The organism is Rhizobium viscosum (assembly GCF_014873945.1).
Classification (GTDB): Bacteria; Pseudomonadota; Alphaproteobacteria; order Rhizobiales; family Rhizobiaceae; genus Rhizobium; species Rhizobium viscosum.
In genome coordinates this window covers 1840001-1896864 of record NZ_JADBEC010000001.1, presented here as the reverse complement: position 1 = coordinate 1896864, position 56864 = coordinate 1840001, and the positions used below count along the sequence as shown (strand labels likewise).

The 56864-nt window shown below is 59.6% G+C and carries 55 protein-coding genes (2 of these 55 running past the window's edge); 26 read left to right on the top strand and 29 right to left on the bottom strand.

From position 1 onward, the window contains the following. Positions 1 to 309, bottom strand: partial view of a protein-export chaperone SecB gene (gene secB, locus H4W29_RS09490; RefSeq protein WP_192728699.1) — the 5' portion only. 180 nt of this gene lie to the left of the window's left edge; 309 of the gene's 489 nt are visible here — the first part of the coding sequence; its start codon is at positions 307 to 309; the stop codon falls past the left edge of the window. Positions 310 to 406: 97 nt separating this feature from the next. Next, a complete protein-coding gene (locus tag H4W29_RS09485; protein WP_192728698.1) occupies positions 407 to 925 on the bottom strand; it encodes an FxsA family protein in 519 nt (172 codons plus the stop codon). 126 nt (positions 926 to 1051) lie between these two features. Here H4W29_RS09485 and H4W29_RS09480 point away from each other — a divergent pair, with 126 nt between their 5' ends. The 5 genes from H4W29_RS09480 (at position 1052) to gyrB (ending at position 6376) form a co-directional block, all read left to right on the top strand. Next, a complete protein-coding gene (locus H4W29_RS09480) occupies positions 1052 to 1756 on the top strand; it encodes a Tim44/TimA family putative adaptor protein (RefSeq protein ID WP_192728697.1) in 705 nt (234 codons plus the stop codon). Beyond that, the gene (mltA, locus tag H4W29_RS09475; protein WP_192728696.1) at positions 1749 to 2864 is read left to right on the top strand and encodes a murein transglycosylase A; all 1116 of its coding nucleotides are present in this window, start codon (positions 1749 to 1751) and stop codon (positions 2862 to 2864) included. Before H4W29_RS09480 ends, mltA begins: the two co-directional genes overlap by 8 nt. Continuing rightward, positions 2864 to 3433 carry a Smr/MutS family protein gene (locus tag H4W29_RS09470; protein WP_192728695.1) on the top strand — a complete coding sequence of 190 codons (570 nt, stop codon included), beginning with the start codon at positions 2864 to 2866 and terminating at the stop codon, positions 3431 to 3433. The genes mltA and H4W29_RS09470 overlap by 1 nt, the downstream gene beginning before the upstream one ends. Beyond that, on the top strand, positions 3430 to 3807 hold the full coding sequence (locus H4W29_RS09465) for a helix-turn-helix domain-containing protein (protein ID WP_192728694.1): 378 nt from the start codon (positions 3430 to 3432) through the stop codon (positions 3805 to 3807). Before H4W29_RS09470 ends, H4W29_RS09465 begins: the two co-directional genes overlap by 4 nt. A 133-nt stretch (positions 3808 to 3940) precedes the next feature. After that, positions 3941 to 6376: a DNA topoisomerase (ATP-hydrolyzing) subunit B gene (gene gyrB / locus H4W29_RS09460; protein ID WP_192728693.1), complete on the top strand. Its 2436-nt coding sequence runs from the start codon at positions 3941 to 3943 to the stop codon at positions 6374 to 6376. A gap of 58 nt (positions 6377 to 6434) precedes the next feature. Here the strand turns inward: gyrB and H4W29_RS09455 are convergent, their stop codons facing one another. Next, on the bottom strand, positions 6435 to 7031 hold the full coding sequence (locus tag H4W29_RS09455; protein WP_192728692.1) for a nitroreductase family protein: 597 nt from the start codon (positions 7029 to 7031) through the stop codon (positions 6435 to 6437). Positions 7032 to 7223: 192 nt separating this feature from the next. Here H4W29_RS09455 and H4W29_RS09450 point away from each other — a divergent pair, with 192 nt between their 5' ends. The 10 genes from H4W29_RS09450 (at position 7224) to H4W29_RS09405 (ending at position 17157) form a co-directional block, all read left to right on the top strand. Then, on the top strand, positions 7224 to 8177 hold the full coding sequence (locus H4W29_RS09450; protein WP_192728691.1) for a glutathione S-transferase family protein: 954 nt from the start codon (positions 7224 to 7226) through the stop codon (positions 8175 to 8177). A gap of 92 nt (positions 8178 to 8269) precedes the next feature. Next, on the top strand, positions 8270 to 9112 hold the full coding sequence (locus H4W29_RS09445; RefSeq protein ID WP_192728690.1) for a fumarylacetoacetate hydrolase family protein: 843 nt from the start codon (positions 8270 to 8272) through the stop codon (positions 9110 to 9112). A 207-nt stretch (positions 9113 to 9319) separates the two neighbouring features. Next, positions 9320 to 10594 carry a polyhydroxyalkanoate depolymerase gene (locus tag H4W29_RS09440; RefSeq protein WP_192728689.1) on the top strand — a complete coding sequence of 425 codons (1275 nt, stop codon included), beginning with the start codon at positions 9320 to 9322 and terminating at the stop codon, positions 10592 to 10594. A 145-nt stretch (positions 10595 to 10739) separates the two neighbouring features. Beyond that, entirely contained in the window at positions 10740 to 11174 is a 435-nt protein-coding gene (locus H4W29_RS09435; protein WP_192728688.1) for a DUF2852 domain-containing protein, read from the top strand. Positions 11175 to 11264: 90 nt separating this feature from the next. Further along, a complete protein-coding gene (locus H4W29_RS09430) occupies positions 11265 to 12023 on the top strand; it encodes a M48 family metallopeptidase (protein WP_192728687.1) in 759 nt (252 codons plus the stop codon). A 71-nt stretch (positions 12024 to 12094) separates the two neighbouring features. After that, positions 12095 to 12769, top strand: coding sequence for a phosphoribosylanthranilate isomerase (locus H4W29_RS09425; RefSeq protein WP_192728686.1), 675 nt, complete (start codon positions 12095 to 12097; stop codon positions 12767 to 12769). Continuing rightward, positions 12766 to 13986, top strand: a complete 1221-nt coding sequence (gene trpB / locus H4W29_RS09420; RefSeq protein ID WP_192728685.1) for a tryptophan synthase subunit beta — start codon at positions 12766 to 12768, stop codon at positions 13984 to 13986. The genes H4W29_RS09425 and trpB overlap by 4 nt, the downstream gene beginning before the upstream one ends. A 6-nt stretch (positions 13987 to 13992) precedes the next feature. Beyond that, positions 13993 to 14832: a tryptophan synthase subunit alpha gene (gene trpA, locus H4W29_RS09415; RefSeq protein ID WP_192728684.1), complete on the top strand. Its 840-nt coding sequence runs from the start codon at positions 13993 to 13995 to the stop codon at positions 14830 to 14832. Between the two features lie 39 nt (positions 14833 to 14871). Then, positions 14872 to 15774 carry an acetyl-CoA carboxylase, carboxyltransferase subunit beta gene (gene accD, locus H4W29_RS09410; RefSeq protein ID WP_192728683.1) on the top strand — a complete coding sequence of 301 codons (903 nt, stop codon included), beginning with the start codon at positions 14872 to 14874 and terminating at the stop codon, positions 15772 to 15774. 30 nt (positions 15775 to 15804) lie between these two features. Continuing rightward, complete coding sequence (locus H4W29_RS09405; RefSeq protein ID WP_192728682.1) at positions 15805 to 17157, top strand: bifunctional folylpolyglutamate synthase/dihydrofolate synthase; 1353 nt, start codon at positions 15805 to 15807, stop codon at positions 17155 to 17157. A 47-nt stretch (positions 17158 to 17204) separates the two neighbouring features. Here H4W29_RS09405 and trxA read toward each other — a convergent pair whose 3' ends face one another. The 12 genes from trxA to H4W29_RS09345 form a co-directional block, all read right to left on the bottom strand. Continuing rightward, the gene (gene trxA, locus H4W29_RS09400) at positions 17205 to 17525 is read right to left on the bottom strand and encodes a thioredoxin (protein ID WP_192728681.1); all 321 of its coding nucleotides are present in this window, start codon (positions 17523 to 17525) and stop codon (positions 17205 to 17207) included. Positions 17526 to 17600: 75 nt separating this feature from the next. Next, entirely contained in the window at positions 17601 to 21149 is a 3549-nt protein-coding gene (gene addA / locus H4W29_RS09395) for a double-strand break repair helicase AddA (protein WP_192728680.1), read from the bottom strand. Further along, positions 21142 to 24330: a double-strand break repair protein AddB gene (gene addB / locus H4W29_RS09390; protein ID WP_192728679.1), complete on the bottom strand. Its 3189-nt coding sequence runs from the start codon at positions 24328 to 24330 to the stop codon at positions 21142 to 21144. Before addB ends, addA begins: the two co-directional genes overlap by 8 nt. 3 nt (positions 24331 to 24333) lie before the next feature. Continuing rightward, on the bottom strand, positions 24334 to 25065 hold the full coding sequence (locus H4W29_RS09385; protein ID WP_192728678.1) for a nucleotidyltransferase family protein: 732 nt from the start codon (positions 25063 to 25065) through the stop codon (positions 24334 to 24336). A gap of 12 nt (positions 25066 to 25077) precedes the next feature. After that, positions 25078 to 26589, bottom strand: a complete 1512-nt coding sequence (gene tsaE, locus H4W29_RS09380; protein ID WP_192728677.1) for a tRNA (adenosine(37)-N6)-threonylcarbamoyltransferase complex ATPase subunit type 1 TsaE — start codon at positions 26587 to 26589, stop codon at positions 25078 to 25080. After that, entirely contained in the window at positions 26586 to 29171 is a 2586-nt protein-coding gene (locus tag H4W29_RS09375) for a sensor histidine kinase (RefSeq protein WP_192728676.1), read from the bottom strand. Before H4W29_RS09375 ends, tsaE begins: the two co-directional genes overlap by 4 nt. 202 nt (positions 29172 to 29373) lie before the next feature. Beyond that, positions 29374 to 30774, bottom strand: a complete 1401-nt coding sequence (gene ahcY, locus H4W29_RS09370; RefSeq protein ID WP_192728675.1) for an adenosylhomocysteinase — start codon at positions 30772 to 30774, stop codon at positions 29374 to 29376. Between the two features lie 168 nt (positions 30775 to 30942). Then, positions 30943 to 31218 carry an HPr family phosphocarrier protein gene (locus H4W29_RS09365; protein ID WP_113300867.1) on the bottom strand — a complete coding sequence of 92 codons (276 nt, stop codon included), beginning with the start codon at positions 31216 to 31218 and terminating at the stop codon, positions 30943 to 30945. A gap of 9 nt (positions 31219 to 31227) precedes the next feature. Further along, the gene (locus H4W29_RS09360) at positions 31228 to 31629 is read right to left on the bottom strand and encodes a PTS sugar transporter subunit IIA (protein ID WP_007813746.1); all 402 of its coding nucleotides are present in this window, start codon (positions 31627 to 31629) and stop codon (positions 31228 to 31230) included. A 153-nt stretch (positions 31630 to 31782) separates the two neighbouring features. Beyond that, on the bottom strand, positions 31783 to 32223 hold the full coding sequence (locus H4W29_RS09355) for an HPr kinase/phosphorylase (RefSeq protein WP_192728674.1): 441 nt from the start codon (positions 32221 to 32223) through the stop codon (positions 31783 to 31785). Beyond that, a complete protein-coding gene (locus H4W29_RS09350; protein ID WP_192728673.1) occupies positions 32220 to 34010 on the bottom strand; it encodes a sensor histidine kinase in 1791 nt (596 codons plus the stop codon). The genes H4W29_RS09355 and H4W29_RS09350 overlap by 4 nt, the downstream gene beginning before the upstream one ends. Positions 34011 to 34086: 76 nt before the next feature. Continuing rightward, the gene (locus H4W29_RS09345; protein ID WP_192730700.1) at positions 34087 to 34824 is read right to left on the bottom strand and encodes a response regulator transcription factor; all 738 of its coding nucleotides are present in this window, start codon (positions 34822 to 34824) and stop codon (positions 34087 to 34089) included. 337 nt (positions 34825 to 35161) lie between these two features. Between H4W29_RS09345 and H4W29_RS09340 the strand changes: the two genes are divergently transcribed. The 3 genes from H4W29_RS09340 (at position 35162) to H4W29_RS09330 (ending at position 37916) form a co-directional block, all read left to right on the top strand. Continuing rightward, the gene (locus H4W29_RS09340; RefSeq protein WP_192728672.1) at positions 35162 to 36772 is read left to right on the top strand and encodes a phosphoenolpyruvate carboxykinase; all 1611 of its coding nucleotides are present in this window, start codon (positions 35162 to 35164) and stop codon (positions 36770 to 36772) included. 96 nt (positions 36773 to 36868) lie between these two features. After that, positions 36869 to 37306, top strand: a complete 438-nt coding sequence (gene arfB / locus H4W29_RS09335) for an alternative ribosome rescue aminoacyl-tRNA hydrolase ArfB (RefSeq protein ID WP_192728671.1) — start codon at positions 36869 to 36871, stop codon at positions 37304 to 37306. Position 37307: 1 nt separating this feature from the next. Continuing rightward, positions 37308 to 37916, top strand: coding sequence for an alpha-ketoglutarate-dependent dioxygenase AlkB family protein (locus H4W29_RS09330; RefSeq protein ID WP_192728670.1), 609 nt, complete (start codon positions 37308 to 37310; stop codon positions 37914 to 37916). 10 nt (positions 37917 to 37926) lie between these two features. Here H4W29_RS09330 and coaA read toward each other — a convergent pair whose 3' ends face one another. The 9 genes from coaA to hisB form a co-directional block, all read right to left on the bottom strand. Beyond that, positions 37927 to 38922 carry a type I pantothenate kinase gene (coaA, locus tag H4W29_RS09325; protein ID WP_192728669.1) on the bottom strand — a complete coding sequence of 332 codons (996 nt, stop codon included), beginning with the start codon at positions 38920 to 38922 and terminating at the stop codon, positions 37927 to 37929. After that, the gene (locus tag H4W29_RS09320) at positions 38919 to 39242 is read right to left on the bottom strand and encodes a phosphoribosyl-ATP diphosphatase (protein WP_192728668.1); all 324 of its coding nucleotides are present in this window, start codon (positions 39240 to 39242) and stop codon (positions 38919 to 38921) included. Before H4W29_RS09320 ends, coaA begins: the two co-directional genes overlap by 4 nt. Before the next feature lie 16 nt (positions 39243 to 39258). Beyond that, positions 39259 to 40047, bottom strand: coding sequence for an imidazole glycerol phosphate synthase subunit HisF (gene hisF / locus H4W29_RS09315; protein WP_192728667.1), 789 nt, complete (start codon positions 40045 to 40047; stop codon positions 39259 to 39261). Then, a complete protein-coding gene (gene hisA / locus H4W29_RS09310; protein WP_192728666.1) occupies positions 40047 to 40793 on the bottom strand; it encodes a 1-(5-phosphoribosyl)-5-[(5-phosphoribosylamino)methylideneamino]imidazole-4-carboxamide isomerase in 747 nt (248 codons plus the stop codon). Before hisA ends, hisF begins: the two co-directional genes overlap by 1 nt. A gap of 5 nt (positions 40794 to 40798) precedes the next feature. Beyond that, complete coding sequence (locus tag H4W29_RS09305; protein ID WP_192730699.1) at positions 40799 to 41356, bottom strand: hypothetical protein; 558 nt, start codon at positions 41354 to 41356, stop codon at positions 40799 to 40801. Continuing rightward, the gene (locus H4W29_RS09300; RefSeq protein ID WP_192728665.1) at positions 41353 to 41535 is read right to left on the bottom strand and encodes a hypothetical protein; all 183 of its coding nucleotides are present in this window, start codon (positions 41533 to 41535) and stop codon (positions 41353 to 41355) included. The genes H4W29_RS09305 and H4W29_RS09300 overlap by 4 nt, the downstream gene beginning before the upstream one ends. A gap of 68 nt (positions 41536 to 41603) precedes the next feature. Continuing rightward, a complete protein-coding gene (gene hisH, locus H4W29_RS09295; RefSeq protein WP_113322134.1) occupies positions 41604 to 42254 on the bottom strand; it encodes an imidazole glycerol phosphate synthase subunit HisH in 651 nt (216 codons plus the stop codon). After that, the gene (locus H4W29_RS09290; protein ID WP_192728664.1) at positions 42254 to 42724 is read right to left on the bottom strand and encodes a DUF2628 domain-containing protein; all 471 of its coding nucleotides are present in this window, start codon (positions 42722 to 42724) and stop codon (positions 42254 to 42256) included. Before H4W29_RS09290 ends, hisH begins: the two co-directional genes overlap by 1 nt. A 20-nt stretch (positions 42725 to 42744) precedes the next feature. After that, positions 42745 to 43353 (bottom strand): imidazoleglycerol-phosphate dehydratase HisB, encoded by a 609-nt coding sequence (gene hisB, locus H4W29_RS09285; RefSeq protein WP_112545005.1) that lies wholly within the window; start codon positions 43351 to 43353, stop codon positions 42745 to 42747. A gap of 178 nt (positions 43354 to 43531) precedes the next feature. On the opposite strand from hisB, the gene hslV reads away from it, so the two are divergent. The 6 genes from hslV to H4W29_RS09255 all read left to right on the top strand — a co-directional run bounded on the left by hslV (position 43532) and on the right by H4W29_RS09255 (position 50720). After that, on the top strand, positions 43532 to 44056 hold the full coding sequence (gene hslV / locus H4W29_RS09280; RefSeq protein WP_112970644.1) for an ATP-dependent protease subunit HslV: 525 nt from the start codon (positions 43532 to 43534) through the stop codon (positions 44054 to 44056). After that, the gene (locus tag H4W29_RS09275) at positions 44053 to 44556 is read left to right on the top strand and encodes a GNAT family N-acetyltransferase (protein WP_192728663.1); all 504 of its coding nucleotides are present in this window, start codon (positions 44053 to 44055) and stop codon (positions 44554 to 44556) included. Before hslV ends, H4W29_RS09275 begins: the two co-directional genes overlap by 4 nt. Then, positions 44553 to 45860: an ATP-dependent protease ATPase subunit HslU gene (gene hslU / locus H4W29_RS09270; RefSeq protein WP_112545008.1), complete on the top strand. Its 1308-nt coding sequence runs from the start codon at positions 44553 to 44555 to the stop codon at positions 45858 to 45860. The genes H4W29_RS09275 and hslU overlap by 4 nt, the downstream gene beginning before the upstream one ends. A 187-nt stretch (positions 45861 to 46047) precedes the next feature. Then, positions 46048 to 46995: a DUF1402 family protein gene (locus H4W29_RS09265; protein WP_192728662.1), complete on the top strand. Its 948-nt coding sequence runs from the start codon at positions 46048 to 46050 to the stop codon at positions 46993 to 46995. Between the two features lie 47 nt (positions 46996 to 47042). Continuing rightward, positions 47043 to 48455, top strand: coding sequence for a cytochrome P450 (locus H4W29_RS09260; protein WP_192730698.1), 1413 nt, complete (start codon positions 47043 to 47045; stop codon positions 48453 to 48455). Positions 48456 to 48542: 87 nt separating this feature from the next. Further along, positions 48543 to 50720 carry a malate synthase G gene (locus H4W29_RS09255; protein WP_192728661.1) on the top strand — a complete coding sequence of 726 codons (2178 nt, stop codon included), beginning with the start codon at positions 48543 to 48545 and terminating at the stop codon, positions 50718 to 50720. Positions 50721 to 50791: 71 nt separating this feature from the next. Here H4W29_RS09255 and H4W29_RS09250 read toward each other — a convergent pair whose 3' ends face one another. After that, the gene (locus H4W29_RS09250; protein ID WP_192728660.1) at positions 50792 to 51472 is read right to left on the bottom strand and encodes a L,D-transpeptidase; all 681 of its coding nucleotides are present in this window, start codon (positions 51470 to 51472) and stop codon (positions 50792 to 50794) included. 2 nt (positions 51473 to 51474) lie between these two features. On the opposite strand from H4W29_RS09250, the gene H4W29_RS09245 reads away from it, so the two are divergent. Next, the gene (locus H4W29_RS09245; RefSeq protein WP_192728659.1) at positions 51475 to 51645 is read left to right on the top strand and encodes a hypothetical protein; all 171 of its coding nucleotides are present in this window, start codon (positions 51475 to 51477) and stop codon (positions 51643 to 51645) included. A 9-nt stretch (positions 51646 to 51654) separates the two neighbouring features. After that, entirely contained in the window at positions 51655 to 52149 is a 495-nt protein-coding gene (locus H4W29_RS09240; protein WP_192728658.1) for an MmcB family DNA repair protein, read from the top strand. On the opposite strand, the gene H4W29_RS09235 is transcribed toward H4W29_RS09240, so the two are convergent. The 4 genes from H4W29_RS09235 to lhpI form a co-directional block, all read right to left on the bottom strand. Beyond that, positions 52150 to 52728, bottom strand: a complete 579-nt coding sequence (locus H4W29_RS09235; protein ID WP_025670009.1) for an ActR/PrrA/RegA family redox response regulator transcription factor — start codon at positions 52726 to 52728, stop codon at positions 52150 to 52152. Positions 52729 to 52796: 68 nt separating this feature from the next. After that, a complete protein-coding gene (locus H4W29_RS09230) occupies positions 52797 to 54107 on the bottom strand; it encodes an ActS/PrrB/RegB family redox-sensitive histidine kinase (RefSeq protein WP_192728657.1) in 1311 nt (436 codons plus the stop codon). A 61-nt stretch (positions 54108 to 54168) separates the two neighbouring features. Further along, on the bottom strand, positions 54169 to 56625 hold the full coding sequence (gene hrpB / locus H4W29_RS09225; protein ID WP_192728656.1) for an ATP-dependent helicase HrpB: 2457 nt from the start codon (positions 56623 to 56625) through the stop codon (positions 54169 to 54171). 5 nt (positions 56626 to 56630) lie between these two features. Next, positions 56631 to 56864 carry the final stretch of a bifunctional Delta(1)-pyrroline-2-carboxylate/Delta(1)-piperideine-2-carboxylate reductase gene (gene lhpI / locus H4W29_RS09220; protein ID WP_192728655.1) on the bottom strand. It continues 714 nt past the right edge of the window, so the window shows 234 of its 948 coding nt (coding positions 715-948); the start codon falls outside the window, past its right edge; the stop codon is at positions 56631 to 56633.

Sequence of the window (56864 nt, the reverse complement as noted above, 5' to 3'; positions counted from 1 at the left end):
CGGCAGCATGTGCTCCTGAGGGAAGCCGGCAACGCGGAAGACGCCGCCATAGACGAGCTCGGTATGGAAGACCGTCTTGTCGCCTTCCTTGGCTTCAGCGATCAGCGAAAGCACGACATCGAAATCCGTTTCGGACAGCGGATTGGCATTGACGTTCACATTGATGTTGATCGCCGGTGCCTTGTCGCGGGCCTGAAGGGAGCGGGGTGCGCCCGGGTTTTCGAAGGAAAGATCCTTGACGTACTGGGCAAGGATCGAAAGGGTCGGGCTCGCTGCGCCGTTGCCGTTGCTGTTGTTGTCGTCTGCCATGGGCTTTTCCTCGAGGGGCATTGGATGGTGCCGCCATCTAACATTTCGGGCAGGGGCTTACAACCCTGGGCCTCTAGGGCAGTTAACGTGCCTCAGCCTAGTCGCCGAGCCTTTTTCCGGACCAGGGTGACTTTTCGTTCGGTTGCCGATGATAGTCCTCTTCATCAAGATCGACCACCTTTGAATCGCCTGGCTTGCCCGACCGACTCTGAAAATCCGGACGCGAGGATGAGGAGAAGCCCCTGCTGCCGGGGTCGACGACAACGAAACGCTTTGCAATCGACCGCCAAAGCAGGTTTCGAACCTGCGGGATAAGAAGCAGGATCGCCAGTATATCCGAGAGAAAGCCCGGGATGATGAGGAGCAGCGCGGCGATTACGTTCATCGCCGGATTGAGCAATTCCCGTCCGGGCATGGTACCACTGCGCCCTTCGGCCGACATGCGACGCAGGATGCTGATACCTTGCCGGCGCAAGAGGAACGAGCCGAGGACAAAGCCCAGCATGACAAGCGCCAGCGTCGCGGCAAGTCCTACTGCGCGGCCGACAATCACGAAGCCCGCGATCTCGGCAAGCGGCAGAAGCAGCGCGAAAACCGGCAGCATGGAAAAACGCATTTCTTTCTCCCGGGTGCCCCGGGCTCCTCTTGGCACTGGCGAAGATACCAGCCATGATTTGAATCATTCGTATAGCCGGACTATATGGGGTTAGAAATCAGGGATGTTAACAGCGAACGGCGGGATATGAGTTCAAACGACTTCATCACATTATTTTTCTTGGTGGCGGCGGTGCTGATTTTCTTTCAGCTTCGGTCCGTTCTTGGACGCCGCACCGGAAATGAGAAGCCGCCGCGTGATCTCTATACGCCACGGGATGCCGCGCAGAACGATACGGCCGATGCCGGCAAGGTCGTAACCCTGCCGCGGCGCGATGTGAACGGGGAAGAGGAAGACCGTTTCTCTGCCATCGACGCTTTCGCACCGGCTGGCACGCCGCTGAACGAATCGCTGCGCGCGCTCAACAGAGCCGATGCCTCCTTCGACCCGAAGGAATTCTTGAATGGCGCCCGAATGGCCTACGAGATGATCGTCATGGCCTTTGCTGATGGCGACCGCAAGACGCTAAAGAACCTTCTCTCCAGAGAAGTCTATGACGGCTTCGACGCGGCGATCAGCGATCGCGAGAACAAGGGCGAGAAGATGAAGTCCACCTTCGTGGGCATCGACAAGGCCGAGATCACCCATGCCGAGACCAAGGGCAGTGAGGCGCAGATCACTGTACGTATCATCAGTCAGCTGATCTCTGCTACCTACGACAAGAACGACGCACTGATCGACGGCGATGCCGAAAATGTCGCCGAGGTCAACGATCTCTGGACCTTCGCTCGCGATACGCGATCGCGTGACCCCAACTGGAAACTCGTCGCGACCGAATCGGAACATGAGTGACACAGCCGGCTTCGCCCTTCAGGCAGTCAGTTTCGACGCATTGGAAGGCTGGAGGGATGACGATCCCTCCAGCCTTTTTGAAGTCATGGCTACCTGTCGCCGGCATATTTCCGGAACGAAACCTTATCGTACCGGCTCGCTGGGGCTGAGTTCAGGCGATCTCCTTCCGTTGCTGGAAGAAGCAGAGGCATTCCGTCCGTCTTCGGCGAACGAAGCACGTGCCTTTTTTGAAAGGAATTGTCAGGCATTCCGGATTGTCCGGGCCGACGGCGTCAGTGGTTTCGTTACCGCCTTCTACGAACCCGAAATCGAAGTTTCTGGCAGACAGGACGCGACCTACCGTTTTCCGATCTACCGGCGCCCGGACGACCTCATCGACCTCGATGATCAAAATCGTCCGGGCAAGCTCGATGGCTCCTACGCATTCGGGCGCTCGCGTGATAGGCTGATCGATGCCTATCCGGATCGTCGCGACATCGATCAGGGCTATCTCGAAGGCCGTGGTCTCGAGATCGCCTGGACGAGATCGAAGGTCGATCTTTTCTTTGTCCATGTGCAGGGCGCTGCCCGGCTGCGTTATCCGGATGGCAGACTTGGCCGCATCACCTACGCCGCAAAAGCCGGTCATCCATTTTCGGCGATCGGCAAGCTATTGATCGACCGGGGCGAGATCGACCGTACGAAAATTTCGATGCAGTCGATCCGTGCGTGGCTTGCCAGTCATCCGGACCAGATCGACGAAGTTCTCTGGCATAACCGGTCCTATATTTTCTTCCGGGAAGCGCCAGTCGACGATCCGAATGCAGGGCCGATCGCCGCCGCGAAGGTGTCGCTGCTCGCGGGGCGTTCGCTCGCCGTCGACCGCCTGATCCACACGTTCGGTTTTCCATTCTTCGTCCGCTCCGAAACCCTGACGCACCTTGATGCCGGTAAGCCGTTTCAACGGCTGATGCTGGCGCTGGATACCGGTTCGGCAATTGTCGGTCCCGCTCGCGGCGACATTTTCACCGGTTCGGGCTATGATGCAGGAGAGTTGGCGGGGACGGTACGCAATGATGCCGATTTCGCAATTCTCATCCCCAATGCCGCTGCAGCGAGGTTCCTCTGATGGCGAAGGACCGCAAGCTCAGCTCAGATGAGAGAATCCTCTGGGGCAGGGTCGCCCGCAGCACCCGGCCCATGCCCGGCAAGACCGATGAACTGACTGCGCTTGACGCCTTCCTGGCGGAGGCCGAAGCGGCTGCTGAACAGGAAAAGGCGGAAAAGCAGAAAACGGCTATACCGCTTCCGCAGCAACCGGCAATGCAGGCGCCCGTAAAACAGCCATCGGGCGTCCACCATCCACTGGAGCGGCCGGTCAAGCGCAAGATCGCCAAGGGCAAGCTGGCGCTGGAAGCGCGGATCGATCTTCACGGCATGGTCCAGAGCGAAGCGCATTCCTTCCTGCTCGATTTCCTGATCCGCGCGCATGAACGCGGCATGCGGCATGTTCTCGTCATTACAGGCAAAGGCAGTTCCATGGGCAGCGAAGGCGCCTTGAAGCGCGCTGTGCCGCTGTGGTTCTCCAAGCCGGAATTCCGTTTTCTAATTTCGTCCTATGAACCAGCCGCCCACCATCATGGTGGCGCCGGCGCCCTCTATATCCGCCTATCCCGGCGTGCCGGGGAAACATCGTGACGCCGTTTGCCGAAGCAGTTCGCAAGCTGCGCGCCCGCAAGGGCGTGACGCAGAAACAGATGGCTGCGGCGCTCAATGTTTCGCCCGCCTATCTCTCGGCGCTCGAGCACGGAAAGCGCGGCGTGCCGAGCTTCGATCTGCTGCAGCGCATCGCCGGCTATTTCAACATCATCTGGGATGAGGCCGAGGAACTCTTCCTCGTTGCTAGCTCTTCCGATCCGCGTGTGGTCGTCGATACTTCGGGGCTGCCGCCCGAATACACCGAATTTGCCAATCGCCTGGCCAAGCGAATCCGCAGCCTTGACAGCGGCGACATCGCCCGGTTATCGGCGCTTCTTGAAAATGGCGGCAAAGTGGACGGAAAAGCGTCATAATCCCCTGATTTATGCCTTGTTTTAGGGCCTTGCCATTGGGAACTCGCTGCAAAAAACCTATATTCGACATTGAAAAAGCCGGTGATTCGCAAGGCGCGCCGTTGCTGACGACAACAGGGAAAATCTCGACAGAATGACCGATGCACCCGCGACGGAAAACGGCGTAAACACCGAATATGGCGCAGACTCCATCAAGGTCCTGAAGGGCCTCGATGCCGTGCGCAAACGCCCCGGCATGTATATCGGCGATACCGACGATGGCTCGGGCCTCCACCACATGGTCTATGAAGTCGTCGATAACGCGATCGATGAAGCGTTAGCCGGTCACGCGGACATAGTCACCGTTTCGCTCAATCCGGATGGCTCTGTGACCGTGACGGATAACGGCCGCGGCATTCCGACCGATATTCACAGCGGCGAAGGCGTTTCGGCAGCTGAAGTCATCATGACCCAGCTCCATGCCGGCGGTAAGTTCGACCAGAATTCCTACAAGGTTTCGGGCGGTTTGCATGGCGTCGGCGTTTCGGTCGTCAATGCACTCTCCGTCTGGCTGAAATTGAAGATCCGTCGCCAAGGCAAGATCCACGAGATGAGCTTCACCCATGGTGTCGCGGATGCCCCTCTGAAGGTAACAGGCGAAGCCGGCAACGAGACCGGCACGGAAGTGAGCTTCATGCCGAGCTCAGGAACCTTCACGATGACGGAGTTCGACTACGGCACGCTCGAGCACCGCCTGCGCGAACTCGCCTTCCTCAACTCCGGCGTCCGCATTCTGCTGACGGACAAGCGTCACTCCGACATCAAGCAGGAAGAGATGGTCTATGACGGAGGTCTCGAAGCCTTTGTTTCCTATCTCGACCGTGCCAAGAAGCCGCTTGTCGAAAAGCCCGTCGCGATCCGCGGCGAGAAGGATGGCATCACCGTCGAGGTGGCCATGTGGTGGAACGACAGCTATCACGAGAACGTGCTTTGCTTCACCAACAACATCCCCCAGCGCGATGGCGGCACGCATATGGCCGGCTTCCGTGCCGCATTGACGCGTCAGGTCGTTTCCTATGCCGATAATTCCGGCATTACGAAAAAGGAAAAGGTGACGCTGCAGGGCGAAGATTGTCGCGAAGGTCTGACCGCAGTCCTGTCGGTTAAGGTACCGGATCCAAAATTCTCATCGCAGACGAAAGACAAACTTGTTTCGTCGGAAGTTCGCCCTGTCGTCGAAAGTCTCGTCAATGAGGCCTTGAATACCTGGTTCGAAGAACATCCGAGCGAAGCCAAGATTCTCGTCGGTAAGGTCGTTGAGGCCGCTGCCGCCCGTGAAGCCGCCCGCAAGGCGCGCGAACTGACGCGCCGCAAGGGTGCGCTCGATATCGCCTCGCTGCCCGGCAAGCTCGCCGACTGCTCGGAACGCGATCCGGCCAAGTCTGAAGTCTTCCTCGTCGAGGGTGACTCGGCAGGCGGTTCTGCAAAACAGGGGCGCTCGCGCGAAAATCAGGCGATCCTGCCGCTGCGCGGCAAGATCCTGAACGTCGAACGTGCCCGCTTCGATAAGATGCTGTCGAGCCAGGAAATCGGCACACTCATCACCGCGCTTGGCACCGGCATCGGCAAGGATGAGTTCAATGCCGAGAAGCTGCGCTACCACAAGATCATCATCATGACGGATGCCGACGTCGACGGCGCCCACATCCGTACGCTGTTGCTCACTTTCTTCTTCCGGCAGATGCCGGAACTGATCGAGCGCGGCCATCTCTATATCGCCCAGCCACCACTCTACAAGGTCTCGCGCGGCAAGTCGGTCCAGTACGTCAAGAACGAAAAAGCGCTGGAAGATTATCTGATCGGCCAGGGTCTGGAAGATGCGGCGTTGAAGCTCGCCAGCGGCGAAGTCCGTGTCGGCCAGGATCTGAATGAAGTCATTCACGATGCCCTGCGCCTGCGCGCGCTGCTCGACAACCTGCATTCGCGCTACAATCGTGCGGTCGTCGAACAGGCGGCAATCGCCGGCGCGCTCAATGCCGAAACCGTCAGCAATGCCGAGCGCGCCCAGGAGCTGGCAACCGAGGTGGCCAAGCGTCTCGACATCATCGCCGAGGAAACCGAGCGCGGTTGGGAAGGCAGCCTCACCAGCGAGGGCGGTATCCGCCTCGAGCGCATGGTTCGCGGCGTCAAGGAAGTCATCGTACTCGACATGGCGCTGATCGGTTCCCAGGATGCCCGCCTTATCGATCAGCTGACCCCACGCATGAAGGAAATCTATCAGACGCCGCCGGCGTTGAGCCGGCGTGATGGCGATGTCGAAATTTCCGGCCCGCGTGCTCTTCTCGATGCGATTTTCGCCAGCGGCCGCAAGGGCCTGACGATGCAGCGCTATAAGGGTCTCGGCGAAATGAATGCCGAGCAGCTCTGGGAAACGACGCTCGATCCGAACGTTCGCTCGCTGCTGCAGGTCAAGGTCAACGATGCAACCGATGCCGACGGCCTCTTTGCCCGCCTGATGGGCGATGAAGTCGAGCCTCGGCGCGAATTCATCCAGGACAATGCGCTGAGCGTCGCAAACCTCGATATCTGACCGAACCGGTCACGAAAAAGCCCCGCAGCCATCCGGCTTGCGGGTTTTTATTTTGCGATCAATCGTTGCCGATGAAATGGCCGTTGAAGACGACCTCCGAGAGCGGCTTGCGCTGGCTCGGGAATTCGCGCTCGCGGTTGCGCTCGGAAAGGGTGTTCTTATCGGCGATGCGGCCGACGGCAATACCGGCTTCGACGCGGTAGCCATCGGGAACACTAAGCTTTTCCTTGATCTCGTCATGCTTGATGCCGCCCATGCCATGGGCATAGAAGCCGGAAATACGGGCCTGCATGGCAAGATGGCCCCAGGCTGTGCCGGCATCGAAAGAGTGCGTATAGCTTGACCGTCCCTCGCTGCGAGCGCCGTTGAAGCTGCGCGAGACCACGAAGATCAGTGCCGAGGCATTCTTCGCCCATTCCTGGTTGGAATCGACGAGCAGGCTCACGAATTCTTCCCAGTGCTCGGAGCCTTTCAATGCATAAAGGAACCGCCAGGGCTGCATATTCGAGGAGGATGGCGCCCAGTGCGCGGCGTCGAGCAGGGTCAGAAGCTGGGTTTCTTCGATAATCTCGCCGGTAAAGGCGCGTGGTGACCAACGCTCGAGAAACATCGGATCGATGGGATATTCGGATTCGCGGCAGTTGGCTTTCGTCATAGTGGCTTCCGGAAGTTGGCGATGGACGGGGATTCCATTGCGGAGATCACTTAAGTGATATTTCCGTGCTCGCCTGCTTGGCAAGCACAGTTTGGTCGCGGCCAGTGCACAATCTGTTTCCAGAAACGGATCTTACGCGCGCGAAGAACTGCCGGTAAAGCAGCGTCAAATCCGGTTGGCAGGAGATGCGGGATGCTGGTGAATGGGAAATGGACCGAGGACTGGCAGCCGGTCCAGGCCAAAGATGAAAAGGGTGGTTTCGTCCGCCAGACATCCAGCTTCCGCAACTGGGTGACGCCTGACGGCAGCGCTGGCCCGACGGGTGAGGGTGGTTTTGCCGCTGAAGCTGGCCGCTATCATCTCTATGTGGCCTATATCTGCCCCTGGGCTTCGCGCACGCTGATTGGCCTCAAGCTCAGGGGTCTAGAGGACGTCATCTCGGTTTCGATCGTCGAGCCGACACTCAGCAAGCAGGGCTGGCGTTTCGGCGATTATCCCGGTGCTACCGCCGATGACCTAAACGGCGCCGCCTACATGCATGAGATCTACACGAAAGCGGATTCAGGCTTTACCGGGCGCGCGACGGTGCCGGTTCTCTGGGACAAGAAGCGCGGCACCATCGTGAATAACGAATCCTCCGATATTCTGCGCATGCTGAACACCGGTTTTGGCGATCTTGCCCATGGTGACATTGATCTCTATCCGTCCGCTCTGCATAATGAAATCGATGCCTTCAACGAGCGCATCTATCCGTCCCTGAACAACGGTGTTTACCGTACCGGCTTTGCGACGACCCAGATCGCCTATGAAGAGGCTTTTGCTGAGGTTTTCGCGTGCCTCGACTGGATTGAACCTCAGTTCGAAGGACGCAGCTTTCTCTTTGCCGAGCATCCGACGGAGGCCGATATCCGCCTGTTTGTCACGCTAGTGCGTTTCGATGTCGCCTACCACGGTCTCTTCAAATGCAATCTGCGGCGTCTATCCGACTACGCCAACCTCAAGTCTTTCTGCCGGCGGATGCTGGATTGGCCCGGCATCGCCGAGACCGTGAATTTCGATCACATCAAGCGCGGCTATTATTCGATCGAGAGCCTCAATCCCACGCGGATCGTTCCGGTCGGACCGCAGCTTGCCGAAATTTTCTAGCCGCGCGTACCGCTTCCGCGGAAAGTCATAATGACACCGATGAATAATTCGTTCATAGGTGGCGCACCCCGCTTTCCATGAGGAGGATATTCATGAAGCTGATGCGCGTTGGAGAAGCTGGCCGCGAAAAGCCGGCCCTGCTCGATGCCGATGGCAAGATCCGCGACCTTTCTGCCCATGTCGCCGATATCGGCGGCGAGGCGATCACGCCGGCAGGTCTTGCAAAGATCGCCGCCCTTGATCCGAAGAGCCTGCCGGAACTGGCGCCCAGCCGTATCGGCGCCTGTGTTGCCGGCACCGGCAAGTTCATCTGCATCGGCCTGAATTACTCCGACCATGCGGCTGAAACCGGCGCGACCGTGCCGCCCGAACCCGTCATTTTCATGAAGGCGACCTCGGCGATCGTCGGCCCGAACGACAATGTCCAGATCCCGCGCGGTTCCGAAAAGACCGACTGGGAAGTCGAGCTCGGTGTCGTTATCGGCAAGACCGCGAAATATGTCAGCGAGGCCGAAGCGCTGGATTACGTTGCTGGTTATTGCGTTTCCGACGACGTCTCCGAGCGCGCCTTCCAGACCGAGCGCTCGGGCCAGTGGACCAAGGGTAAGTCCTGCGACACCTTCGGCCCGATCGGCCCGTGGCTCGTCACTAAAGACGAAGTTGCCGATCCGCAGAACCTCGGCATGTGGCTCAAGGTCAACGGCCAGACGATGCAGAATGGTTCCACGAAAACCATGGTTTATGGTGTTGCGTTCATCGTGTCGTATCTCAGCCAGTTCATGTCCCTGCATCCGGGCGACGTTATCTCTACGGGTACACCTCCGGGTGTCGGCATGGGTATGAAGCCGCCGCGCTTCCTAAAGGACGGCGATGTCGTCGAACTCGGTATCGAAGGTCTTGGCACTCAGAAGCAGCTCTTCGTAGCGGATCGTTAACTGTTTTTCCTGCTGAAAAGCTTAAACTTTGTGCACCAAGATAATGCCGGGGATCAATTTTCCGGCATTTTTCTTTCGGACTGTAATGTTATGTTGCTGTGCAACAAAAACCTGTTAGCCTACGTTGATGTGCCAGCGTTAACGGAAAGAGTCCGGTGCCCTTCAATTGGCGCCGTCTTTGCCGGATAGAGAAAGGTGGCGCCCTTCATGTTTTACCAGCTTTATGAATTGAATCATGCAGCGTTGGCCCCCTTCCGCGCTGCAGCCGATATGATGCGTTTTGCCTGTGCCAATCCGCTGAATCCCTTCTCGCAGACACCGCTCGGCCGCACCATTTCGGCCAGCCTCGAAATGTTCGAGCGCACGACGCGCCGCTACGGCAAGCCGGAATTTGGGCTCAATGCGACCGTCATCGACGGCAAGAAGGTTGCGGTTCGCGAGGAAGTGGTCTGGACGCGCTCCTTCTGCAGTCTCCTGCATTTCTCCCGCGATGTGCCGGCCGGCCATAGCGGCGACCCGCGCATCCTCATCGTCGCACCCATGTCCGGCCACTATGCGACGCTGCTGCGCGGCACTGTCGAAGCTCTTTTGCCGAGCGCCGATATCTATATTACCGACTGGGTCGATGCGCGCATGGTGCCGATGACGGAGGGTACCTTCGACCTTTCCGATTACATCGACTACGTCATCGAGATGCTGCATTTCCTCGGCCATGACACGCATGTCATCGCAGTCTGTCAGCCCTCCGTGCCGGTCCTCGCTGCTGCCGCTATCATGGAAGAGGCCAAGGATCCGCTGGCCCCGTCGTCCATGACGCTGATGGGTGGCCCGATCGATACTCGTATCAATCCGACGGCCGTCAACAAGCTTGCCAAGGAGCGCCCGCTCGAATGGTTTGCCGATAACGTCATCATGAACGTACCCTGGCCGCAGCCGGGCTTTATGCGTCCTGTCTATCCGGGTTTCCTGCAGCTTTCCGGCTTCATGTCGATGAACCTCGACCGTCACCTGATCGCCCACAAGGAGTTCTTCATGCATCTCGTGAAGAACGACGGCGAACCGGAAAAGCACCGCGATTTCTACGATGAATATCTCGCCGTCATGGACCTCACCGCGGAATTCTATCTGCAGACAGTCGAGCAGGTCTTCATGAAACACGCGCTGCCGAAGGGCGAGTTGATGCATCGCGGCAAGCGCGTTGACCCCGCTGCGATCCGTAATGTGGCTTTGCTGACGGTCGAAGGCGAGAACGACGATATCTCCGGCGTCGGCCAGACTCAGGCTGCGCAGGCCATCTGTGTAAACATCCCTGAGGAGATGCGCATGCATTACTTGCAGCCGGATGTCGGCCACTATGGCGTCTTCAACGGTTCTCGCTTCCGACGCGAGATCGCGCCTCGCATCGTCAGCTTCACGCGCCAGCATTCTCGTGCAAAAAAGCCGCCGGTTCAGCGCGTCATCAAGGGCGGTAGATCGGCGTGAGTTAGAAAACGCTGATTTAGTTTCATCGATTCAAGGCCTTGTCCGATTTAACCTGAAATCGTCTTGAAGGCCGGTTCTGCGGTAACCATTTGGTTTTTCAGCACTCGGCATCGTGTCGGGTGCTGGAACGCGAGGATACCGCACGATGAACCAGTCAGCATTGCTTCGGCCGGATTGGACTCCGGCTACCGTTGCCTTGATGATCCTCGGCTTCATGGTTTTCTGGCCTCTGGGGCTGGCCATGCTTGCCTATATCATCTTCGGCGAGCGGCTGCGTGGCTTCAAGCGTGACGTCAACCAGGCAACGGATGGCTTCTTTGCAGGCTGCCGCCGTTCGCACGGCCGTCACCGCCCGCATTTCTCGACGGGCAATGTCGCCTTCGACGATTGGCGCAAGGCCGAGCTCGATCGGATCGAGGAGGAGCGCCGCAAGCTCGATGAAATGCGTGAGGAATTCGATTCCTACCTGCGCGAGCTTCGCCGCGCCAAGGATCAGGAAGAATTCGACCGCTTCATGCGCGAGCGCAAGAACGGCAAACGCGACGACAATGGTCCGGTCGCCGAATACCAGACGCCGTAAGGCATGATCACGGAAAATCTACGGCCGGCATCGAATACGATGCCGGTTTTTCTTTGCCCGGATTTCCCCCGAATCGTATAGAAAACTCCTATGTTTCCGCTCCCGAAGATCCGCCGTACGACGAAAAAACCGTCGCCGCCCGAAAAGCGGACGCTGGATGTCGCCGGCCGTCTGATGCCCTTGACGATCAAGCAGCATGATCGGGCAACCCGGATAACGCTTCGTATCGAGCCGGGCGGCCGTGCACTGAAGATGACGGTGCCGAAGGGGCTTGCCGCCCGCGAAGTCAACGCCTTCCTTGATAGGCATCAGGGCTGGCTGCTGACCAAGCTTGCGAAATTCTCAACAGATACGGGCCTGCGCGACGGCGGCGAAATTCTCTTTCGCGGTGTCAGGCATCGTATCGAGCACACAGGCAGCGTGCGCGGACTGACCGAAGCCGTCGTGACAGACGGCAAACCGGTACTCCGCGTCAGCGGCATGCCGGAACATATCGGCCGGCGCATCGCAACCTTCCTCAAGAAAGAGGCGCGCAGCGATCTCGAGAGACTGTCGCGGCTGCATGCCGGTTCCATCAAGGCGCCGATCCGCTCGATTTCGATGAAGGATACCCGCAGCCGCTGGGGTTCCTGCTCCTCGGAAGGAAATCTGAGCTTCTCCTGGCGCATCGTTATGGCACCGCCTTCGGTGATCGATTATCTCGCCGCCCACGAGGTTGCGCATCTGAAGGAAATGAACCACGGTCCACACTTCTGGGCGCTCTGCAAGAAGCTCTGCCCGCATATGGAAGAGGCGAAATCCTGGCTGAAGCGTCACGGCAGCCAATTGCACGCGATAGAGTTCGATTAAGCGTCGCGTTAAATGCGGCCGGCATTGCAAATTGGCTCGACTCTTCGCCCGTTTCGTGTCACTTCGCTGCCATGAGACCGGATATCAAGATCTGCGGTTTGAAGACGCCTGAGACTGTCGAGCGCGCATTGAAGCGCGGAGCGACGCATATCGGCTTCAATTTTTTCCAGAAAAGCCCGCGTTACGTCGAGCCGGACATTGCCGGCAAGCTGGCGGAACCTGTGCGTGGCAAGGCTAAGGTCGTTGCCGTCGTGGTCGATCCGAGCAATGATGATCTTGATGAAATCGTTGCACTTCTGCGCCCTGATATGCTCCAGCTCCACGGCAGCGAGAGCCCCGAGCGCGTGCTGACCATCAAGGCGATGTACGGCATCCCCGTCATCAAGGCATTGTCGGTCCGCAGCACCGACGACCTGAAGAGGGTCGAAGCCTATATCGGCATCGCCGACCGTTTTCTCTTTGATGCCAAGCCGCCAAAAGGGTCTGAACTGCCAGGCGGCAATGGCGTTTCCTTTGATTGGGGCCTGCTCACCTGGCTTGACGGCAATGTCGACTACATGCTGTCAGGCGGACTTAACAAGGCCAATGTCGGCCAAGCTCTTGCAATGACGAAGGCGCCGGGTGTCGATACCGCCTCCGGTGTCGAGAGTGCACCGGGCGTGAAGAGCCTGGACATGATCGATGAGTTTTTCGATGCGGTTGAACAGGCATGTATGCCTGAAACGACCACAGGGAGTGTAAATTGAACGAGACGCCTAAACCGAATTCCTTCCGCGCCGGTCCTGATGAAGACGGCCGCTTCGGCATTTACGGGGGCCGCTTCGTGGCCGAAACCTTGATGCCCCTGATCCTGGATCTGCAGGAAGAATGGAACAAGGCGAAGGAAGATCCGGAATTCCAGGCGGAATTGAAGCATCTCGGCACCCATTATATCGGCCGGCCGAGCCCGCTCTATTACGCCGAGCGCCTGACCCAGCATCTCGGCGGCGCCAAGATCTATTTCAAGCGCGAAGAGCTGAATCATACCGGCTCGCACAAGATCAACAACTGCATCGGCCAGATCCTGCTTGCCAAGCGCATGGGCAAGACCCGCATCATCGCCGAAACCGGTGCCGGCCAGCACGGTGTGGCTTCTGCCACCGTCGCCGCCCGTTTCGGATTGCCCTGCGTCGTCTATATGGGCGCCACCGACGTCGAGCGTCAGGCACCGAATGTCTTCCGCATGAAGCTGCTGGGTGCCGAAGTAAAGCCTGTCACGGCCGGCAGCGGCACGTTGAAGGACGCTATGAACGAAGCGCTGCGTGACTGGGTCACCAACGTCGACAGCACCTATTACCTGATCGGCACGGCTGCCGGTCCGCACCCCTATCCGGAAATGGTGCGCGATTTCCAGGCTGTCATCGGCACGGAGGCCAAGCAGCAGATCCTGGAAGCCGAAGGCCGTCTGCCGGATCTCATCATCGCTGCCGTCGGCGGCGGTTCGAATGCGATCGGCATCTTCCATCCCTTTCTCGACGACAAGGAAGTCAAGATCGTCGGCGTCGAAGCTGGCGGCAAGGGCCTGCAGGGCGATGAGCACTGCGCCTCGATCACGGCCGGCTCGCCGGGCGTACTGCACGGCAACCGTACCTATCTGCTGCAGGACAATGACGGGCAGATCAAGGAAGGTCATTCGATCTCGGCCGGCCTCGACTACCCCGGCATCGGCCCGGAACATTCATGGTTGAACGATATCGGCCGTGCCGAATATGTGCCGATCATGGACCATGAGGCGCTTGAAGCCTTCCAGACGCTGACGCGCCTCGAAGGCATCATTCCGGCGCTTGAGCCTTCGCATGCGCTTGCCGAAGTCATCAAGCGCGCGCCCAAGATGGGCAAGGACGAGATCATCCTGATGAACCTCTCCGGCCGCGGCGACAAGGACATCTTCACCGTCGGCAAGATTTTGGGAATGGGTGAGTAAAGAAATATGACCGCACGTATGGACAAACGTTTCGCCGATCTGAAGGCGGAAGGCCGCCCGGCGCTCGTAACCTATTTCATGGGCGGCGACCCTGATTACGAGACCTCGCTCGGCATCATGAAAGCGTTGCCGGAAGCAGGTTCTGATGTTATCGAGCTCGGCATGCCCTTTTCCGATCCGATGGCCGATGGTCCCGCGATCCAGCTCGCCGGCCAGCGTGCCCTCAAGGGAGGCCAGACGCTGAAGAAGACGCTGCAGCTCGCTGCCGACTTCCGCAAGACCAATGATGCGACGCCGATCGTCATGATGGGTTACTACAACCCGATCTATATTTACGGCGTCGAGAAGTTTCTCGATGATGCGCTGGCATCCGGCATCGATGGCCTGATCATCGTCGACCTGCCGCCGGAAATGGATGACGAGCTCTGCATCCCGGCTCTGAAGAAGGGTATCAATTTCATCCGTTTGGCCACACCGACGACGGATGAAAAGCGCCTGCCGACGGTTTTGAAGAACACCTCGGGCTTCGTCTATTATGTCTCGATGAACGGCATCACCGGTTCGGCCTTGCCGGATCCGTCGCTGATTTCGGGCGCAGTCGAGCGCATCAAGGACCATACCGATCTGCCCGTTTGCGTCGGCTTCGGCGTCAAGACGGCTGAACACGCAAAGATCATCGGTGCTTCGGCCGACGGCGTCGTCGTTGGTACCGCAATCGTCAATCAGGTGGCCAACAGCCTGACGGCAGAGGGGAAGGCGACAGCGGATACGGTTCAGGCCGTTGCGACGCTGGTTCGGGGCCTTTCCACAGGAACGCGTTCGGCGCGCCTTGTTGCTGCCGAATAGTTTCCCCACATTGGCACTAGTCAATCAGGAGTATTCGAGTTGAACTGGATCACTAACTACGTTCGCCCGCGGATCAATTCCATGCTGGGCCGTCGCGAAGTGCCGGAGAACCTCTGGATCAAGTGCCCGGAAACGGGCGAGATGGTCTTTCACAAGGACCTCGAAAGCAACAAGTGGGTCATCCCCGCTTCCGGCTATCACATGAAAATGCCGGCAAAGGCGCGCCTTGCCGACCTGTTCGACAACGGCGAATACGAAGCTTTGCCGCAGCCGAAGGTCGCCCAGGACCCGCTGAAGTTCCGCGATTCCAAGAAATATAGCGATCGCCTGCGTGACAGCCGTCTCAAGACCGAGCAGGAAGACACGATCCTTGCCGGTCTCGGCAGCGTGCAAGGCCTGAAGCTCGTCGCCGTCGTCCATGAATTCAACTTCATCGGCGGTTCGCTCGGCATGGCTGCTGGCGAGGCTATCGTCAAAGCCTTCGAACGCGCGATTGCGGAAAAGTGCCCGCTCGTTATGTTCCCGGCTTCCGGCGGTGCTCGTATGCAGGAGGGCATCATGTCGCTGATGCAGCTTCCACGCACGACGGTTGCGGTTGACATGCTCAAGGAAGCAGGCCAGCCCTATATCGTGGTTCTGACCAATCCGACGACGGGCGGCGTAACGGCGTCCTACGCTATGCTTGGTGACATTCATTTGGCCGAACCGGGCGCCGAAATCGGCTTTGCCGGCAAACGTGTCATTGAACAGACACTCCGTGAAAAGCTCCCTGAGGGCTTCCAGACGTCGGAATATCTTCTGGAACACGGCGTGGTCGACATGGTCGTCAAGCGTCACGATATTCCCGCGACGCTGGCGCGCCTGTTGAAGATCCTGACCAAGAAGCCGGCTGCGGCAGCAAATGATGCCAATGGGATGATTGCTCTGGCGGCGAGCGCCTGAGCAGCAAACCTCACAGGATAGGGCGGGCCGATGACGAACAGAGGCCAGATCGCGGTGAGTGAGGCGGCGCAGGAGATCGAGAAGCTCATGGGATTGCATCCCAAGGGCTACGATTTGTCATTGGACCGCATCAGGCGCCTTCTGGAAGCGCTCGGCAATCCCGAACGCAATCTCCCCCCTGTCATCCATATCGCCGGCACGAACGGCAAGGGCTCGACATCGGCTTTCTGCCGCGCGCTCCTGGAAGCAGGCGGCTACAGCGTCCATGTCCATACCTCTCCGCATCTCGTAAATTGGCACGAACGTTACCGTCTCGGTGTCCCAGACGGGCGTGGTCAGCTAGTTGATGATGCCGTTTTTGCAGAGGCTTTGCGACGTGTGGCGAAGGCCAATGATGGCGAGAAGATCACCGTTTTTGAAATTCTGACGGCCGTCACTTTCATTCTTTTTTCCGAACATCCGGCTGATGCCGCAATCATCGAGGTTGGCCTCGGGGGTCGTTTCGACGCGACCAACATCATTGAGGATCCAGCTGTTTCCGTCATCATGCCGATCTCGCTCGATCATCAGCCCCATCTCGGCGATCGGGTGGAACTGATCGCTGCGGAAAAGGCTGGCATCATGAAGCGCGGTCATTCCGTCGTCATTGGCCATCAGGAATATGACGCGGCGCTCGACGTGCTGATGTCGACCGCCGAGCGGCTGAACTGCCCGAGCGCTGTCTTCGGTCAGGATTTCATCGCCCATGAGGAATATGGTCGGCTGATCTATCAGGACGAGTTCGGCCTCGCGGATCTGCCCCTGCCGCGCCTGCCTGGGCGCCATCAATATGCCAATGCCGCTGCCGCCATCAGGGCTGTCAAGGCTGCAGGCTTCACCGTCACCGAGCCGATGATGGAAAAGGCGATGGAAACGGTGGAATGGCCGGGCCGTCTGCAGAAACTGACGGAAGGCAGGCTTTTGAGCCATGCACCGGCACGGTCGGAAATCTGGGTCGATGGCGGCCACAATCCGGGTGCCGGTGAAGTGATCGCCGAAGCCATGGCGAATTTCGAAGAGCGCCAGTCCCGTCCGCTGTTCCTGGTATCGGGCATGATCAATACCAAGGATCCGGTCGGCTATTTCAAGGCCTTCACGGACCTGGCGGAGAAGATCTATTGCGTACCGATCCGCGGCAGCGAGGCGATGATCGACCCGGTGATTCTGGCCCATGCCGCCTACGACGCCGGTCTCGTGGCCGAACCGATGGCGTCCGTCATCGACGCCCTGGACGCCATCGCTTCGACCGTCGATCCGGAGGCGCCGCCACCGCGTATCCTTATTGGCGGTTCTCTTTATCTCGTCGGCGACGTACTGGCGGAAAACGGTACACCCCCCAAATGAAAAAGCCCGGCATTTGCCGGGCTTTTCGTATCAAACTGTCGATATCGTCAGGCTGCGCTGGAAATCCAGCTGGAAAGCGCCGTCTTCGGCTTTGCGCCGATGGAGATGTCGGCAACTTCGCCGCCCTTGAAGATTGCGAGCGTCGGGATCGAGCGAACGCCGAACTGAGCGGCCAGTTCCGGGTTTTCATCGATGTTAAGCTTGGCAACCTTGACCTTGCCAGCCAGTTCCGTGGCGATTTCCTCGAGGCTCGGAGCAATCATTTTGCAAGGACCGCACCATTCAGCCCAGAAATCGACGACGACGGGTTCTGCGGATTCCAGAACTTCCGACTGGAAATTGTTGATATCGACCTTAACGGTAGCCATAGGCTGCTCCTTTACCGGAATTTGGTGTTGAACAAGATGTGAGGGTGCGGTGCCGGAATTTCAATGTCCGATATTTCACTTTGTGTTGAGTCCCGCAAGTGCAGAAGCCAAAGCATGTTCACTCAGCGTATGGATGGTCGCATTTTCGGTGTAGATCAACATGCAATCGATTCGTTTGGCGGGATAGAGCGGCTTCAGGATTTCCCGGTAGATCGCAAGCTGCGCCTTGTGAGCAAAAGGGATTTTGTCTTCGCTTGCCGGTGGAACGCGATTTGTCTTGTAGTCCAGAATGACGACGCTGTCTGGCAGGACAGCGAGGCGGTCAATCCGGCCGGAGACGGCATACTCCCGGCCTTCCAGCGTTAAGGTCCCCATGATCGAGATTTCCGCCTGGGCATGAACGTTGAAGACGGCTTGAAGCCTTTCTTCTTGCAAAAGTTTCACAACCGAATCGACTAGAGCCTGCCGCTCTGTAGCCGGCCAGAATCGGGCCGCGCGTTCAGCATAACGCTTCGCTGCATCGGCCCGCTCCTCCACCGGAATATCGGGAAGAGCCTGAAGCATCCGATGGATAAGGCGGCCCTTTTCCAGAGAACGATCGCTGCCCTCTTCTTGCTGGCCGAAGAGCGGTGAGGTCAACAGCAGATCATCGGCTTCTTCATCAATGATCGTTCCGGCGCCGGAAGGGCTGAGTGGCCGCGGCAATTGTTTCTGCGGCGGGAGGGGCCGGAACAGGTCCGGGGGAACCGTTTCGACAATTGCCTGCTCCGGCGCACGATCCATTCGCTCGAAGCTGCGCTCGACCTGCGGCACACGCCAGTGCATCCCGCCCCACTCTCCATCCGGACCTGAGAACGTCGCCTTTTCGACATGCGGATGTTCCGCGTCGAGCGCAGTGGAAATCATCATATGCCAGGTGTCGTTGTTCAGCCGCACGCCGCGATATCCGCAAACGATCAGCCGGTCGGCGGCGCGGGTCATCGCCACATAGAGCAGGCGCCGGTATTCCTCTTCGGCAAGAAACTGGATGCGTGCCGCATCGGTCGACGTCAGTGAATTGCCGAGATCACTGACGGGAATCCACACCGGTATCGGCGGCTCGTCCGGCCCTGCATCAAGCAACCGGAGCTTTGGCAGGTGGGTGTGGGTAAAAGCCTTGGAACCGCCATCGACCAGAAAGACGATTGGCGCTTCCAGACCTTTGGATGCATGCACCGTCATGATGCGCACCTCGTTGCGACCCTTGTCCTGCTCGCGCTTCACTTCCGGCGCTTCAAGCTCAAGCGTCGAGATGAAGGACTGCAGGCCGGGTAGAGCAGATGTTTCGTGGTCGAGCGCAAAGGTCAGAAATTCATCGAGGATATCGCTGACTTCAGTGCCGAGGCGCGCCAGGAACTGCCGCCGGCCGCCATGGCTACCAAGGACGCGGGCATAGAAGTCATGGACCGAAAGGCTTCGAGATTGGTCAAGGAAGAGTTCCAGCCTCGCGACCACTACGCCAAGTCGCTCATTGCCATCGGCAGCATATTTGCGAAGATGGTCCCAGGCGCTTTCATTGTCGCCACGCAGCGCCGCAACCGCAAAAATATCCTCTTCCGAGAGATTGAAGAGAGGGCTTTTCAGGAGAGCGGCAAGCGAGAGATCATCTTCTGGCAGAAGAAGAAAGCGCCCAAGCGCCATCAGATCTTGTATGGCGATATGGCTCGTCAGCACTAGGCGATCCGCACCAGCAACGGGAATGTCACCGCGCCGTTTGAGTTCGCGTGTCAATGCATTGACAAAGGCGTCGCGCTTGCGGACGAGAATGAGGATATCGCCGGCTTCAATGAAGCGCTCCCTGCCCTTTTCGATGATCGTTTCGCGGCCAACGAGAGTGCCGATCGTATGAGCGATGCGCCGTGCCAAGACGGCGGCCGGCGCACTTTCTGGCGTCGCATCGAAGGGAGCGGTCCAATCCTCGTCCTTCACGACGACGTCAGGCACGATCATGTCCCAGAGATCGACGGCACCAGGATGGCCGATACGGCTGGAGCGATGCACGACGGGCTCGGTCCCGAGACCGCGCGCATTCTCGGGTGGCGTGAAGATATGATCGACGGCGAGTAGCACATCGGACGTGGAGCGGAAGGAGAGCGGCAGGCGGACGGTGGAGAAATTGAGGCCGCTGTTCTGCACCCGGCGCTGCGTCCGTTCCTTCTCTTCGGAGAACCGTTCGGGCCGTGCGCCCTGGAAAGAATAGATCGATTGTTTCTCGTCGCCGACGGCAAACAATGTCCGGGCCACCGGCCGCGAACTTTCGCCCGAAAAGAAATCTTCCGCCAGGGACTGGATGACACTCCACTGGATAGGGCTGGTATCTTGCGCCTCATCGACGAGAATATGGTCGATACCCTGATCGAGTTTGTAATGGATCCACGGGCCGACGCCGCTCTTCGTAAGCAGGTCTGCGGTACGTGTGATCAGGTCTTCGAAGTCGAGATGGCTGCGCTGCTTTTTCAGCTCCTCGTAATCCCGGTTCAGACGGTCCGCGAGCACGAGGGCGGCATGAGTTGCCGTATGCATTCGCATCATCTTCAGGCGGTCTCGGCACGCGACGACATGCGTCCGCGCGGAAGCGATCGCATCGGCAAGCTGTGGCGCTTCCGCGAGCATCGCCTTGACGAGGAATTGCCCGTCCGTCTTCGGCTCGCCCTTCGATGTCAGGAAAATCTTCTCCAGAATCTGCGAACGCGCGGTCACATCTCGTTCGCGTACGGCGCGGCGCAGGCCTTCGGCAACATCCTGCGCTTTAGCGCCACCCTTCGTTGTGGCAAGCGCCAGGTAAAGTTCCAGCGTTGCACCCGAGAGCCCAGGCAAGGGCCAATATCGTTCGGCCAGCCCCTCCTCCGTATCATCAGGTGAAAGGCTTAGCCTCTCGCGAAGCAGGCGATCGGCGCTGCCATGCTGTTCGGCAGCGGTCATGAAGCGGCGTATGGCGTTGCGGTTGGCTACGATCTCGCCGAGCAGATTTTCGAGCCCGGATTCATCGCCGAGATTAAGCACATAGGTGAAGGCACCGGCGAGATTCTGGTCGTTCTCCGGTCCAGTTGCCGTCAAAAGCGAGCGCCGTGCATCGGCAAGCAGCGTCTCTGCCGCCCGGTCATCGAGGACAGAGAAATGCCCGGCGACGTTTGCTTCCAGCGGAAACTGGTGCAGCAGCGCTTCACAGAAGGCGTGGATGGTCTGGATCTTCAGCCCACCCGGTGTTTCCAGTGCCTTGGCAAACAGCCGTCTTGCTTCCATAAGCTTCAGGGAATCCGGCTCACGACCTTCGATCTGGGTGATGCGTCTGGCCAATTCGTCATCCGGAAAAATCGCCCATTCCGCCAGCCGTTCGAACACGCGGTTCGACATTTCGGAGGCGGCAGCCTTCGTATAGGTGAGGCAAAGAATGGCGGAAGGCCGCGCACCGGCAAGCAGCAGTCGGATCACCCGCTGGGTCAGAACATGTGTCTTGCCGGAGCCGGCATTGGCCGAAACCCAGGCAGAGCGGGCCGGATCAGAAGCGATCGCCTGCTGGATCGTCGTCCAGCCGATCCAGGTACCGGGATCGTCACCCTCGGGAAGCGCGGTCGGATCATTCATCGCCTCCTCCTTCCGGGTCAGCGGTCGCCCATTCCGCAACGCGGGCAAGATGATCGTAATCGCCGCCGAAATCGAATTGTTGGGCGGGGATCAGCCGCGAAGTAAAACCTTTTTCGCCTGATTGCAGCAGGGTGACGAATTTCACTAGCTGGTCGATCGATTCCTCGGCAAGCTGCATTGCCGATTTTGTCTTGTCGCTGCTGGCCTCCTCGTTATTGACCTTGTCCACCAGGAAGCGGCTGCCCGGCCGCAAGCGGACATAAAGGAGGTCGTTCGGTACGAGGCTGCCGGCATCACGAAAAGCGCCGGCCTGAAGGGCCGCGGCTTCAAGCGCGAGCTGCGGGTCCAGCAGTGCTCGGGCCTGTGTCGGGGAAGGATTGTAGCCGGTCTTGTAATCGATGATATCGGCACTGTTCGGCCCTTTGATATCGATACGATCGGCAACGCCGGTGAGCCGGATATCGATTCCCTCGAGTTCGACGCCGCCTCTGACTTCCGTCAGCCTCTTCTGCACATCGGGCTGCCGCGCAGCCTCCCAGTTCAGGAAAGCGCGCGCGACTTCGCGGAAACGCGGCCGCCAGACGGCGTCGATATGCGGCGGCAGGCTCTCCATGTCGAAGAGTTCGGTCAGGATGACGTTCATCGCCGCTGCCGCTTCCGGCGTTCCCGCGATATGGCCTTCGCGAACAAAGCGATCGATGATCTTGTGGTAGAGCGTACCGCGTTCCGCCGCGCCCGGATCGCGATTGAACGGGTCGACGGGATCGAGCCGCAGCGTGCGCCGCGCATAAATCGCATAGGGGTCGCGGCGCAGCCGACCGACTTCGCTGAAGGAATAGGATTTTGGCTGCAGTTCCCGTGGCGGCTTTGGAGAGGGCCTCTGCGCCGGCGCCTGATTGTCACCGAGGTCTAGCTGGTTTGCCCAATGAACGAAACGCGCGCCCCGCTCGCGCAATTGCTCTTCGAAATCCTCGCCGCCGAGCGCCAGCAGCCGTTGCAGCCACCGGGAGGCGACCGTCGGCGTCGAACCCTGACGCAGGGCGCGCGAATAGATGAGATGGCGAGTACCGTTCGCCATCTCGAAATCATGCGCCAGCTGACCGATGCGCCGTTCCGGTGGCTCCAGCCCGATTTCCGTCTTCATCATGCGGGAGACGAAGGGATTATTGGCGGTCTGCCCCGGCCATGATCCTTCGTTGAGGCTGCCAAGGATCAGCGTGTCGACATTCTGCAGGCGCGCTTCCAGCGTACCGAAGATGAAGAGGCGAGGGTGACTGAGGGCGCCGGGCTTGACGGCATGGCCGGCCGACAGCGCCTGCATGATATCGATCCATTGCGGCCCCTCCGCTTCCATCTGGCCTTCGGTATCGATGACTTCGCCAAGCAGACTTGCCAGGGCATCACCAGCCTCACCGGACCAAAGGCTTGCCAGATTGCCGTGTTCGTCGGCAGCGATACTCTCCAGAGCGCGGCCCGTGCGTTCGGCCCATTGCGAGAGCGAGATGCCCGTTGTCAGGCCATCATGACCCCTACGATGTGGCACGAGTGCCGATACCAGCGGCTCCACGGCACGTTCAACTTTCTGGGCTAACCTGCGGGCGATGTCCGCCGCTTCTGATGGCAGCGATTTGCGCCATACCGGCGCGTGCCTGTCGAGCGCCTGCTCCGAAAGCTGATGGTCGAGCAACTGTTCGAGCGATCCGATATCCACTTCCGCCACGCCGCCGCGCAGCGCCAGCAACTCCAATGCCTCGACAGCCCCAGTCAGAAAGCTGCGCTCCAGCCCGAAGCGGGCAAGCGGATGTTTGAGCAGCGAAACGATGGCGACAGGATCACCGGGACGCAGTGTCGCTTCCAGGAGCAATTGCAGCAGCGTCCCCTGCGGCGTTGCCGAAAGTGGCGTGCCGGCTGAATCGTCGGCGAGAATGCCGAAGCGGGAAAGCTCCGCCATAACGCGGCGCGCCAGATTGCGGTCCGGCGTAATAAGTGCAGCCCTGCTTTCGCCATCTCTGCCTGGCTGTTCCAGTGCAAGCCGCAGAGCAACGGCAATCGCCGTCGCCTCCTCGCGCTCGTTGGCGGCTTCGATCATCGATACGTCCGCGAATGCCGCAGTAATGGTCCCTTCCGGCAGGTCTTTTTTCCAATCGCCCCAGCCGCTCGTGGCTTCCGATGGAGTAAGCGCCCGCGAGAGGACTTCCGCGCGCGAGCGCAGATCGGCTTCCGCTTCCTCGATCGGCTGAACATCCTCGCGGGTGAGCTTCAGCCGCTTCAGCAGGACCGAAAGACCATACTGCGGATGTGTGCGGCTTGCCGGATTGGCTCGTTGACCCGGCAGGAGATCAGGGGCGACCAGCCGCCAGTGTTCCTCCGGCATGGAAAGGTCGAGGCCGGGCAACACGATCACGCCTTCCGGAAGGTTCGCCACGGCGCCGATGAGGTCGGCCGTGGCAGGAAGCGACCCCGTCGAACCGGCAATGATGATCGGACCGGCAGGCCTCATCATCGAGAGCCGGCCGGCCTCGGCGCGCAGAATGGCATTGCGGTGACGGGCCGGCGAAGAGCGGCCAAGTTCGATCAAGCGTTCCGGCCAGAAGGCACTGGCGATCTGCAGGAATTCCGCCGTCAATTGCCACCAGGCCGCATAGTCACCCGTATCGAGCTTGCCGAGTTCAGACCATGCAAGATCCTCGGTTTCGATCGAATCGATCAGTTCCGCCAGATTGCGGGCAAGCCAGATGGCATCCGCCGGGCTTGCCGGTGCGACGAGAGGCGATTCCGAATGGATGTGCCGAACGATCTCCGGCAGCTTGTTACGCCAGGCAAGGATCAGCCGCGCCAGTTCCAGAAGGCGTGCGGTGTTGGAAAGCGGTTGAGCGAGATCGATCGTCGCGGGCAGTGCCTCGTCAAAATAGCCGCTGTCGTCATCCGTCTCTCCCAGTGGCCGGATGACCGGCAGGATCGCCGAACGGCCGCCAAGCAGATCGACGAATTCCGAACGCAGCACGCGTACGGCGCGCCGGGTCGGCAGGTAGATCGTTACCTTGGCAAGAGACAGTGGGTCGGCGGGATCATGTCGGAAAAGCGGTGTCAGGCGTCCGTCGCAGAGTGAATTTGCCAGCGTCTTCAGGAAGGGAAGACCTGACGGAATCGTCAGAATGCGTGGCCGATGCCGCTCCGTCATGTGTCACGCAAACGTCCGGAACCGCCGGATCGTCTCCTCCGCGTCGTCAATTGCATCGGGCGTGCCGACCGTCAGCCAATGGCCTTCCATCATCATGCCGAAAAGCCGGCCACGGGCGATCGCCTTGTCGAAATAGATATTGAGGTTGAAGGGTTCTTCGGGTGCATCGTCCAGCAGCGCGGGGTGCATGATGATTGCACCGGCATAGACGACCGGATTGGAGGGATCGTCACGATAGCGCGTCAATCGACCGTCAGGTCCCAGGCTGAAATCGTTCTTGCCGTTATGGCCGGTCGTATCCTCGATGCGCACGCAGAGTAGCGCCATATCCATGCGTTCGGTATCGAAGAATCCGGCTAAGCGCCGCAGATTGCTGGGCCGGTCCGCTGGCTCGCCGATCCAGAAGAGATCGGCATTCATAACGAAAACTGGCTCTCGGGCGAGTAACTTCAGACCCTTCGCCAGCCCGCCGCCCGAATTCATCAGTGCATTGCGCTCGTCGGAAATCAGAATATCGAGCCCGCGATAGTTTTTCAGATGATCTTCCATCTGATCGGCAAAATGATGGACATTGATCGCGGCCCGCTCTACGCCGGCTTCGACAAGCGAATCCAGTGCATAGTCGATCATCGGCTTTCCGCCGATCGTCACCAGCGGTTTCGGAATCGTGTTGGTAATCGGGCGCATGCGGGTTCCGAGTCCCGCGGCCAGTACCATGGCTTGTCTGATGGTCATGCTGGTCCGGATTTATGATTCGACTGGCAGTATTCCAGCCCTTGTGCACCATTCGCGCAAGGGGGCAAGCATCTCGTGTTCCAGCGCAACCTTAAGATAGGAAAGCGTGCGCGGCATATGCTGCAGATAGCCGGGCTTGCCATCCCGCTGCAGGAGCCGCACCCAGAGGCCGGCAAGCTTGCAGTTTCGCTGCGCCGACATAATGGCCCATGCCTTCATGAATCCGGCTTCGTCGAAGCCGCCTTGGGCGCGCCGGAGCGAAAGGTAGTCATCCATCAGCTGGCGAAAAAGATCCGGCTCGATCGTGACGCGCGCATCCTGAACGATGGAGGCAAGGTCGTAAGCGGTTGGCCCGATCATCGCATCCTGGAAGTCGATGATGCCGATCTTGCGGATTCCGCTCTCCTGCTCGCGCCAGATGATGTTGGGCGAATGGAAGTCGCGCAACAGCAGGTTCTTTTCGGCCGATTGCAGCTCGTCGATCAGATTGTCCCAAATTGCCAGATACTCGTCTCGCTCCGCATCCGTCGGTGCCGTGCCACGCTTCCAGGCGATATGCCAATCGAGTATCAGCCGCACTTCCATCTTCATCGCTACGCGATCGAAGTCTGGAATGTGATGCGTATGCGCGGCAGAAACCGGGATGTCCTGTGGGACCTGCATCGAATGAAGATGGGCAAGGCAGGCAACGCTTTGCCGATAACGCTCGGTGATCGGTCGGCCGTCCTCATCCAGCACGCCTTCGGTACCGAGATCCTCGATCAGCAATATGCCCTGCTCGTAATCGACCTTGTAGATCTCCGGCGTTGCAAAGCCCCGCTCGCGCAACGCATCGGCGATCGCGACGAAAGGATAGGCGTCCTGTGCCAGATGCGCGACCTTGGGATAGGGCTTGCCGTCATAGACCGGCGGCCCCTCGGGATGCGGCGGCCAGTCCATGAGTATCTTCCGCGAAGCTTTGCTTGGATAGATGTATTCGTAGGCCCGAAGCGAGGCATCCCCGGTCAGGAATCGGCGCTTGGCTTCTCCGTAACCGGCATCGGCAAGGAAGCTGCGGATCGCGAGCACGCGATGGATACGGGCTGCAGTTTTCTCCGCCGCCGTGATTGTGGCGCGACGGCCGGTACCTTCATGTTCGAGCCGCAGGGAGATGCGCGATACCGGCAATTCACCTTCCGCCATCTCCGGCCATTCGACGATGCAGATGCCGTTTTCGAGCGCTTCGTCGAAACCGAGCTCCGTCAGTTCCGATGCATCGCCAAGCCGATAGAGATCGAAATGCGAGACGGGAATGCGCAGATCGTAAGATTGCACCAGCGTGAAAGTCGGGCTTGGGACTTCCAGCCCGTCATCATCAGCCATGGTACGCAGGAAAGCCCGCGCCAGCGAGGATTTTCCGGCGCCGAGATCGCCCGACAGTGCCAAGCAGTCACCGACCTTCAGCGCCAGCGCCAGATCATTGCCGAAGCGGAGAGTTGCCGCCTCGTCTTCCAGAAAAAGCGAGATGATGTCGCCCTGCGTCATTCGGCGGCGACGGAATGCGGCAGGTTGATGGAAGGGATGCGGCAGGTCACTGTCGTTCCCTTGCCGGGTTCGCTGTCGATGCTGACCTCGCCATTGTGCAGGCTGACGAAGCTATCGACGATCGAGAGGCCAAGCCCGGCACCGCCGCGCTTTCCGCTCTTCGCACCGGTTGCGAAGCGGTCGAAGACGGTAGCGATCATATCAGGCGAGATACCGGGGCCGCGATCCCTTACGGAGAACACAAAATCCGTGCCCTCGCGACGGCATTCCAGCGCGATCGACGCGCCCTCGGGCGAGAAATTGGCGGCATTGGCCAGAAGCTTCAGCAGAATCTGCTTCAGCCGCTGCGGATCGGCAACGATCGAGCCCAGATAAGCCGGCGCGGTGATCTCTAGCGATACGCCGCTCTCCTGCAGCCGATCGGCGATCTGCATGGAGACATCGTCGAGAAGATCGGCGAGATCGATTTCTGCATAGTTCAGCCGCATGATGCCGGCATCGACGGTCGCAAGATCGAGGATGTCGTTGACGAGCGTCAAGAGCACCGAGGACGAGGTGGCGATATGGTCGATATATTCGGCTTGCCGCTCGTTCAACGGGCCGACGCCAGGCGTGCGCAAGAGATCGGTAAAGCCGATGATGTTCGTCAGCGGCGAGCGCAGCTCATAGGAGACGTGCTGCACGAAGTCGTTCTTCAACTCGTCCGCCTTGCGCAACGCCTCGTTCTTTTCCGTCAGCGCCCGCTCGGCCCGTACGCTGTCGGTCATGTTGACGAAGGTCAGCATGGTCTGAGCATTCGGCAGCGGGATGACGGCGAAGTCGAGCACGAGGCCGGAGAGCAGTTCGAGCGTTCCCTGGCTTGAACGGCGCTCGTCGTCGAAGCTGGTGATCAGTTCTGCGAAGGTCTTCCAGCCATCGGGCTGGTCATAGGAGGGGGCACAAGCCTCGCCAATGCCGCGGATATGCGTGCCGGGCTTCGCCTCCGTCTCGGTAATACCCCAGAGCGCACGGAAAGCCGGGTTGGAGAGGCGGATACGGCCGTCAGGGCCGAAGACCGCGACGCCTTCCGAAAGGTGGTCGATCGTCTCGCCCTGTACCTTCACCAGCGTATTGTAGCGCGTTTCGAGATCGACCTGCTCGGTCAGATTCTCGAAGACCCATGTGGCGCCGCCCTGCGGATGCGCGGTCGCAAAGACACGCAGCGTTTGCCCGTTCGGCAGGTGCCAGAGGTCGGATTGCGTATCGAGCGAACGATAAACGGAAAGCGCCGTTTCCTTCCACGATTTCCAGTTCAGCTGATCCGGCAGTTTCTTGGCTGCACGAAGGCGTTCCAGAAGTTCGCTATTGTCGGGCTTGCTTTCGAGGAACGCGATATCGAGCTCCCAGAGCGAGACGAAGGCCTGATTGTAGAATTGCAGCCGGCGGTCGCCGTCGAAAATGGCGACGGGTGTCGCCAGATGATCGAGTGTTTCAGCATGGCTTTTAAGCGTCCGCTCCAGTTCAGCGCGAACCGCTTCGACATCAGAAACATCAACCGCAATACCGGCCGAGCCGCTGAGGACCTTGACGTCGACTACGTCGAAGAACGTGCGGTTGCCGCGCACGACTGTCGAAATCGTGTCGTGGAAAGGCGATTCCGGCGTTGCCGTAGCGTGGATGCGCTCACGGGCGACGGTCGTCAGGATTTCGCGGCCTTCATTGACAGCCTGCTGGGGCGATTGTGCTTCGACGGCATCGCCATAGGCATGATTCACCCAGGTCAGACGTCCGGCTGTATCACGCTGCCAGGCTGGCATATCGATGGCGTCGAGCATGGTTTGAAAGGCGGAGATCGATGTCATCAGCCGATCGCGCTCGATCTTCAGTTCAGCCAGTTCGGCGCGCAGATTGTTGAGCGCCACGAAGCGCACGAAGGCGCGACCGCCGGAAACCCGGCCTTGTGCTTCGATTACCTCGTCTCTGATCGTCTCGATCACCATGTCGAAACTCTCGGCCTGTTCACGCAGACGACCGACCGCCCGCTCCAGCTCGGAAGCCGACCGCGCCTTCAGCCAGAGACCGAAGGCAAGGAATTCATTGTCCTGTGGAGCGCCGGTTTCCGGCGGAAGCTGACCGAGGAGTTCCGGCCGGGCGACGCCATCCCAGATGACGATGCGTCGGTTCTTGTCGGCAATGAGCGCCTCATATTGGGAAATGCGCTGCTGCGCGTCCGAAAGCGCCGAGCGGATCTCGCGGCTTTCATTTTCCAGATTGCCGCGCTGGCGCACCAGCCAGAGCGTCGAAAGCAGGGCGGCCGAAATGACGCCAATGACGACGGAAAGGCCGACAACTTGCGAAGAGGTGAAAAGATGTGCCGACGCGCCAATACCCGGCTGCGCCTGCGCCAGAACCGGCCAAGCCGGTACGACGACTGCAGTGCTTGCAGCGCACAGCTTTGCAATACGTGCCAAAGACCAATGTTTTTGCCTTGCAGTCACAGGGACCGCGGCAAACTTATATTTTTGGCCTGCCTCAAGCGGGCGGTCGGCGGCGTAAGCGCCATCCTCCGCCTGGCCGAGCAGGCTGTGTTTCATTTTCGACATCCGAGGTATGTCTCCGTCCTTTAATGTGCCGCATCACGACAAGACATCCCATTTTCGTGGAAAACGGAGAGCTCCGCAGCCACGAATCAAGTCTTAAAACAATACTTCGTTAGGGAATCGTCGGAAAGAGCGCGCCCAAAAAATAAACCCCGGCATTTGTCAATGCCGGGGCCACCACATCTTGTGGATATTGGAGATGAAATCAGTATCTGTAGTGGTCAGACTTGAACGGGCCCTGTGGCTTCACACCGATATAGGCAGCCTGCTCTTCGCTGAGCTGGGTAAGCTTCACGCCGAGCTTGTCGAGGTGAAGACGGGCAACCTTTTCGTCGAGGTGCTTCGGTAGGATGTAGACCTTGCTTTCGTACTGGCCAGGCTTGGTGAAGAGCTCGATCTGCGCCAGCGTCTGGTTGGTGAACGAGGCCGACATGACGAAGGACGGATGGCCCGTTGCATTGCCGAGGTTCAAGAGGCGGCCTTCGGAAAGAAGGATGATGCGGTTGCCCTTCGGGAACTCGATCAGGTCGACCTGCGGCTTGACGTTGGTCCACTTCAGGTTACGCAACGCGGCAACTTCGATCTCGTTGTCGAAGTGGCCGATATTGCCGACGATCGCCATATCCTTCATCTGACGCATGTGGTCGATGCGGATAACATCCTTGTTGCCTGTCGTGGTGATGAAAATATCGGCCGAGGAAACAACATCCTCGAGCAGAACGACTTCGTAACCGTCCATCGCGGCCTGCAGGGCGCAGATCGGATCGGCTTCGGTTACCTTGACGCGGGCGCCGGCGCCGGAAAGCGAAGCGGCAGAACCCTTGCCGACGTCACCGTAACCGCAGACGACGGCAACCTTGCCGGCCATCATGACGTCGGTGCCGCGGCGAATGCCGTCAACCAGCGATTCCTTGCAGCCATACTTGTTGTCGAACTTCGACTTGGTGACAGAGTCGTTGACGTTGATCGCCGGGAACGGCAGCAGGCCCTTCTGGCTGAGCTGGTAGAGGCGATTGACGCCCGTCGTGGTTTCTTCGGTCACGCCCTTGATGGCATCACGCTGCTTGGTGAACCAGCCAGGCGAAGCGGCAAGGCGCTTCTTGATCTGGGCGAAGAGGATTTCCTCTTCTTCGGAATGCGGGTTGGAAAGAACGTCCTCACCGGCTTCGGCACGAGCGCCGAGCAGGATGTACATGGTGGCGTCGCCACCATCATCGAGGATCATGTTGGAGAAGCCGCCATCGGCCCACTGGAAGATCTTGTCGGTGTAAACCCAGTAATCCTCGAGAGACTCGCCCTTGATGGCGAAGACCGGAACGCCGGAAGCGGCGATCGCTGCAGCGGCATGGTCCTGCGTCGAGAAGATGTTGCACGAAGCCCAGCGGACTTCGGCGCCGAGCGCGACCAGCGTCTCGATGAGAACGGCCGTCTGGATCGTCATGTGCAGCGAGCCGGTGATACGCGCGCCCTTCAGCGGCTTGGATTCACCGAATTCGGCTCGGCAGGACATGAGGCCGGGCATTTCGGTTTCGGCGATGGTGATTTCCTTGCGGCCGAAATCTGCAAGACCGATATCGGCGACAACATAATCTTTTTCAGTGCTCATAGGGCTCTCCAGGCTGAAAACGTCTCAAAAACATCGCAAGGACGCGACGATGACCGCAACGGATCGAACACGTGCGGAATGCACGTCATGCTCGCCGTTTAGCAGGCTTCAGCCGGGAAGGCAACGGGGATATAAAGAAGTCTTTATATCTTTATATGGCGCTGAAGATCAGATCTCTTCGCCGAACTTGTTCTGGATGAGCTGATCGAGGGCATTCAGTGCTTCGGCAGCCTGATTGCCGGTCGCCGAGACGACGACGCTGGAGCCAGGACTTGCTGCAAGCATCATGAGGCCCATGATGGAGGTTCCTCCAACCGTCATGCCGTCTTTGGATACGGTGATCGTTGCATCGAAGGCATCGACCGTCTGGACGAACTTTGCCGAAGCACGCGCATGCAGGCCACGCTTGTTGATGATGAGGAGTTCCCGGGAGAGCGGTGTCATGGAGGCTTCTTACTTTCCGCTCAGGACCCGGCTCGCAACGTTGATGTATTTGCGGCCTGCCTCGGAGGCCTCGGCAAGCGCCTTTTCCATGTTGTTCTCGCCGCGTACGCCGGCGAGCTTGATCAGCATCGGCAGGTTAACGCCGGCGATGACTTCGGTGTGGCCGCTGCTCATCACCGAGATTGCGAGATTGGAAGGGGTACCGCCGAACATGTCGGTGAGAATAACGACGCCATGGCCGTCGTCTGCGCCGGAAACAGCTTCGAGAATGTCCTGTCGTCTCTGGTCCATATCGTCTTCCGGTCCGATGCAGACCGTTTCGATGAATTTCTGAGGACCGACGACGTGCTCTACGGCATGACGAAACTCTTCAGCCAGCTTGCCATGAGTGACAAGCACAAGTCCGATCATGATATTACTGCTCCCATGGCATACGCAAACCGTGGCCCCAATATCGCAACGCAGCAATTACGTCCACCGGTGGGGGCACATCTTGGCGATCAAAAGCCGAAGTGCAAGATAAAAATACAAATATATAGGCCGTACCAGGCCGTCCGGAAGGCCTCAACTTCCGATTTCCGGCGCTTTTGCCATCAACACGGCAAGAGGCAGCGGAAGATTGGGCAACAATCGCAATACAGGCAACTCGAAACCCTCGGCAAGAACGACGGTTTCTCCGTCCGCAGGGAGCCGGTTTTCTCCTGTGGGGCTGGCCGGCAGGATCGCAAAATGCATCTCTGCCTCAGCGATATGATCGTGCTTTACGATCCCGGTGCCGCGCAATTCGATGAGCCCGGCAATAGCGGGCGGACAGGCAGCAATGATTGCTCCATCCTGTTTCGAAAGAAATATTTGGTCATCGGCCACCAGAACAGAAAAAACGCCCTGCCGCCGCGCCTCCGCCATGCAGGTAAAAGCGGTCATCGACTTGCCCCAGCCTGAGGGGCCGGTGAACAGCAGGCCGGTCTTTCCGATGACGATTGCGGTGGCGTGGATGTTGATCATGCCGCGGCATCGGCCGGAAGGGCAAGGATGAAGCGGGCGCCGAGCAGCTTGCCGCTCTCGTCGTCGACGATGTTTTCGGCCCGCAATGAACCGCCATGCGCCTCGGCGATCTGCCGGCTGATGGAAAGCCCCAGGCCGGAATTCTGGCCGAAGCCTTCAGATTCCGGCCGGTCGGTATAAAAGCGTTCGAAGATGCGGTCGATATTCTCTGCCTGGATGCCCGGACCGTTATCTTCGATATAAACAACGCAGCGGGAACGGGTACGGACCAGACGCACCGTGATCCTGCCGTTCTGCTCCGGCACGAAGGAGCGGGCATTTTCAATCAGGTTGGTGATGATTTGGCCGATACGCAGGTCATGTCCTTTGACGACAAAGCGCGTCTTGACGTTCGGCTTGCGATCGACGGCATAGTCGATCTCGACCTTCTTCTTGGTGCTGCGGATCTGGCGCGATACGTCGATGAGGTCACGCAGAAATACTTCCAGATCGACAGATCCGGCATCGACACGCGCAAGCTCGGCATCGAGGCGGGATGCATCGGATATATCGCTGATCAGACGGTCGAGACGGCGGACATCGTGCTGGATGACATCCATCAGCCGTTTCTTGGAATCGTCGGACTTGGCGAGCGGCAGCGTCTCGACGGCACTGCGCAGCGAGGTCAGCGGGTTCTTCAGCTCATGGCTGACATCGGCCGCAAAGCTCTCGATCGCATCGATCCGGTCGTAAAGGGCCGTCGTCATTTCGCGCAGCGCAATGGAAAGGTTGCCGATTTCGTCCTGGCGCGCCGAAAAGTCCGGAATTTCCTCGCGTTCCTTGGCGCCGCGGCGCACCCGGATGGCCGCCGCCGAAAGCCGGCGCAGCGGATTGGCGATGGTCGAGGAAAGCACGAGCGCCATCAATACGTTGACGAGCGTCGCAACGCCGAACACGCGCATGATGGCGAGACGTTCGGCATGCACGATATTGTCGATATCGCCGGCCTGCGTCGACAGTAGCAGTACGCCGAGCACGGCCCGGAAGCGCTGGATCGGTACGGCAACTGAAACGATGAGCTCACCCTTTTCCGTCGTACGCACGACTGCGCCGCGTACGCCCGTCAGCGCGTTCATCACCTCGGGATAGATCGAGCCGTCGCCACCAGGCGCTTCCTTGTAGACCGGAAGGTTGCCCGGCTGCAGGGCCTTGTTGAAGAGGGCTGTGAACCATTCGCTCCAGGTCTGTTTTTCTTCTTCCACCGGCGGCAGGTCGAAACGCAGAACCTGGCCACGCGAATAGAGATGCCGGGAATCGAGCAGCAGATTGGCATCGGCATCGAAGATGCGGGCGCGGGTGCGGGTCGGCGAGATCAGGCGCCGAAGAACGGGTGCCACCTTTTCCGGATCGATCGGGAATTCGAGATCTTCGTCGTTCGGGACCGGCGTAATGCTCTGGCCGGCCTGCAGTTCGAGCAGCTTCTGCGGATCGATGGTAATCGAGTTCGTATCGACGGAGGCCGAGGCAGAAACCGCGCCGGCGATGATTTCACCCTGTGTCAGCAGGCTCTCGACACGCGCGTCGATCAGGCCTTCGCGGAACTGGTTGAGGTAGAGAATACCACCGACGAGGACGAGCAGGGCCGCAAGATTGAAGAAGACGATACGGCGCGTCAGGCTGGAAAAGACGGCATTGCCGAAGATGCGGCGGATCAGGGTGAAGGGATGCGACCAACGCCGACCTCTGACGCGTCGGGTGCTCACGCCCTCCGCATCATCCAGATCCCTTTCCTGCACCAACTGTGCCAATCACGGCCCTTTCGGAGGGTGGGGCCGGCTTAACCGGCCCGCCGCCCTCATTCGTCTCTCCCTGCGCTTTGAAGCGTCAGGCTGCTTCGCGGAAGCGGTAACCCACACCGTAAAGCGTTTCAATCATATCAAAGTCTGTATCGACCATCTTGAACTTCTTGCGCAGCCGCTTGATGTGGCTGTCGATGGTGCGGTCGTCAACATACACCTGTTCGTCATAGGCAGCATCCATCAGGGCGTCGCGACTTTTCACCACACCCGGGCGCTGGGCCAGCGAATGCAGGATCAGGAATTCAGTGACGGTGAGGGTGACGGCCTCACCCTTCCAGGTGCAGGTGTGGCGTTCCTGGTCCATGACCAGTTGGCCGCGTTCGAGCGAACGGGCCTGCTGAACCGCACCCGCCTTTGGCGTACCGACGGTGGCAACGCCGCCGGTTGCGGCTGCCTCACGGCTCGAAGCACGGCGCAAAACGGCGCGAACACGCTCGACCAGAAGACGCTGCGAGAAGGGTTTGGTGATGAAATCGTCGGCGCCCATCTTCAGGCCGAAGAGTTCGTCGATCTCTTCATCCTTGGAGGTGAGAAAGATGACGGGCATGTCCGATTTCTGGCGGAGGCGGCGCAGCAGCTCCATGCCGTCCATGCGTGGCATCTTGATATCGAAAATCGCCAACTGCGGCGGGCGGGCAAGTAGACCATCCAGCGCGGAAGCGCCGTCCGTGTAGGTCTCGACCTTATATCCTTCGGCTTCCAGTGCAATCGACACGGAAGTGAGGATGTTGCGGTCGTCATCAACGAGCGCGATTGTCGGCATGGTGTTGGTCTCCGTCATCAGTGCGCAATCTCCCGGATTGGTCGTCCCCAGGCGGTCTTCGTGACCGGTTGCGCTTATGGAGGATAAAGGTGGAACAAATTGTGGCAAAGATAAAGGGGTAGATTGCCAGTCCTGATGATCCACAATCGGAAGTGGTGCGACAAGTTGTTTCAACAGAAGGTCTTCAAACGATTTAAAATGGATTTCCGAAATTTAAATCGATTAATTATTTGATATCATTGTATTTTTTGTGATTAGGGCTATTGCCATTTAAAATTTCTCCTTTTACTTTCAGGCAGATTTTAATGGCCAAGGCGCCTCAGCGAAGGGAAAAGCTATGGAGACGTTCGGAGTTCATAACCAGGCAATCGAGCTGGCGACGATCGGTTTCAGCGACGTACGGAGCGTACGTTACAACCTCTCCGCCGCTCTTCTCTATGAGGAATCGATTCGCCGGGGAGAGGCCGAACTGACAGCCCAGGGCGCTCTTCGCGCGACCACCGGCCAGCATACGGGCCGCTCGCCACGCGACAAGTTCGTCGTCCGCGATGAAAACACCGATGGCCAGATCTGGTGGGACAACAACAAGCCGATGTCGCCGGAGCATTTCGCCCTGCTGCATAAGGACATGCTGGCCCACGCCGCCGGCAAAGACCTCTTCGTACAGGATCTCGTCGGCGGCGCCGATGCAGGCCACGCGCTGCCGACTCGCGTTGTGACCGAATTCGCCTGGCACTCGCTCTTCATCCGCAACCTGCTGATCCGTCCGAAGGCCGAGACGCTTGCAAGCTTCGCACCGAAGCTGACGATCATCGACCTGCCGAGCTTCAAGGCCGATCCGGAGCGTTATGGCTGCCGCACCGAAACGGTGATCGCCTGCGATCTCACGAACGGCATCGTGCTGATCGCCGGCACCTCCTATGCCGGCGAGATGAAGAAATCGGTCTTCACCGTGCTGAACTATCTGCTGCCCGCCAAGGGCGTCATGCCGATGCACTGCTCGGCCAATGTCGGCCCGGCAGGCGATGCCGCCGTCTTCTTCGGTCTCTCGGGCACCGGTAAGACGACGCTTTCGGCCGATCCGGCCCGCACATTGATCGGCGATGACGAGCATGGCTGGGGCGAAAACGGCATCTTCAATTTCGAAGGCGGCTGCTACGCCAAGACCATTCGCCTCTCGGCAGAGGCCGAGCCGGAAATCTACGCCACGACACAGCGTTTCGGCACCGTCCTTGAAAACGTTGTTCTCAACGAAAACCGCGAGCCGGATTTCGACGACGCATCGCTGACGGAAAACACGCGCTGCGCCTACCCGATGGATTTCATTCCGAATGCATCGGAAACCGGCCTTGCGCCTCATCCGAAGACGATCATCATGCTGACGGCCGACGCTTTCGGCGTCATGCCCCCGATCGCCAAGCTGACTCCCGATCAGGCCATGTACCACTTTCTTTCGGGCTACACCGCCAAGGTGGCAGGCACGGAAAAAGGTGTCACGGAGCCGGAAGCGACCTTCTCGACCTGCTTCGGAGCACCCTTCATGCCGCGCCATCCCGCAGAATACGGCAATCTGCTGAAGGAGCTGATCGGCCGACACGGCGTCGAGTGCTGGCTGGTCAACACAGGTTGGACCGGTGGCGCGTATGGCATCGGCAAGCGCATGCCCATCAAGGCAACCCGTGCATTGCTGACGGCCGCCCTTTCAGGCGAACTTGCCAAGGTCGAGCTTCGCGCCGATCCGAATTTCGGCTTTGCCGTTCCGGTCGCAGTCGAAGGCGTTGATACCGGCATCCTCGATCCGCGTTCGACCTGGGCCGACAAGCAGGCCTATGACGCGCAGGCTGAAAAGCTGATCTCCATGTTCATCGCCAACTTCGCCAAGTTCGAAAACCATGTCGACGGCGGCGTGCGTGATGCAGCGCCCGGCATCAAGGTCGCTGCCGAGTAATTCGGCATTGGAATCAGTCGATTCACGTGAAACCCGGTCGCTCCGGTCGGGTTTCACCCGCTTTCAATTCGCAGTCATTATGCGCTAGAAGGCGGTATGGCCAGCGACGCGCTTTATATCAACGACAGGATCACCATCGCCGGATGGGAGCTGACGGAACAGTTCGTTCTGGCGGGCGGTCCGGGCGGTCAGAACGTCAACAAGGTGTCGACCGCCGTTCAGCTCTTCTTCAACATCCCGAACTCGCCCTCACTCAACGAGCGGGTCAAGGCCAATGCGATCAAACTTGCCGGCAGGCGCATGTCGAAGGACGGCGTATTGATGATCGAGGCAAGCCGGTTCCGCAGCCAGGATCGCAACCGCGAGGATGCGCGCGAGCGGCTGAAGGAACTGGTCCTGGAGGCCGCCAAGCCACCGCCGCCGCCGCGTAAAAAGACAAAGCCGACCAAAGGCTCGGTCGAGCGGCGCCTGAAGGAAAAATCCGGCCGCTCCGAAGTCAAGAAGATGCGCGGCCGGCCGGGCGGCGGAGAGTGATATGCCGGCACTCCTGAGCGGCGTCCGCCATCTTCCCGAATATCTGGATCGCACCCGACAGGAAGCACTGGTCGGCATAATCAGAAATATCGTGGCGGAGGCACCGCTCTACGTGCCGGTCATGCCCGGCACCGGTAAGCCGATGTCGGTACGGATGACCAATTGCGGCTCGCTCGGCTGGGTCACGGATAAGGAGCGCGGCTATCGCTATCAACCGTTGCATCCGGCAACCGGCAAGTCATGGCCGGCAATCCCGCAGGAACTGCTTGATACTTGGAACGACGTTTCGGGCTATAACAAGCCGCCGGAGGCCTGCCTCATCAATTTCTATTCGGATGAGGCGCGCATGGGCCTGCATCAGGATAGGGATGAAAATGATCTGAAGGCGCCGGTTGTCTCGATTTCCCTTGGCAATGCCTGCCTGTTTCGCGTGGGTGGAGTGAATCGCAACAAGACCATGTCCTTCAAACTGTCGAGCGGTGATCTCGTCATTCTCGGCGGGGAGGGGCGGCTCTGCTTCCACGGCGTCGATCGCATCTATCCGGCCACCTCGACGCTTCTGAAGAACGGCGGCCGCATCAACCTGACGCTCCGCCGCGTCAATCCCTGATCCACGTTCTTCAGAGTTTGCGCAGCGCCACCTGCTCGATCAGATGATCCTTGCCCTTGCGCAGGATGAGATCGGCACGAGGCCGTGTCGGCAGAATGTTCTGGCGCAGGTTCTTGAGGTTGATGTTCGCCCAGAGGTCCTCTGCGATCGCAACCGCTTCCTCCTCGCTGATCGATACATATCGGTGGAAGTAGGAATTCGGATCCCGGAAGGCCGTTTCCCTGAGCCGCATGAAGCGTGTCACATACCAGTTATGGATCTGTGTTTCCTCGGCGTCGATATAGATCGAGAAGTCGAAGAAGTCGGAGACCATCGGCACGATCTTGCCGTCTGCCGGCAGGTCGCGCGATTGCAGGACATTGATGCCCTCGAAGATCAGGATGTCAGGCCGGTCGACGATCTTATATTCGTCCGGCAGCACGTCATAGACGAGGTGCGAATAGGAAGGCGCCTTCACATCCGGCAGGCCGGCCTTGATCGCCGACAGGAAACGCAGGATTGCGCCGGTGTCGTAACTTTCCGGAAAACCCTTGCGCTGCATCAGGTTCTCGCGCTTCAGCACGGCATTCGGATGGAGAAAGCCGTCGGTGGTGACGAGATCGACCTTTGGGCTGGAAGGCCACCGGCCAAGCAGCTCTTTCAGGATACGCGCCGTCGTGGATTTGCCGACGGCCACCGATCCGGCAATGCCGATCACGAACGGGGTCTTCGCCACGTCCGACAGGCTGAGGAACCGGTTGCGCTGCTCGAACAGCAGCTGCGAGGATTCCACATGCGCGGAAAGCAGGCGCGAGAGCGACAGGTAGATGCGCCTGACTTCGTCGAGGTCGATCGGGTCGCCCATGGAGCGGAGCCGTTTGACCTCGTCGGCCGTCAGGGTCATCGGCGTGTCGGCACGAAACTTCGCCCACTGTTTCGATGTGAAGAAGTGATAGGGGGAAAAGGATGCAGTCTGGAAGTGATCCAGCTTTTCCGCCACTCCGATAATCTGCGTCGCGATGCTCATGAACTCTGCCGGCTGGCCTTTTCCTTGAGGCCGGATTGCGCGGTCCTCCGCGCAAGTTCGGTCATGACATTCTCTAGCGGTATTTCAGCAATCTTCAATACGACCATTAGGTGATAGAGAACGTCGGCTGCTTCATAGGTGAGGTTATCGCGGTCGTTGGTGACGGCGGCCATGACCGCTTCGATCGCTTCCTCGCCAAGTTTCTTGGCCGCTTTCGGCTGACCGGCGGCCACCAGCTTGGCGGTCCAGGATTCCTCGGGTGAGGCCTTTGACCGCTCTTCGACGATCCGCTCGAGGTCGGAAAGGGAAAATCCGCTCATGGTGCTGCTTTCAAACTCAGTCGAGCCGCATCGCAATGCCGCGTTCAGACATATAGTGCTTCGCTTCGCCGACGGAATAGGTGCCGAAGTGGAAGATGGACGCGGCAAGCACCGCATTGGCATGGCCGTCCTTCACGCCGGCCACAAGGTCGTCGAGATCCCCGACACCACCAGAGGCGATGACGGGCACGCGGACAGAATCGGCAATCGCCCGGGTCAGTTCCAGATCGTAGCCGATCTTCGTGCCGTCGCGGTCCATGGAGGTGACGAGCAGTTCACCGGCGCCGCGGGCAACCATCTTCTGGGCGAATTCCACCGCGTCGATGCCGGTAGCGTTGCGGCCGCCATGCGTATAGATCTCCCAGGCGCTGAGATTGTCGCCGCCGACCTGCTGTGTCAGGCGGCGCTTGGCATCGATCGACACGACGATGCACTGGTCGCCGAACTTGTCGGCTGCCTCAGCCACGAAATCCGGATTGTTGACCGCGGCCGAATTGATCGAGACCTTGTCAGCCCCGCAAAGCAGCAGTTTGCGGATATCGGCTATGGTGCGAACGCCGCCGCCGACGGTAAGCGGCATGAAGCACTGCTCGGCGGTGCGCGCCACGACATCGAAGATCGTCTCGCGATTGTCCGAGGAGGCGGTGATGTCGAGGAAGCAGAGCTCGTCGGCACCGGCCGCATCATAGGCCTTGGCCGCTTCTACGGGATCGCCGGCATCGACCAGATTGAGGAAATTGACGCCCTTGACGACACGGCCGTCCTTGACGTCGAGGCAGGGGATCACGCGGGCTTTTAGGCTCATTATGCAGTCTCCTTCGCCCGAGCGGCCCTGATAAGATCGAGCGCCTCCTTGGGATCGATCCGGCCGTCGTAGAGGGCGCGGCCGGAAATGGCGCCTTCGAGCTTGCGCGCATCCGGCTGCAGCATGCGCTTGATGTCTTCGATCGAGGCGAGGCCGCCCGATGCGATAACGGGGATCGAAACAGCGTCCGCCAGCTCCAGTGTCGATGTCCAGTTGATGCCGGTCAGGATGCCATCACGATCGATATCCGTATAGATGATTGCGGCAACACCGGCGCCCTCGAATTTCTTTGCGAGTTCGATGATCCCGAGTTCGGAAGCCTCCGCCCAGCCTTCGACGGCCACCTTGCCGCCTTTGGCATCGATGCCGACGGCGACACGGCCCGGAAATGCCTTACAGGCTTCGACGACGAGCGCCGGGTCACGGACGGCGACGGTACCGAGAATGACGCGGCGCAGCCCGCGCGACAGCCAGTTTTCGATATGATCGAGCGTGCGGATGCCGCCGCCAAGCTGAACTGGGTTCTTCGTGGCCTTGAGGATCGCCTCAACCGCATCGCCATTGGCTGAATGTCCCGCAAAGGCGCCGTCGAGATCGACCACATGCAGCCATTCGAACCCCTGCTCTTCGAAGGATTTCGCCTGGGCGGCCGGATCGGTGTTATAGACCGTTGCCTGTTGCATGTCGCCGAGCTTCAGGCGAACGCATTGTCCGCCCTTCAGGTCGATCGCGGGAAAAAGGATCATTCGTCTCAAGTCCGTAGCGTCGTTGGCACCATCAGTGCATTCCACGCATCTACGATATCCGAGCGAAAAAAGACAGCGGCAATGGTGAGCGCGGCAAAAAGCACGATTAGCAGCAAGGTTATGGTGAAACCCACCCGTACCTGGCGCCAAAAGCCGGTGCGCTTCTTTACCGACTTTTCGATATCGCGTACCTGGCGCAATGCCTCGCTGTTGGTCGCGACGAGCTGAATCTGGGGCTCCATGGCTTCGACATAGGTTTCGGCATAGCTCGAAAGGATCTGCGAGGCACGGTCGCGCAGAGTATTGCGCAGGTCGGACGAGAGGTAGTTGCTGGTCACTGCTGCGATTTCTGCCTCATTGGGCGAGCGGCCGGCATTGCGCTTGCGATGGCTGACGATGAAGTCGCGCTTCTGACGCTCGTATAGCGCATAGGCAAGCAGGCCGATCAGGTCATCCTCGCCTTCGATATAGAATTCCAATACGGCTTCGGCGAGATCGCCGGCGCTTATCTCGCCCGATCGCAGCCGTGAATTTTCGTTTCCTGGAAAGCTTTCCTGCATCAGCCGCCGAGCCTTTCTTTCAGAGTCTTGGCAGCATTGGAGAGCGCTTTGCGGTGCAAGGCTTCATCAACTTGGCGGACGATCGTGCCGCCTGGCAGCCGGATATCGACGAAGGGCGGCTGGCCCTCCCTAGCAGGCCGGAGCCTGTAGAATATCTTGCCTGATTTCGGCGAAGCCGGCATGGAGCGTGCTCCTGTCTCTACCCCCTCAACTACAGGGGAAATAAGGCGCGCGTATTAAAAGACAGCCCTTACGGCGCCCAGCGAAGGAAATTCGCGATCAGCGCCAAGCCAAGCTTCTGGCTTTTTTCCGGGTGGAATTGAGAACCGGCCATATTGTCCCGCCCGACAAAGGCCGTCATCGGCCCGCCGTAGTCTGTGGTGGCAATGACGTCGCCGGCATTTTCGGCGGCGAGATGGTAGGAGTGCACGAAATAAGCGTGCAGACCATCTGGCCCGGTTGGGATGCCGTCGAAAAGCGGATGTTCATGTTTCAGGTCGAGCGTGTTCCAGCCGATCTGCGGGATCTTCAACTCCGGATCGGCAGGCGTCATCTCCACGACATCGCCCGGAATCCAGCCGAAGCCTTGGGTTGTCGTCTTCTCAAGACCGCGTGAGGACATGAGCTGCATGCCGACGCAAATGCCGAGGAAAGGGCGCGCCTTCCGCTCGACGCCTTCGAGCAGGGCTTCCGTCATGCCGGGCACGGCATCGAGCCCGCGGCGGCAATCGGCATAAGCGCCTACGCCCGGCAGCACGATACGGTCTGCCGCGGCAACGATCTCCGCCTTGTCGGTCAGATTGATCTCCGCCTCGATGCCGGCTTCACGGGCCGCGCGTTCGAAAGCCTTGGTGGCCGAGCGCAGATTGCCAGAGCCGTAGTCGATAATCGCGACGCGCATTATTTGCGCCCTCCGTCAAAACCGAAGAGACCGAGCGAAGTGGAATGACCCGGCCGCGTCTGCGGACTGGAAGTCTGGTTCCATTCGGGCACCTTAAAATCGGCACCGGTCTCGATGTTGGAAAAATAGATCTCTTCCGCGAGATCGATCGAGGAAGCGCCGATCGCGGCCTCCTCGCGCCAGCCGCGGGAGGCGAGACTGCGGATGCGGAAATTCTGTCCTTCGAACCCGACGAACAGGTTGACGCCAAAGGCGAGAGCCATTCCCGCCGGCCCGAAACCCGGTTCCTCCGTCAGCACGCCGCCGATCGCCTGCAGCGCGAACGCAATGATCGCATGAAGCCAGAGGCGATGCGCAAGCAGCCAGATCCAGGGAAAGAGGAAGGCAAGCCACGAGAAACCGTCACGGATCGTGCGCGTGTCCTCGCGCTGACCATCAGGCGGAACAAGAAAAACGTAGCTGGATGCCATCTGACGCTCCCTGATGGGGCTCAGGCGAGCGTGCCCTTGGTCGAGGGAACACGGCCCGCCTGCCGTGGATCAATCTCTGTCGCCGTGCGCAGGACGCGGGCGACGGCCTTGAAACATGTTTCTGCAATATGGTGGTTGTTGGCACCATAGTGATTGAGAATATGCAGGGTGATCCCGGCATTCTGGGCAAGCGCCTGGAAAAATTCGCGCACCAGTTCGGTATCGAACGTCCCGATCTTCGGCGCGCTGAAGGAAACGTTCCAGACGAGGAAGGGGCGGCCGGAGAGATCGACGGCAGCCTTCGTCATCGTCTCGTCCATGGCGAGATCGATCGAGGCATAGCGGGTAATGCCGCGGCGGTCACCGAGCGCCTTCGCGATCGCCTGGCCGATGGCGATGCCGGTATCCTCGACCGTATGATGGTCGTCGATATGCAGGTCGCCTTTGGACTCGATTTCCATATCGATCAGCGAATGTCGCGAAAGCTGATCCAGCATATGGTCGAAGAAGCCGACGCCCGTCGAAATCGTCGATTTACCGGTGCCGTCGAGATTGACGGAAACGGAAATGGAGGTCTCGTTGGTCTTGCGGGAAACACTGCCCGTGCGGCTTGCTGCGGTCTCGGCCATATGGCTTTCTCCTTGAAATCAAGGTGGTTCCTTATCAGGCGCATTGCGAAATATCCAGAAGTGGGAGGGCAGAAAAGGAAGGCCATTTGCAATCGCCGCGTACCCTCTTACATAGGGTTCAACAGGGCCGGTGTTCGGCCCGCTGGAACCGCCCGTGAGTTGGGGCAACAGGTGTTTGATGACGACAATTATTACAGTTCGAAAAGGCGGCAAGGTCGTGGTGGCCGGCGACGGCCAGGTCAGCCTCGGCCAGACCGTCATGAAAGGTAACGCCCGCAAGGTCCGCCGCATCGGCAAGGGCGAAGTTATCGCCGGTTTCGCTGGTGCGACCGCTGATGCCTTCACCCTTCTGGAGAGGCTTGAAAAGAAGCTGGAACAATATCCGGGCCAGCTGATGCGCGCCGCCGTCGAGCTTGCCAAGGACTGGCGCACTGACCGCTACCTTCGCAATCTCGAAGCCATGATGCTGGTCGCCGACAAGTCGGTGACGCTCGCCATTACCGGCAATGGCGATGTGCTGGAGCCCGAACATGGCGTTGCCGCTATCGGTTCGGGCGGTAATTTCGCGCTTGCCGCGGCTCTTGCGCTTACCGACACGGACAAGTCGGCAGAAGACATCGCCCGTCGTGCGCTCGATATCGCTGCCGACATCTGCGTCTATACAAACCACAATGTCATCGTGGAAACGCTGGACGCGGAATGACGGATTATGGCTTCCGTCCCGTCACGGCGGCTGATCTGACGCTCCTGGCCGAATGGCTTGAGCAGCCGCATGTCCGCCGCTGGTGGAGCGAGCCGGAGGAGGCGCTGGTCTCGATTGGGGAACATCTGCGTGATCCCTTAGTCGAACCCTACATCGTAATGTTGGACGGCAGGGATTTTGCTTTCATTCAGGTGGCGGATCTCGATGGTGAAGACGATGCTGCGCTGGACGGTCAGCCCCAGGGCACCTGTGGCATCGATCAGTTTATCGGCATCGAAACGCTTCTGGGAAAGGGCCACGGCCCGGCCTTCATGGCAGATTTCTGCCGGAAGCTTTTCAAGAAGGGCAAAAACCGGGTGCTGGTCGATCCGCACCCTGACAACATCTTCGCAATCAGAGCCTATACCAAGGCGGGCTTTCAAAGACTTGGCGAAACAAATACGAATTACGGCCGGGCGCTTCTTATGGCCCTGGACCGCCAGGAGAATGACAGACTATGACAACCTTTTCTCCCCGCGAGATCGTTTCCGAGCTCGATCGCTACATCATCGGCCAGCATGAGGCCAAGCGCGCCGTAGCGATTGCGTTGCGCAACCGCTGGCGCCGTCATCAGCTCGATCCGAGCCTGCGCGATGAAGTTATGCCGAAGAATATCCTGATGATTGGTCCGACCGGCGTCGGCAAGACGGAAATCTCCCGTCGCCTCGCCAAGCTCGCCGGCGCACCTTTCATCAAGGTCGAGGCTACGAAGTTCACCGAGGTCGGTTATGTCGGCCGTGATGTCGAGCAGATCATCCGCGATCTCGTCGAGGTCGGCATCGGCCTCATACGCGAAAAGAAGCGTACGGAGGTTCAGGCCAAGGCCCATATGAGCGCCGAAGAGCGTGTTCTCGATGCGCTGGTCGGTGCGACGGCCTCGCCTGCCACACGCGAAAGCTTCCGCAAGAAGCTGCGCAATGGCGAACTCGACGACAAGGAAATCGATATCGAAGTAGCCGATACCGGCTCCGGAATGGGCGGCTTCGATATTCCCGGCATGCCGGGCGCCAATATCGGCGTACTGAACCTGTCGGAAATGTTCGGCAAGGCGATGGGCGGCCGCACCAAGAAGGTGCGTACCACGGTGAAGGCCTCCTACACCGACCTGGTCCGCGACGAGTCCGACAAGCTGATCGATAATGAAGTCATTCAGCGCGAGGCTGTGCGCTCGGTTGAAAATGACGGCATCGTCTTCCTCGACGAAATCGACAAGATCGCGGCTCGTGACGGCGGCGCCGGTGCTGGCGTTTCCCGCGAAGGCGTCCAGCGTGACCTGCTGCCGCTCGTCGAAGGCACGACGGTTTCGACCAAATACGGCCCGGTGAAGACGGATCACATCCTCTTCATCGCCTCCGGCGCCTTCCATGTTTCCAAGCCGTCGGATCTGCTGCCGGAATTGCAGGGCCGCTTGCCGATCCGCGTCGAGCTTCGTCCGCTGAACAAGGAAGACTTCCGCCGCATCCTGACGGAAACAGAGGCAAGCCTCATTCGCCAGTACAAGGCGCTGATGGAAACCGAAAGCCTGACGCTCGATTTCACCGATGACGCGATCGATGCGCTCGCCGATGTCGCCGTCCATCTGAACTCCTCCGTCGAAAATATCGGCGCGCGCCGCTTGCAGACGGTCATGGAGCGGGTACTGGACGACATCTCCTATAACGCACCGGATCGCGCCGGTACGGATGTGAAGATCGACGCCGCTTACGTGCGCGAGCATGTCGGCGATCTTGCGCAGAATACCGACCTGTCGCGCTTCATCCTGTGATCGGGAAACATCGTTTCCTGTCTTTGCGCAGCTAACGCAGAAACTTTGACGATCTGAACTCTCGACAGCGGGCCTTTTACTTTTTAGTGAAAGGCCCGCTTTGTTTTTTGTACGGCTTTATTCGGACAAGATTCTGGTTCAGTCAGCCGCGACACGAAGACGACAGGGAAAGACGGGAAAGCAGATCGTGCGACGCCTTTTGACAAGCCTTGTGATTGCCATGACCATTGCGAGTTCGGTTCCTGCGCTTGCGGCGCAGGCTGTTCCGCCCGGCAACCGTCATGCCGAGCAGCCGGATATTCCAGGCGCTTCGGTCCGCCGCACCAAGGGCACCAAGACGACCTTCGATATCAAATATGAGAAGGTGTACGACCTCCTGTCGACCGACCATGAACTCATGGGCAAGATCAAGAAGGTTTCGAATGCCTATGGTATCAATCCCATTCATGTGATCGGCGCGATCGTCGGCGAACATACTTATAATGTCGATGCCTATGACCGCCTGCAGGCCTACTATGTGAAGGCCGCTTCCTATGCCGGTCAGAGCTTCCGTTTTGCCTATGATGGCGAGAGTGTCGACGATTTCGTCGACCGGCCGCAATTTGCCGCCTGCAACGGCAAGAGCGATTCCTACACGCTCTGGAGCTGCCGCGAGGATGTCTGGGAAAGCGATTTCCGCGGCAAGACGGTCGACGGCAAGAGCTTCCCCAACAATCGCTTCAGCGCCGTCTTCTTCCAGCCCTTCTATGCCGGCCAGACCTTCGGCCTCGGCCAGGTCAACCCACTGACAGCGTTGATGCTGTCCGATCTGGTGTCCCGTGTTTCCGGCTATCCGAAGCTCAACGAAAAGAATGCCGGCTCCGTCTACAAGGCGATCATGGACCCAGACATCTCGCTCGCCTTCGTCGCGGCCTCGATCCGCCGGTCGATCGACGACTACAAGGAGATCGCCGGCATGGATATCTCTAACAATCCGGGGGTTACGGCGACGCTTTATAATGTTGGCAATTCCCGCCAGCGCGCCGCAGCCCTTGCCGCTAAGAATCGCTCCTCCGGCACGATGGTCTGGCCGGAAGAGAATTATTACGGCTGGCTGATCAACGACAAACTGGACCAGCTCAAGGGCCTGCTCTAACTTCAGGCCTGCCGGGAAGACGATATCTCCCGGGAAAGGCTATGCTGATGGACATGCGTCCGGAACCCTTCGTACCGCCGGCACCGCTGCCGCGCACCGTGCCTCCGTCGCGGCTTGAGATCATCAGGACGATTTTCCGCAACCCGCTCGAGCTCTGGGGCGAACCGTCCTATACGCTGCCCTGGATCCGCACCAATTTCTTCGGCCAGAGAACGCTGATCGTCAACGATCCCGGCCTTATCAAACATGTGCTGGTCGATAACGCCAACAACTACCGCATGTCCGATGTCCGTCAACTCGTCCTGCGCCCGATCCTCCGCGATGGGCTTCTGACGGCGGAAGGCCCTGTCTGGAAGCGCTCGCGTAAGGCAGTCGCCCCTGTCTTCACGCCCCGGCATGCCAAGGGCTTTGCAAGCCAGATGCTGCGCCAGTCGGAAGACTACGCCCGCAAATATGCAGATGCCGGCGAGGCCGGCACGATTTTCGATATCAGCACCGACATGACGGAGCTGACCTTCGCCATTCTCGCCGACACGTTGTTTTCCGGTGAGATCGTCACATCGAGCGGCCACTTTGCCGATGATGTCAACGAGCTGCTGCACCGCATGGGCCGCGTCGATCCGATGGATCTGCTGCGGGCGCCGTCCTGGGTTCCACGTGTGACACGCATCGGCGGCCAGAAGGTCCTGGAGAAATTCCGCGCCATCGTCCGCAACACCATGGATATGCGGCTTGCCAAGATGAAGGCCGACCGTAGCACGGCACCAAACGATTTCCTGACCCTGCTGCTGGAGCAGGCCGGTCCCGATGGCCTGACGAAGGAGGAGATCGAGGATAATATCCTGACCTTCATCGGTGCCGGCCACGAGACAACTGCCCGCGCGCTCGCCTGGACGCTCTATTGTGTCTCCAACAGCCCGCATATCCGCGACGCGATGGAAGAGGAGATCGATAGGGTCCTTGCATCAGGCGCAGAGCCGGTCGAATGGCCGGATCTGATGCCGCAGACGCATGCCGCCTTCGAGGAGGCGCTCCGCCTTTATCCGCCAGCTCCTTCGATCAATCGCGCTGCCATCGCAGATGATTCCTGGACCAGCCCCAAGGGCGAGCGTGTCGAAATCGAAGCTGGCGTCACCGTGCTCGTCATGCCCTGGACGCTGCATCGCCATGAGCTCCATTGGGATCGGCCGCGCGCCTATATGCCGGAGCGATTTCTGCCGGAAAACCGTGCCTCCATCGGCCGTTTTCAATTCCTGCCTTTCGGCGCTGGTCCGCGCGTCTGCATCGGCGCCACCTTTGCGCTTCAGGAGGCGGTTATCGCACTGGCCGTCCTGATGCAGCACTATCGTTTCGATTCGACCGATCAGACGAATCCCTGGCCGGTGCAGAAGCTGACGACGCAGCCGCAAAACGGCCTTCCGATGCGCGTGACCCGCCGGACTGTTTCCAAGCCTGCATAAATCTTTCGAATTGTTGCTGAATTGACTGTGAATGAAAGCCGGGCAAAGTGGCAGCATGAAAAGCTGCCACTGCAAGGGAGACACCGCATGAGCCGCATTGAAAAGAATGGTCTCTTCATCGAAGCCGTCCTTCATGATTTCCTCGTGAAGGAGGCGTTGCCGGGCCTCGCCATCGATGCGGACAAGTTCTTCGCCGACTTCTCGGCGGTCGTGCATGATCTGGCGCCGAAGAACCGCTCGCTGCTTTTGAAGCGCGATCAGCTGCAGGCAAAGATCGACGACTGGTATCGCCGGAACGGCGCACCGACGGATATGGACGCCTATCAGTCCTTCCTGAAAGAGATCGGCTATCTCCTGCCTGAGGGCCCGGATTTTCAGGTTTCGACTGCCAATGTCGATGCCGAGATCGCCTCTCTTGCCGGCCCGCAGCTCGTCGTTCCCGTCATGAACGCCCGCTACGCGTTGAATGCCGCCAATGCCCGCTGGGGTTCGCTCTATGACGCACTCTATGGCACCGATGCCATCCCGGAAACGGATGGCGCCGAAAAGGGCAAGGGCTACAACCCCAAGCGCGGCGAAAGGGTCATCGCCTGGGTGCGCAATTTCCTCGATTCCGCCGTTCCCCTCAGCGGCAGCTCCTGGAAGAATGTCGGCTCCTTCGCCGTCAAGAATGGTGCTCTGGCGATTGTTGCCGTCGATGGCAAAGCACTGGCGCTGAAAGATGCCGGACACTTTGCCGGCTATCGCGGCGATGCGAATGCGCCGACCCATATTCTCTTGAAGAATAACGGCATCCATATCGAGGTCGTGCTTGATGCCTCGACCCCGATTGGCAAGACCGATCCGGCTCATATTTCCGACGTCTGGCTGGAATCGGCCATCACCACGATCATGGACTGCGAAGATTCCATTGCCGCTGTCGATGCCGAGGACAAGGTCGTCGTTTACCGCAATTGGCTCGGCCTGATGAAGGGCGACCTGCAGGAGGAGGTGGCCAAAGCCGGTTCGACATTCGTTCGCAAGCTCAATCCGGATATCGCCTACACGGCGCCCGACGGTGAGACCTTCGAACTGCATCGCCGCTCGTTGATGCTCGTGCGCAATGTCGGTCACCTCATGACCAATCCGGCGATCGTCGATCGCGACGGCAACGAGGTGCCGGAGGGCATCATGGATGCCGTGATCACCGGTCTCATCGCGCTTTATGATGTCGGCCCATCGGGACGCCGTAAGAATTCGCGCGTCGGCTCCATGTATGTCGTCAAGCCGAAGATGCATGGCCCCGAAGAGGTCGCCTTCGCAGTCGAGATATTCTCCCGCGTTGAAGATGCCCTCGGCATGGCACGTAACACCATCAAGATGGGCATCATGGACGAGGAGCGCCGCACGACGGTCAATCTCAAGGAATGCATCCGGGCTGCCCGCGAACGGGTCGTCTTCATCAACACGGGCTTCCTCGATCGCACCGGCGATGAAATCCACACTTCTATGGAAGCCGGCCCGATGATCCGCAAAGGCGACATGAAGCAGGCCGCCTGGATCGGCGCCTACGAAAACTGGAATGTCGATATCGGCCTCGAATGCGGCCTCTCCGGCCACGCGCAGATCGGCAAGGGGATGTGGGCCATGCCAGATCTGATGGCCGCGATGCTGGAGCAGAAGATCGCCCATCCGAAGGCCGGCGCCAATACCGCCTGGGTGCCGTCACCGACGGCCGCCACTCTGCATGCCACGCACTACCACCAGATCAATGTCGCCAAGGTGCAGGAGGGCCTGAAGGATCGCACCCGCGCCAAGCTCTCCGATATCCTCTCGGTGCCGGTCGTTGTACGGCCGAACTGGACGCCGGAAGAAATCCAGCGCGAACTCGACAACAATGCCCAGGGCATTCTGGGTTACGTCGTGCGTTGGGTCGACCAGGGCATCGGCTGCTCCAAGGTGCCTGACATCAACAATGTCGGCCTTATGGAAGATCGCGCGACACTGCGGATTTCCGCCCAGCACATGGCGAACTGGCTGCACCACAAGATCGTCACGAAGGAGCAGATCATCGAAACGATGAAGCGTATGGCCGCTGTCGTCGACCAGCAGAATGCCGGCGATTCGGCCTATATCCAGATGGCCGGACACTTCGATGATTCGATCGCCTTCCAGGCAGCACTCGATCTGGTCCTGAAGGGCAGGGAACAGCCGAACGGCTACACCGAGCCGGTCCTGCATCGCCGCCGCATCGAGCTCAAGGCGAAGCAGACCTCGCGAGCCTGAACCTGCAGATACAAAAAGGCCGCCGAACCTAAAGTCCGGCGGCCTTTTTTATACCGAATTCGGTTTTTAGCTTACTGGATAACGATGACCTTGGAGGTGGTCTTGCCCGGACGGACGCGGCTGTAGAGATCGATCACGTCCTGGTTCATCAGGCGGATGCAGCCCGACGAAGCGGCAGTGCCGATCGAGGCCCATTCCGGAGTGCCGTGCAGGCGGAAGAGCGTGTCCTTGCCCTCTTCGTTGAAGAGGTACATGGCACGTGCGCCGAGCGGGTTGGTGAGGCCTGGACCCATGCCGTCTTCGACATACTTAGCGATTTCAGGACGACGAACGGCCATTTCCTTCGGCGGGTGCCAGTTTGGCCATTCCTGCTTCCAGGCGACGTAAGCCGTGCCGGACCATGCGAAGCCCTGCTTGCCGACGCCGATGCCGTAGCGGACGGCCTTGCCGTTGGGCAGGATATAATAGAGGTGACGCTCACGCGTGTTGACGATGATCGTGCCGGGACGCTCGTCGCTCTGGTAGCTGACGATCTGGCGGCGGAATTCCGGCTTGACGCGGTTGATCGGTATTGCCGGCAGAGAGTATCCGGCATCCGAGGTTACGCCATAGGCGTCGTTGAAGATTTGTGCCGTCTGAACGGTCGGACCCGCGCCCTTGTCGTTGGACGCAGTCTCGGACGTCGTGGAGCAACCGGCCAGTGCCAGGGTCGCCAGCAGGCCAAATACAGGGAATGCATTGCGGATGCGCATGGATGACTCGTGAAGGTTTTGGGCAATTGGAGGATAGTCTTTCGACCATCGTTATTTATGGTTTATTTTCGATTAACTTTGCCTTTGCAAGGCTGGTGCGGTGCGACAAAATCCATCTGAGCCGCAAATTAAAAGCGCATGGCTTTTTTGCAACAACGGCCAACCCCACTTGATGGTTATCCATGACGATTTTGAGCGTTTACAATAACAATCCGTTAATCGATGGCCGGCAATCGGACAGGGCCATGATGGTGCGCCGTGGCATGCAGATTTTGCTCCACGATATGCGCCACGCGGTGCTGCCGGAACTGCCGCTGGCGAGCGGCCGCCGGGCCGATTTGATTACAATCTCTGAAAAAGGAGAGCTCTGGATCATCGAGATCAAGACGTCGATCGAGGACTTTAAGGTCGATCGCAAATGGCCGGATTACCGTCTGCATTGCGATCGGCTATTCTTCGCAACACACCAGGATGTGCCCCTGGATATCTTCCCGGAGGAGTGCGGCCTTTTTCTTTCAGATGGTTACGGGGCGCATATGCTGCGTGAAGCACCCGAACACCGCCTGCCGCCGGCGACCCGCAAGGCTGTTACGCTTAACTTCTCGCGTGCAGCAGCGCAGCGGCTGATGATGGCCGAATGGGCAAATGGCAAACCGTTCAACGTGGACGATGTCTAATTATTTCGGTGCGCGTTTGGCGAGGATGCGCTGTAGGGTACGGCGATGCATGTTGAGCCGGCGCGCCGTCTCAGACACGTTGCGCTCGCACATTTCATAGACACGTTGGATATGCTCCCAGCGTACGCGATCCGCCGACATGGGGTTCTCAGGCAGTTCCGCCTTTTCCCCTGGCCGTTGCGTCAGCGCCGCAAACACATCATCGGCGTCGGCGGGTTTTGCCAGGTAATCCACAGCCCCGAGCTTCACGGCGGTCACGGCGGTGGCGATATTGCCGTAGCCCGTCAGCACAATGATGCGTGTGTCGTCACGCCGCTGGCGAATCGCTTCGATAACATCGAGACCATTGCCGTCGCCGAGTCTTAGGTCGACCACCGCATATTTCGGCGGCCTGCCCTTGGACTTGGCCACACCTTCCGCCACCGATTCGGCCGTTTCCACATGAAAGCCGCGTGCCTCCATAGCCCGTGCCAGGCGACGGAGAAAGGGGCCGTCGTCGTCGACGATCAGCAGGCTCGGGTCAGGCCCGATATGCTCCTCGTTGGAGCCGGCGGAAATCTCGTGGTTCTGATCTGTCATTGCTACGGTCCCGGCAGTTGAGCGTCGGAAATGCGTCAACCGCTTATATCCTGTTTATGCCCACAAAGTCATTTTGTCGAATTTGCGTCTATCAATACGCGCGGCCATTCGATTCGAATGCGAGCACCGGCATTTTCCGGATCGCGGTTTTCGAAAACCAGAGATGCGCCGGAGCGCTCCAGCAGCGTTTTGGCGATGAAAAGCCCCAGTCCCAGGCCTCCAGCCGTATCTTCCTTCTGCCGTTTGGTGACGTAGGGTTCTCCGATCCGCGTCAGAATATCGGGCGCGTAGCCGTTGCCGTCGTCCTCGATGACGATGAGCACCTTTTCGTGATCGTGCTCGACCGTGACCGTCACTTTCTCCCGCGCATAGTCGACGGCATTCTCGATCAGGTTGCCGAGCCCGTACATGATGCCGGCATTGCGGTCGGTAACAGGCTCGCCCCTGCGTGGGCTCTTCTCCACCAGCTCCAGTTTGATGCCGAATTCGCGATGCGGCGCGACGATCTCTTCCATCATCGAGGAGAGGGGCAGCCGGCGCATATGCGCCTCGCCCTCGGCAGAGAGCGTCGTCAGCCGGCGAAGGATATCGCGGCAGCGTTCGCTCTGACTGCGTAGAAGCTGCACATCCTCGCGGAACCGGTCGTCGTTTTTGAGTTCGCGCTCCATCTCCTTGGCAACGACGCTGATCGTGGCAAGCGGCGTGCCGAGCTCATGGGCTGCAGCGGCCGCAAGCCCGTCGAGTTGGGAAAGATGTTTCTCCCGCTGCAGCACCAGCTCGGTTGCCGCCAGCGCGTCGGCAAGCTGGCTCGCCTCCATCGACACCCGGTAGGCATAGAAGGCGGCGAAGGCCATCGTCGAGGCGATCGAGCACCAGACGCCGAACTGCATGACATTGTGCACATTGATTTCCATCCCGTCGAACCACGGAAGCGGGAAGGGCGAAAAGGCAAGCACGGTAATGCAGACCATCGCAAAGCCGATCAATGCCGTGCTGTAGCGGATCGGCTGTGAGGCGAATGAAATGATGACGGGAACGCAGACCAATGCCGCGAAGGGATTGGCAAGGCCGCCGGTAATGAACAGCAGCGCGCAGAGCTGCAGAAGATCGAAACCCAAAAGCGCGAAAGCGGCAGGCGGCTCAAGTCGGTGGGTCGGCGGATAGCGGATCATCAGATAGAAATTCACCCAGGCGAGTGCCGCAATCAGCGAGCAGCTGGCAACCAGCGGCAGGGGGAATTTCAACAGGAAGGCGACGATAAAGACCGTTACGGCCTGACCGGTGACCGCCAGCCATCGCAATCGCACCAAAGTCTGCAAGCGCAGCCGGCGGCTGCTCAGCCTGTCTTCCTGTGTCTGGGTTTCAGTCTTCTCAGTCACGCCATACTCCTACAGCCCATACTCTTACAGCATCGACGCACAGCGCTCCAAGGACGGCAGATTATGTACCACGAGGCTTTGCCCTTGTCGTCGGCGCCGCTTCGTCGGGCTTCTCCGGCCAGGGATGCCTTGGATAACGCCCCCGCATGTCAGCGCGCACATCCCTCCACGAGCCAGCCCAGAAACCGGGCAGGTCGCGGGTCGTCTGGATTGGCCTGTGGGCCGGCGAAGTGAGCTCCAGCAGCAGGGGCAATCGTCCACCAGCGACCGCCGGATGCTGCTTGAGACCGAAAAGCTCCTGTACCCGGATCGTCAGCGTCGGTTCTTCGCCGTCATACTGGATCGGATGGCGCTGCCCCGTCGGTGCCTCGAAATGCGTCGGTGCAAGCCGTGCGAGATCGCGCTGCAGGTCGTGCGGCACGAGTGCCATCAGCCCGTTGGAGAGGCCGGAGGCGGAAATATCCGAAAGCCCTCGCGCGTCCGTCTGGAAAGGGGTGAACCAGTCTTCCATGCGGTCAAGCAGTGCTTCGTCGCTCATATCGGGCCATGGTTCACCGATCGTCCGGTGCAGGAAGCCGATCCGCTCCCGAAGCTGCAGAGCCTCCTTGGAAAAGGGAAGCTGATCGAGCCCCAACTCCTGCAATCCCTGCGCAAGCGCCCGCACCACCGCCTCGCCCGAGGGGCGCGGAAGCGGCGCTTCCTCGAAAACGATCGCGCCGAGCCTTGTGGCTCGACGTGCCCGCACCTGCCGGCTCTGCCTATCGAAAAAGGTCTGGTCGTCCGTCCGTATTTCACCCGGCAGCTCAACTTCTATGTCGGCACGGGAGACGTCCGCCGCCGCCAGAATTCTCCCCTGCGCGGCCCGGCCCGTCAGATCGGCAATGACGAGCATTTGGCTGCCGGCCAGCCGCTCGGTCTCCGCCAGCTCCGCGCCGCGGCCATTCGCCATGACATATCGCCCGCGCGCGCCACGCTGAAGTGCGACCCGATCCGGGAAAGCGTGCAGCAGAAGCCTTCCTGCATGCGCAGATTCAGCACTCGAAACCTTGTTGAAGCCTTCCGAGAGCCTTCCCGCGAGCCGTCTCGAAGCCTCGGCCCTTTCGCCCTTTTCGCCTTTGAACCGTCGGAGGCGCTCTTCCAGATCGATACTGGCGCCGCCGAGCCCTTGCTCGGTCAAAAGCACGGAGATCAGCGCCGCATCCTTGGCATGACCCGATTCACCAGCCGAAACCACCATGGCAGCCAGCCGCGGCGGCAGGGCGAGGTCGCGCATCACCTTTCCGCGCGCCGTCAACGCGCCGTCCTTGTCCAGCGCCCCGAGCTGCACCAGCAGCGCGCGCGCTTCCTTGATCGTCGTCTCCGGCGGTTGATCGACAAAGGCCAGCGATTTTGTGTCCTGAACGCCCCAATGGGCAAGATCGAGCACGAGACCGGAAAGATCGCTCGAAAGAATCTGTGGTGGGGTGAACGCCGGAAGCGCCGCCGTCTGCCCCTGATGCCAGAGGCGGAGGGCGATGCCCGGCTCTGTTCTTCCGGCGCGGCCGGCACGCTGATCGGCCGACGCACGAGACACCCGCACGGTTTCCAGCCGCGTGATGCCCGTCGATGCCTCGAAGACCGGCAGTCGCTGCAGCCCGCTGTCGATCACGATCCGCACGCCGTCGATGGTGATCGAAGTTTCGGCAATCGAGGTCGCAAGCACGATTTTGCGCGTGCCCGGTGCCGAAGGGCGGATCGCCGCATCCTGCTCCTTCTGGCTGAGATTGCCGTAGAGCGGTGCAATCAGCGTCTCGGCGCCGAACCGCCCCTCGAGCCGCTCTGCCGTCCGGGTGATCTCCGCCTGACCAGGAAGGAAAGCGAGAATCGATCCGGATTCGCTTGCATGAAAACCGACGATCGCCCGCACCATCGCGTCTTCAATACGCTCGCCGCCTGGTCGGTCCTGATAGCGAATATCAATCGGAAAGCTTCGCCCCGTACTTTCGATGATAGGCGGATGATCAAGCAATGCAGCCACCCGCTCGACATCGAGCGTGGCCGACATCACAAGGATTCGAAGATCCTCGCGAAGCGCCGATTGAACGTCGAGCGCCAGCGCAAGGCCGAAATCGGCGTCCAGCGACCGCTCATGGAATTCATCGAAGATGACGGTGGAGACTTCAGAGAGTTCGGGATCATCGAGAATCATGCGGGCAAAGACGCCCTCGGTAACAACCTCGATCCGCGTCCTCGCCGATATTCTGTTGTCCAGGCGCATGCGGTAACCGACCGTTTCGCCCACCTGCTCGCCCAGCAGAGACGCCATGCGGCTTGCCGCGGCGCGTGCCGCCAGCCGGCGGGGTTCCAGCAGGATTATCTTCCCATCGCCGCGCCAGGCCTGGCCAAGCAGATGAAGCGGTACGAGCGTCGTTTTCCCGGCGCCCGGAGGAGCCGAAAGTACCGCGCGCTTCTTCTTGCCAAGCGCCGCGCTGATATCGGGCAGCACATGCGAAACCGGAAGCTCCGGCAAAGAAGGCATGGTCTTCACTTTTGGCTCGTCACCATTTCATAGGCAAGGATGGCGGCGGCCAGATCCTCGAGCGCTGCACCAACGGATTTGAAGAGAGTGATCTCTTGTGCATCTTTCCGCCCGTCACGGGCGCCCGATATCAGCTCTGCCAACTCACCACGTATATCACTCTCTTTCAGCAGCCCGCTCCTTAAGAGTTGGACGATGTCGCCACCTTCGCTCAGTGCACCCGCTCTCGTATCAACATA

Bases quoted from the DNA above. Each gene is read 5' to 3' on its own strand.
- H4W29_RS09290 (WP_192728664.1), bottom strand. From the start codon at position 42,724: ATGGCATCCAGCTACGTTTTTCTTGTTCCGCCTGATGGTCAGCGCGAG.
- H4W29_RS09245 (WP_192728659.1), top strand. From the start codon at position 51,475: ATGACTCGTGAAGGTTTTGGGCAATTGGAGGATAGTCTTTCGACCATC.
- H4W29_RS09450 (WP_192728691.1), top strand. From the start codon at position 7,224: ATGCTGGTGAATGGGAAATGGACCGAGGACTGGCAGCCGGTCCAGGCC.
- mltA (WP_192728696.1), top strand. From the start codon at position 1,749: ATGAGTGACACAGCCGGCTTCGCCCTTCAGGCAGTCAGTTTCGACGCA.
- trpA (WP_192728684.1), top strand. From the start codon at position 13,993: ATGACCGCACGTATGGACAAACGTTTCGCCGATCTGAAGGCGGAAGGC.
- ahcY (WP_192728675.1), bottom strand. From the start codon at position 30,774: ATGAGCACTGAAAAAGATTATGTTGTCGCCGATATCGGTCTTGCAGAT.
- H4W29_RS09275 (WP_192728663.1), top strand. From the start codon at position 44,053: ATGACGGATTATGGCTTCCGTCCCGTCACGGCGGCTGATCTGACGCTC.
- hisF (WP_192728667.1), bottom strand. From the start codon at position 40,047: ATGAGCCTAAAAGCCCGCGTGATCCCCTGCCTCGACGTCAAGGACGGC.
- H4W29_RS09255 (WP_192728661.1), top strand. From the start codon at position 48,543: ATGAGCCGCATTGAAAAGAATGGTCTCTTCATCGAAGCCGTCCTTCAT.
- H4W29_RS09470 (WP_192728695.1), top strand. From the start codon at position 2,864: ATGGCGAAGGACCGCAAGCTCAGCTCAGATGAGAGAATCCTCTGGGGC.
- H4W29_RS09260 (WP_192730698.1), top strand. From the start codon at position 47,043: ATGGACATGCGTCCGGAACCCTTCGTACCGCCGGCACCGCTGCCGCGC.
- H4W29_RS09425 (WP_192728686.1), top strand. From the start codon at position 12,095: ATGAGACCGGATATCAAGATCTGCGGTTTGAAGACGCCTGAGACTGTC.
- H4W29_RS09480 (WP_192728697.1), top strand. From the start codon at position 1,052: ATGAGTTCAAACGACTTCATCACATTATTTTTCTTGGTGGCGGCGGTG.
- H4W29_RS09340 (WP_192728672.1), top strand. From the start codon at position 35,162: ATGGAGACGTTCGGAGTTCATAACCAGGCAATCGAGCTGGCGACGATC.
- hisH (WP_113322134.1), bottom strand. From the start codon at position 42,254: ATGCGCGTCGCGATTATCGACTACGGCTCTGGCAATCTGCGCTCGGCC.
- H4W29_RS09375 (WP_192728676.1), bottom strand. From the start codon at position 29,171: ATGTCGAAAATGAAACACAGCCTGCTCGGCCAGGCGGAGGATGGCGCT.
- hslV (WP_112970644.1), top strand. From the start codon at position 43,532: ATGACGACAATTATTACAGTTCGAAAAGGCGGCAAGGTCGTGGTGGCC.
- H4W29_RS09300 (WP_192728665.1), bottom strand. From the start codon at position 41,535: ATGCCGGCTTCGCCGAAATCAGGCAAGATATTCTACAGGCTCCGGCCT.
- H4W29_RS09360 (WP_007813746.1), bottom strand. From the start codon at position 31,629: ATGATCGGACTTGTGCTTGTCACTCATGGCAAGCTGGCTGAAGAGTTT.
- H4W29_RS09485 (WP_192728698.1), bottom strand. From the start codon at position 925: ATGCGTTTTTCCATGCTGCCGGTTTTCGCGCTGCTTCTGCCGCTTGCC.
- H4W29_RS09240 (WP_192728658.1), top strand. From the start codon at position 51,655: ATGACGATTTTGAGCGTTTACAATAACAATCCGTTAATCGATGGCCGG.
- addA (WP_192728680.1), bottom strand. From the start codon at position 21,149: ATGAATGATCCGACCGCGCTTCCCGAGGGTGACGATCCCGGTACCTGG.
- H4W29_RS09235 (WP_025670009.1), bottom strand. From the start codon at position 52,728: ATGACAGATCAGAACCACGAGATTTCCGCCGGCTCCAACGAGGAGCAT.
- H4W29_RS09430 (WP_192728687.1), top strand. From the start codon at position 11,265: ATGTTTCCGCTCCCGAAGATCCGCCGTACGACGAAAAAACCGTCGCCG.
- hisB (WP_112545005.1), bottom strand. From the start codon at position 43,353: ATGGCCGAGACCGCAGCAAGCCGCACGGGCAGTGTTTCCCGCAAGACC.
- H4W29_RS09250 (WP_192728660.1), bottom strand. From the start codon at position 51,472: ATGCGCATCCGCAATGCATTCCCTGTATTTGGCCTGCTGGCGACCCTG.
- H4W29_RS09385 (WP_192728678.1), bottom strand. From the start codon at position 25,065: ATGACCATCAGACAAGCCATGGTACTGGCCGCGGGACTCGGAACCCGC.
- H4W29_RS09435 (WP_192728688.1), top strand. From the start codon at position 10,740: ATGAACCAGTCAGCATTGCTTCGGCCGGATTGGACTCCGGCTACCGTT.
- trxA (WP_192728681.1), bottom strand. From the start codon at position 17,525: ATGGCTACCGTTAAGGTCGATATCAACAATTTCCAGTCGGAAGTTCTG.
- addB (WP_192728679.1), bottom strand. From the start codon at position 24,330: ATGACGGAGCGGCATCGGCCACGCATTCTGACGATTCCGTCAGGTCTT.
- H4W29_RS09405 (WP_192728682.1), top strand. From the start codon at position 15,805: ATGACGAACAGAGGCCAGATCGCGGTGAGTGAGGCGGCGCAGGAGATC.
- H4W29_RS09445 (WP_192728690.1), top strand. From the start codon at position 8,270: ATGAAGCTGATGCGCGTTGGAGAAGCTGGCCGCGAAAAGCCGGCCCTG.
- H4W29_RS09345 (WP_192730700.1), bottom strand. From the start codon at position 34,824: ATGCCGACAATCGCGCTCGTTGATGACGACCGCAACATCCTCACTTCC.
- gyrB (WP_192728693.1), top strand. From the start codon at position 3,941: ATGACCGATGCACCCGCGACGGAAAACGGCGTAAACACCGAATATGGC.
- H4W29_RS09320 (WP_192728668.1), bottom strand. From the start codon at position 39,242: ATGAGCGGATTTTCCCTTTCCGACCTCGAGCGGATCGTCGAAGAGCGG.
- hrpB (WP_192728656.1), bottom strand. From the start codon at position 56,625: ATGCCTTCTTTGCCGGAGCTTCCGGTTTCGCATGTGCTGCCCGATATC.
- tsaE (WP_192728677.1), bottom strand. From the start codon at position 26,589: ATGACGCAGGGCGACATCATCTCGCTTTTTCTGGAAGACGAGGCGGCA.
- H4W29_RS09455 (WP_192728692.1), bottom strand. From the start codon at position 7,031: ATGACGAAAGCCAACTGCCGCGAATCCGAATATCCCATCGATCCGATG.
- H4W29_RS09440 (WP_192728689.1), top strand. From the start codon at position 9,320: ATGTTTTACCAGCTTTATGAATTGAATCATGCAGCGTTGGCCCCCTTC.
- H4W29_RS09330 (WP_192728670.1), top strand. From the start codon at position 37,308: ATGCCGGCACTCCTGAGCGGCGTCCGCCATCTTCCCGAATATCTGGAT.
- arfB (WP_192728671.1), top strand. From the start codon at position 36,869: ATGGCCAGCGACGCGCTTTATATCAACGACAGGATCACCATCGCCGGA.
- H4W29_RS09355 (WP_192728674.1), bottom strand. From the start codon at position 32,223: ATGATCAACATCCACGCCACCGCAATCGTCATCGGAAAGACCGGCCTG.
- hisA (WP_192728666.1), bottom strand. From the start codon at position 40,793: ATGATCCTTTTTCCCGCGATCGACCTGAAGGGCGGACAATGCGTTCGC.
- hslU (WP_112545008.1), top strand. From the start codon at position 44,553: ATGACAACCTTTTCTCCCCGCGAGATCGTTTCCGAGCTCGATCGCTAC.
- coaA (WP_192728669.1), bottom strand. From the start codon at position 38,922: ATGAGCATCGCGACGCAGATTATCGGAGTGGCGGAAAAGCTGGATCAC.
- H4W29_RS09365 (WP_113300867.1), bottom strand. From the start codon at position 31,218: ATGACACCGCTCTCCCGGGAACTCCTCATCATCAACAAGCGTGGCCTG.